This is a genomic window from Herbidospora solisilvae (genome assembly GCF_009901565.1).
GTDB lineage: Bacteria > Actinomycetota > Actinomycetes > Streptosporangiales > Streptosporangiaceae > Herbidospora > Herbidospora solisilvae.
Genome location: NZ_WXEW01000003.1, coordinates 503,615 through 555,798 on the forward strand (window position 1 = coordinate 503,615; position 52,184 = coordinate 555,798).

The window sequence follows — 52,184 nt, forward strand, 5'->3', positions numbered from 1 at the left end:
CTTTCCGGGCCCGATCATCCCGTCCCACCAGCCCAGCCCTTTCCCCTGCGAGCCGTCGCGGTCTTCGGCGCCGAAGCCGTCGCGGGCGCTCGCCTCGGGGGCGGTCTTCGCGAAACCGGCCGCATGGGCATTGCCGCTGAGGGCGTGGCAGACGAGTATGACGTTGTCGCGCTCGGGGGAGAGGGTGCCGTAGGTCTCGTAGGCCACGCGGACGTCGCGCAGCTCCCGCCCGCTGTCGAGGCGTATCGGACCGTGCAGGTCGAGGTACTGAGTTTCAACGAAACCTATGGAGCCCATGGGTTTCATTGTATTGTTCATTTTACCTGTAGGAAATGAGGGGAACCATGTCCAACGGTGTCAACGTCCAGGCCCTGCTCGACGCCCGTGAGGTGCTGAAGGGTGCGCCCGAGGCCGCCCAGTTCACCTGGCGGGCCAGCTCGAAGTGGCAGCACGGCGTCCACAGCACCACCAAGATCCAGAAGTTCTTCGGCCTCGGCCAGGAGCAGAGCCACAAGTCCGAGTCGGTCTTCGAGGCCGACCACCCCGAGATCTTCGCCGCCGAGGACAACGGCGTCACGCCGATCGAGTACCTGCTCGTCGGCCTGGCCGCCTGCCTCACGGCCGGCGTCGCGTCGGTCGCCCAGAACCGCGGCATCAAGCTCAACTCGGTCGAGTCGGTCGTCGAGGGCAACCACGACATCCGCGGCATCCTCGGCGCCGACAGCGACGTCCGCAACGGCTTCAACGACATCAAGGTGACCTTCACGATCGACGCCGACGCCTCGCAGGCCGACGTCGAGGCACTGGTCGCCCAGTCGCAGAAGCGCTCGGCCGTCTTCGACGCGCTGACCAACCCCACCAACGTCACCGTCGAAGTCGCCTGAGGTCCGTCGTGTACGTCACCACGGCCGTCATCGGGGCAGGTCACGCCGGCCTCGCGGCCAGCCATTTCCTGACCGGCGCCTCGGTCGACCACGTGGTGCTGGAACGCGGCGAGGTCGCCAACTCGTGGCGTCACGAACGGTGGGACTCGCTGCGCCTGCTGACCCCCAACTGGCTGAGCCGCCTTCCCGGCGCGGCCTACGAAGGCCCCGAACCCGACGGCTACGCCGACACGAGCGAGGTCGTCGACCTCCTGGAACGGTCCGCCAAGGACGTCCCGGTCCGCACCGGTGTGAACGTCACATCGGTGCGGCGCTCACCCGAGGGCTACACGCTGACGACGAGCGAGGGTCCCGTCCGGGCCAGAACGGTCGTCATCGCGAGCGGCGCCTGCAACCGTCCCGTCGTGCCGACGTTCGACGTGCCCGCGGGCGTCGAGCAGGTCACCCCGTTCGACTACCGGAACCCCTCCCGGTTGCCGGACGGCGGCGTGCTCGTCGTGGGCGCGTCGGCGACGGGCGTGCAGCTCGCGGCCGAGATCCAGCAGTCGGGCCGCGCGGTCGTGCTCTCCGTCGGGGAGCACGTGCGGCTGCCCCGTGTCTACCGGGGCCGCGACGTGCTCTGGTGGATGCACCACGCGGGGATCTGGGGTCAGCGCTACGACGAGCTCGACGACCTGACCCGGGCGCGACGGTTGCCGTCGCCCCAGCTCGTCGCCGGGTCGACGCTCGACCTCAACACGCTGACCTCGATGGGGGTGGAACTGGTCGGCCGCCTCTCCACCATCCGCGACGGCGCGGCGCTCTTCTCCGGCGGGCTGCGCAACGTGGCGGCGCTGGCCGACCTCAAGCTGAACCGGCTGCTCGACACCTTCGACGAGTGGGCCGGAACCGCTCCGGGGGAACGGCACGAGCCCACTCGCGTACCGGAATCGGCCCGTTGGCGGCTCGATCTGCGGTCAGGGGAGATCGGTTCGATCGTCTGGGCCACCGGCTTCCGTCCGGACTACTCGTGGCTGGACGTGCCGGTCGTCGACGCGAAGGGGGCGCTGGTCCACGACGGGGGTGTGGTCGGTGACGGCCTCTACGCCCTCGGCCTGCCGGTGTTGCGGCGGCGCGGGTCGACCTTCATCTGCGGGATCGAAGACGACGCCCGGGACGTGATCGGGCATCTCGTACGGGGGCTCGGCTGACCTCACGCGGTGCGGGCCGCGAGAGGCGTCTCACTGGTCAGGAGCGGGTGAGCTCCCAGTCGATCGTGACGAGCGTGTGGCCCGACTTGCCGTGCCTGTGGATGCGCAGCGACGTGTCAGGGACGCAGGTGTAGGTGCCCTTACGGGGATCGCCCCAAGGTCCTCGTTGCGGCCGACGGCGACCCGGAGCAGGCCGGAGAAGCCCGATTCGTCACGCACGCCCCGTCCTCTCTTCAGGTGCCGTCACCTGGTAGATGTCGCGAAGCGCGGTGTTATCACCCCTACGCTTGAGTGCATGGAGACACGGCTCGGGTTGGTGCGGCGGGCGCGGAAGATGAACCGGATCCTGGCCGAGACCTATCCCGACGCCCACTGCGAGCTCAACTTCGCCGACGCGTTCCAGTTGCTCGTCGCGACGGTGCTGTCGGCGCAGACGACCGACGTGCGGGTCAACCTGACCACCCCGGCGCTGTTCGCCAAATATCCGACGCCCGAGGACATGGCCGTCGCCGACCCCGACGACATGGAGGCGATCCTGCGGCCGACCGGGTTCTTCCGGGCCAAGACCAAGTCGGTCATCGGCCTGTCGATCGCCATCAGAGACCGGTTCGGCGGCGAGGTGCCGCGGAAGATGGCCGACCTCGTCACCCTGCCCGGGGTCGGGCGCAAGACCGCCAACGTCGTGCTCGGCAACGCGTTCGGGGTGCCGGGGCTGACCGTCGACACCCACTTCCAGCGCCTGGTGAAGCGGTTCGGGTGGATCGAGGGCGAGCTCGACCCGGTCAAGATCGAGCAGGAGATCGGGCAGCTCATCCCGAAGAAGGAGTGGACGGTCTTCTCCCACCGCATCATCTGGCACGGCCGCCGGATCTGCATCGCCCGCAAACCGGCCTGCGGGGCCTGCCCTCTGGCGGCGCTCTGCCCCTCGTACGGCACCGGCCCCACCGACCCCGAGGCCGCCGCCAAGCTGGTGCGTTCGGGACCGTTCTCGTGACGGGAAGCTTCGCGGGGCGCCGGCGGTTGGAGTGTCCATGACCGACGTACCCGCCTGGATCACCGACGCGGCGGAGAAGGCCGGTCGGAGCCCGGTCCCCCTCGCGATGCGCCCGCCCCGGAACGGCGGTCGCAAGGCCGCCGTCCTGCTGCTGTTCGGCGACGGTCCGGCCGGGCCCGACATCCTGCTCATCCAGCGCAGTTCCAAAGGACGCAACCACGCCGGTCAGCCCGCCTTCCCCGGTGGCGGGGTCGACCCCGGCGACGACGGCCCGGTCGGCGCGGCCCTCCGCGAGGCCGCCGAGGAGACCGGGCTCGACCCCGAGGGCGTGAAGGTGCTCGGCGTCATGCCCGAGCTCTACCTGTCGCACAGCGACAACCGCGTCACCCCCGTCATCGGCTGGTGGCACACCCCCTGTGCCGTGCACGCCGCCTCACCCGACGAGGTCGAGTCGGTCGAACGGGTGCCCGTGGCCGAACTCGTCGATCCCGCCAACCGGTTCAGGCTGCGTCACCCGAGCGGGTTCGTCGGCCCCGCGTTCCGCGTGCGCGGCCTGCTGGTCTGGGGCTTCACCGCCGGGGTGCTCGACGGCGTGCTCGCCACCTGCGGCTTCGAGCGGCCGTGGGACCGGTCACGGATCGAGGACCTGCCCCCTGACGTCGTGAACCTCGCCTCCCGTTAGCGCCAGCCCCAGCGTCGCCCAGTCGGCCACGTCGTCGTCGCGGTCGGCCGCCAGGCGGCGCAGCGCCGCGACCCCGGCCGGGTCGGCCGGGCGGCCGACGACGTTCGGGAGGGCGTACGCGGCGCCGTAGCGGACCGTCGCCTCCGGATGGGACGCGAGCTCGATCACCGAGGGCAGCGCCCGCGGGTCGCGCAGATGACCGAAGGCGATGAGCACCGAGTAGAGCACGCGAGGTTCGGTCTCGCTCGCGGCCAGGAAACGCAGCACCGGCAAGGTCTTGTCGGCGAACGGCCGGTCACGTCCGAGTTCTCCGAGAATGTCGACTCCGAGAACTCTCTCCGTGGCCGTCTCGGCGGCGCACAGGCGCCGCGCGGCGGTGAAAGTCTCCAGGTCGCCGCGTTCCTGCAAGGCGGCGATGGCGTCCCAGCGGGTCGGGCCGTCCGGGTCTCCATCGGCCAGTGCGGTCTGGATCAGTTCCTCAACAGGTCCCCCCATGGCGTCACGATATCGAGTGGACTGCGAAGAACCCGTGCACGAGACCGCGCGTGGCTGGATACGGTTAAGGGTGGTGGCCGGGCCCGGTGGCGATAGAGGTGGAATACAGGCGTGCAAGGCGATCTGCTCGACCTCATCCTGATCGGCCTGATTCTGGCCTTCGCGGTGTCGGGGTATCGCCAGGGTTTCATCATCGGCGCGTTCAGCTTCGTGGGTTTCGCCGGAGGCGCGCTGGTCGGGATGTTCATCGCGCCGCCGATCGCCGGAGCACTGGTCAACGGTGAGACCGAGCGTGCGCTGCTCGCCATCGTCATCGTGTTCCTCGCCGCGACGGTCGGCCAGTTCGCCTCCTCGACGATCGGCGCCGTCGTGCGCTCCCACGTCACCTGGGAACCGGCCCGTGTCATCGACGCCTTCGGCGGCTCCCTCGCCAGCGGTCTGTCGGTGCTGGTGTTCGCCTGGCTGATCGGCTCGCTCGTCATCTCGATGAACTTCCCGCTGCCCAAGCAGCAGGTGAACGACTCGCTGCTGCTGAAGACGATGGACCAGGCGATGCCCGAGGCGGCCCGCGACCTGACGCGCGGCTTCCGCGAGTTCGTCGACGCGTCGCCGTGGCCCGAGGTCTTCACCGCGATCGGCGGCGCGCAGTTCGTCGACGTCCCGGCCCCCGACGAGAGCATCATCAACGACCCGCAGCTGGCGCGGGCGCGCCGCGCGATCGTGAAGGTGCAGGGCACCGCGCCGACATGCCGCAAGCGCATCGAGGGCACCGGCTTCGCCTACGCCCCCCACCGCATCATGACCAACGCCCACGTCGTGGCCGGCGTCTCGCAGGACCTGCGGGTGACCGACTACCGGGGCGCCAGCCACGACGCCCGGGTCGTGCTCTACAACCCCGACCGCGACATCGCGGTCCTCTACGTCGAGTCGCTCGACGTCAACCCGCTCAAGTTCGACATGGCCGCCGAGTCGAAAGACGACGCCATCATCGCGGGCTATCCGAAGGGCCACGGCTTCACCATCAAGCCGGCCCGCATCCGCGTGAAGCAGCCCGCCGAGTCCTACGACATCTACAACCGCCACACCGTCGACCGCGAGGTCTACGCGATCCGCGGCGAGGTGCAGCCGGGCAACTCGGGCGGGCCGCTGCTCGCTCCCGACGGGCGGGTCTTCGGGGTCATCTTCGCCGCCGCCACCGACCAGAAGGACACCGGCTACGCGCTGACGGCCGAAGAGGTCCGTACCGACGCCGAAGACGGCAGCGCGGCCATCGCCCGGGTCGATACCCAGGAGTGCGACTAACCGGTCGCGACCGTCGCCTCGATGCCGTCGAGCAGCCAGTTCAGGCCGCGTTCGAAGCTCTCGTCCCAGCCGTCGGTCGCGGTCAGCGGGCCGTGGGCGGCGAGGGCCGGATAGCGGTCGCTCTGCTGTGCCATGTGGTCTCTGGCGGCGTCGCGGGTCTCGGCGTCGGCGTTGACGAGCCAGGTCGCCTGCATGAGCGCCGAGCCGATGACGAAGTTCGACAACCCGAACGCGGCGGCCGTCAGGTGGGGCTCGGTCACTCCGGCGCCGACGAGGGCGGCGTACAGGAAATCGCTTCTGGCCAGCACGTTGGGGCCCAGCATCGGGCGGCCCAGTAGCGCGGCCGACCACGGATGCCGCAGCAGGGTGGCCCGCCAGTCGCCGATCAGGCGGGTGACGCCGGCCCGCCACTCCTGGTCTTCGGGGATCGGGACGGCTGCGAAGATCGCGTCGAGCGCGAGGTCGAGGACGTCGTCTTTGGTCTTCACGTGCCAGTAGAGGGTGGTCGAGCCGGTGCCGAGCCGCTCGGCCAGCCGCCGCATGGTCAGCCGGTCGGCGCCCTCGGCGTCGAGCAGCGCCACGGCCTCGTCGACGATGCGCCGCCTGCTGAGCGGGGGGCCACCCCGTTCCTCTCGGCTGGACGTCCTCAGCCACACCCCACCGGTTCTCGCGTTCACCCGGCCGAGTCTAGTATGACGTTCGAGTACCGGATCGTTGGTCCGGTCACTCGAACAACGATCCGATGGAGGTCGGATGCCGGGACATGTCGACGTCGAACACCTGCGTTACATGCTGCCCGACGGGCGTCCGCTACTCGACGACGTGTCGTTCCGGGTGGGCGACGGCGTGAAGGCCGGCCTGGTCGGGCCGAACGGCGCGGGCAAGACCACCCTGTTGAGGCTCATCTCGGGTGACCTGCGGCCCGACGACGGCCGGGTGACCCAGACCGGCGGGCTCGGCGTCATGCGGCAGTTCGTCGGGAGCATCCGCGACCGGAGCACCGTCCACGACCTGCTGTTGTCGGTCGCGCCGCGGCACGTCAGGGACGCGGCGGCGGCCGTGTCGGCGGCCGAGGCGGCGCTGGCCGCCCGCGACGACGAGGCGAACCAGCTCGGCTACGCGCAGGCCGTCGCCGACTACGCCGACGCCGGCGGTTATGCCATGGAGACCGTCTGGGATGTGTGCGTCACCGCGTCGATGGGCCGGCCCTTCGACGCGGTCCGCGAGCGCCCGGTCACGACGCTGTCGGGCGGGGAGCAGAAACGCCTGGTCCTGGAGGCCCTGCTGCGCGGCCCCGACGAGGTGCTGCTGCTCGACGAGCCCGACAACTACCTCGACGTCGCGGGCAAACAGTGGCTGGAGGGCCGTCTCGCCGCCACCACCAAGACGGTCCTGCTGGTCTCCCACGACCGGCAGCTCCTCGCGAACGTGGCCGACCGCATCGTCACCGTGGAGGACCGCGGCGTCTGGATCCACGGCGGCGGCTTCGCCACCTACGCCGCCGCCCGCGCCGACCGGATCGACCGGCTGGAGGAACGCCGCCGCCGCTGGGACGAGGAGCACGCCAGGCTCCGGCGGCTCGTGCACACCCTGCGGCAGACCTCGGCCAACAACGACGCGCTCTCGTCGGCCTACCGCGCCGCCCGCACCCGGCTCACCCGCTTCGAGCAGGCCGGACCGCCCGAACGGCCGCCGAAGACACAGAACGTGCGCATCCGGCTGCACGGCGGCCGGACCGGGAAACGTGCCGTGACGTGTGAGGACCTGGAGCTGACCGGCCTGACCAGACCGTTCGACACGGAGATCTGGTTCGGCGAGCGGGTGGGCGTGCTCGGCTCCAACGGGTCGGGCAAGTCGTCGTTCCTCCAGGTCATCGAGTCGGCGTACGGCGCGGCGTCCCCGGCGGTCCGGCTCGGGGCGCGGGTGCGGCCCGGCCGTTTCGTCCAGACCCACACGCGGCCCGACCTGCACGGCCGCCGCCCGGTCGACCTGGTCATGACGTCCGGCGCGCTCGTCCTGAACGACGCGATGGCCGCACTGGCCCGCTACGAACTGGCTCCCGCCGCAGGCCAGCTGTTCGAGACCCTGTCGGGCGGGCAGCAGGCGCGACTGCAGATCCTCCTGCTGGAGTTGTCAGGGGCGACGTTGCTGCTGCTCGACGAGCCCACCGACAACCTCGACCTGGCCGGGGCCGAGGCCCTGCAACAGGGGCTGGCGGGCTTCACCGGCACGGTGCTGGCGGTGACGCACGACCGGTGGTTCGCGGCCGACTTCGACCGGTTCCTGGTCTTCGGCGCCGACGGCACCGTCTTCGAGAGCGCCGAACCGGTCTGGTCGTGATCACTCCGACGAGGCCACCACGGCGTCGCCGGTGCGGCTGCGGTAGTAGAGGACGGACCTGCCGGCCCGGCGGCGTTCGATCAGGCCCGCGTCGAGCAGCACCTTCAGATGGCGGCCCACCGAACCGAGCCCCTGGCCCGTCAGCGCGACCAGCTGCGTCGTGCTCTTGGGGGTGTCGAGCAGGACGAGCACGGTCGCGCGGGCGCTGCCCAGCAGACGGCCGAGCGGCCCGGAGACCTCGCGCACCTCGGTGAGCACGCCCGCGGCCGGATAGATGACCGCGTAACGGTGCGGATGCTCCCACGCCACCCATCTGTGCCGGGGCGTGACCGGCACGAACATGAGCCGCGCCGTCGTGATGTCGCGGGGCGGGTTGCTGGTCGTGTTGATCTGCAACCGGCTGTCGCCCAGCCAGCGCATGCCCGGACGCATGTCATTGAGCGCCGCCTCCCAGCCGCCCATGCTCAGGCTGCCGATGCGGCCGATGATGTCGGCTTCGAGGATCCTCCTGCGCCGGTCCCAGGTGGGTTCGACCGCTTCCGTCCACACCCATTCCAGTACGGACGCCGCCCGTTCGGCCAGGTCGGCGCGGCGCAGCGGGCCCGGCAACATCCGGCCGAGGGAGACCTCCAGGTCGGCGTAGACGACGTCGGGCGGGGTGTTCCTGATGGTGGCGACCTCGTCGGCGAAGGTCGGCTCACCTGTGCCGGTGGGCGCCGGGACGAGGAAGTCGGCGACCCACTCGCGTCCGTTCGCGGCGCGCATCAGCAGGTCGTCGAGGGGGTCGGCGGCGAGGCGGGCCTTGAAGCGGTCGGCGTGCCGGTCGAACCAGAGCCGCTCACCCGGATGGGCGGGGTGGGCGCCGCCGAGGGCGAACATGCACGCGGTGGTCTCGGCGAGTGGCGACACCACGAACCTGCTCCCGGCCAGCGTGTCCGCGCCGACCTGCCACCAGCCCATGCCACCCTCTCCCGTGCCGGTCGTTTCGCGTCCTGGCGAAACATTACCGGCTCTGACCTGCGGGGACGGAATGTGTTCTGTATGCGTACATATCGGGAGTTGTTTGCTACCAAGGAGTTCGCGCCGCTGTTCGCGACGTCCACGTTGCAGGTCGTGGCGTCGACGATCGGGAACCTCGCGCTCGGGACGCTCGTGTTCGAGGCGACCGGGTCGCCGCTGCTCTCGGCGCTGGCCATGTTCGGGCCGCTGCTCGCGCAGGTGGTCGGGGCGACGCTGCTGATGTCGGCCGCCGACCGGCTGCCGCCCCGGATGGCGCTCGCGGGGCTGGCCGTGGTCTTCGGGGTCGGCGCGGCCGTGCAGGCGATTCCCGACCTGCCGATCGCGGTGCGGTTCGCCGTGCTCGTCGTGATCGGCGTGGTCGCGTCGGTCGGCGGCGGGGTGCGTTACGGGCTGCTGAACGAGATCCTCACGCGCGACGGGTTCCTGCTCGGCCGCTCGGTGCTCAACATGGCCGTCGGCGGTTCGCAGATCGCCGGGTTCGCGACCGGAGGGCTCCTGGTCGCGCTGTTCACCCCCGTCCAGACGCTGCTGGTCAGCGCCGCGCTGGAGCTCGTCGCCGCCCTGGTCGTGCTGCTCGGGTTGTCGAGACGGCCTCCGCGCGCGTCCGGGCGGCCGTCGGTGGCGCAGACGTGGCAGGACAACTCGCGGCTCTGGGCGTCCCGGCCCCGGCGGTACGTCTTCTTGGCCCTCTGGGTGCCGAACGGGCTGATCGTGGGGTGCGAGTCGTTGTTCGTCTCGTACGACCCCGGCAGCGCCGGCGTCCTGTTCGCGTTCGCCGCCTTCGGCATGCTGATCGGCGACACCCTCGTCGGGCGGTTCGTCCCGGCAGGCTGGCGGGAACGGCTGGGCGGCCCGATGCGCCTGCTCCTGGCCGTCCCCTACCTGGTCTTCTTCACCGACCCGCCGATCGGCGTCGCGGTCGCCGCGGTGACCCTCGCCAGCGTCGGATACGCCGCCAGCCTGCTCCTCCAGGAACGCCTGATGGCCCTCACCCCCGACGAGCTCAGCGGGCACGCCCTCGGGCTGAACGGCTCGGGGATGATGGTCATGCAGGGGGTGGGCGCGGCCGTGGCGGGGTCGGTGGCCCAGTTCAGCGACCCGGCCACGGCGATGACCGTGATGGCCGTGGCGTCGGTCGCGGTCACGCTGGCCCTGGCTCCAGGGCTGCGACCGCGACCGGCGGAGGTCTCCGCCTAGGCCCCCAGCGCGGCCAGCAGGTCGTCGATCGACCGGGCTCGGGCGGCCAGCGCCGCGTCGATCCCGTAGGGCCGGCCTTCGATTGGGGCCAGGCGTCCGGCGCCCCGGTCCAGCAGGGTCTCCGCACCCCGCGTGTTGCCCCGTTGCAGATGGGTCAGGCCGACGCAGATCTGGGCCAGGCCCTGCCACAGTTCCCGCTCCTCCGGCGGGCACGACTTCCAGCGGCCCTCGAAGATCTCGTGGGCGTGGAACGGGCGGCCGAGGCGCAACATCTCGACGCCGTCTTCGACGGCCTGCTGCGCCGTGGGGGCGTAGTCGTCGGGGACGCGGGCCACGCCTTCGGCGCCGTGGGGGAGGGGGCGGCCGAAGGCGTCTCGGGGGCGGGCGTTGCGGGCCCGGCCCTCGGCGTCGCGGTCGCGGGTCATCGGTCGGGCTCGGGGTCGGCCAGCCAGGAGGTCAGTTCACCGGTGAACACGTCGGGACGTTCCTCGTGGGGGAAGTGGCCCGCGCCCTCGATCAGGCGCCAGCGGTAGGGGGCGGCGACGTACTGGCCCGAACCCTGGGCGGTGCGGGGCAGCATGCACGGATCGAGCGCGCCGTGGAGTTGCAGGGTCGGGGCCTCGACCTCGCGGCGCATCTGGCGGGCGTAGCGGCGGCCGTCGGGGCGGAGCTGCGAGCGGGCGAACCAGCGGTGGTATTCCAGGGCGCAGTGGGCCGACGCGGGAATGCGGAACACGTCCTGGTAGACCGGGTTGAGCTCCTCGGAGGGCCAGGCGGGCCCCGCCCACGCGTCGAGCAGCCGGCCGACGCGGGCGGCGTTCTTGCGGGTCAGCCGGTGTTCGGGCCACAGCGGCACCTGGAAGCCGAACGCGTGGCGGCTGGCCCTCAGTTGCCTCGGGTCGGTGAGCAGGGCGGTGCGCAGGCGCAGCGGGTGGGGCGCCGAGACGACCACCAGGCGGCGCACGAACTTGGCGTCGCGGGCGGCCATCGTCCAGCCCATCAAGCCGCCCCAGCCGTGGCCGACGACGATCGCGCCGGTCTCGCCCATGGCCCTGATCAGGCCGGCCGCGTCTCCGGCCAGGGTCGGCAGGTCGTATCCCCGGGGCGGCTTGTCGCTGGCGCCGTACCCCCGGAGATCGACCGCGACGGCCCGGTAGCCGGCGGCCGGCAGGGCCTCGAGCTGGTGCCGCCAGGTCCACCAGAACTGCGGGAAGCCGTGCAGCAGCAGCACGAGCGGGCCTTCACCGGCCTCCACCACGTGGAAGCGGGTGCCCCCGGCGTGGATCCAGCGGTGTTCCCACGGGCCCTCGGCCCGGACCAGCTGGTTCTCCTCCGGGGCCTGTTTCATGACGCGATCGTGGCGCGGTGGGCGCCCACCTCGCCCGCGGTGGTGGTGGGTGTGGTGGGCACCGGCTCGAGGTGCGGTGTCTCGTCGGTGGACTTGAGGTTCTGGAGCGAGCGGCGGGTGCGCTTGAACCCGGCCAGCCCCTGCAGCCTGCGGTAGCCGACGAAGCCGAGGATCCCGGCCGTCACCAGGTAGAACACGGTGACGATCAGGAACGACAACCAGGTCGACAGGCCGACGGCGTCGTGCAGGACGTAGGCGATCGTGAAGGAGGCCAGGATCAGGACCAGGTGGAGCGTGAACGCGGCGGCGGCGAACAGGCCGGTCGCCATGCCCACCCGCTTCGCGTCGAACTTGAGCTCGCTCTTGGCGAGTTCGATCTCGGCTCTGACCAGCGTCGAAATATGGGTGCTCGCCTCGGCGACCAGAGCGCCGAGCGATTCGTCCTCGCGCATCAGGGATCTCCTATTCTGCGGACTGTCAACTATCATCTCGTGCCCTCGTCCGTACGCGGCTCCTGAGCACCGCCGTGGTGATCCCGGTGCCGCCCGGGTAGGCCCGGTCGCCGATGAGCAGTGAGACGGTGCAGCCGATCGCGGCGAGGACCGGCACGGCCGCGATGTCGCGCCAGACCAGATCTGGGCTGATCCGGGCGAAACCCGGTCGTACCGAGAGCCACGCACCGCCGAACACACCGACGAACTTCCCGACGACGAGCCCGAGAAGCACGCCGAGAGTGATTCTGTCGGTGAAAACGCCTCCGAGGGCGCTCAAATCGAGCGGAACCCCGGCGGCGAGGAAGGCGAAAACCGGCACCGCGAACGCGATGTCGGTCGCCGTCGGAATCGCCCACCCCCGTGTGGCGTTCGGCACCCCTCAGCTCACCCCCAGATCAGCGCCGGCACCGCCATCCCGGCCACTGCGCGCGGGACGGCTCCCCGTGGACCAGCTCCTCCTTCAGCTCCACACCGGCGACGAAGAAGAAAGATCGCCGGCAGCCCATTCGTCCACCGTGGCGACCAGCAGGATCACGCCGATCGTCTGGGTCCGCAGAGCCTCGGCGGCCCGCACCACGGCGCGACTGCTACCCCTCGGGTGATCGGGGAAGCACCTGGACGATTCCCCCAGAAATCGCCGACCAGACTTCCCGGCACACCTTCGGCCCACTTTACCCAGCGCCGAACGATCACAGCCGGGGCGGGCCGTCACCTGTGGACGACCGCCCCGGCTGTGGATGTCGGATCAGTCCTCGCTCTTGGCGGTGGGAAGCTTCTCCGAGATCAGGTTCATGACCGAGCTGTCGGTGAGGGTGGTCACGTCGCCCAGCGACCGGTTCTCGGCCACGTCGCGCAGGAGGCGGCGCATGATCTTGCCCGAGCGGGTCTTCGGCAGCTCCGGCACGACCATGATCTGGCGCGGCTTGGCGATCGGGCCCAGCACCTTGGCGACGTGCTGACGCAGCTCGGCGGCGATGTCCCCGCTCTCCTCGGCGCTCCCGCGCAGGATCACGAACGACACGATGGCCTGGCCGGTCACCGGGTCGGTCGCGCCCACGACGGCCGCCTCGGCCACCTTCGGGTGGCTGACCAGGGCGCTCTCGACCTCGGTGGTCGAGATGTTGTGGCCCGAGACCAGCATGACGTCGTCGACGCGGCCCAGCAGCCACAGGTCGCCGTCGTCGTCGCGCTTGGCGCCGTCACCGGGGAAGTAGAACCCGTCGAACCGCGACCAGTAGGTGTCCTTGTAGCGCTCGGGGTCGCCCCAGATGCCGCGCAGCATCGACGGCCACGGCTCCCTCACGACCAGGAAACCGCCGCCGCCGTTCGGCACCGACTTGCCCTGGTCGTCGACCACGTCGGCGACGATGCCCGGCAGCGGCTGCATGGCCGCGCCCGGCTTGCCGGCGGTGACGCCGGGCAGCGGGCTGATCATGATCGCGCCGGTCTCGGTCTGCCACCAGGTGTCGACCACCGGGGTGCGGTTCGCGCCGATGTGCTCGCGGTACCAGACGTAGGCCTCCGGGTTGATCGGCTCGCCGACCGAGCCCAGCACCCGCAGCGACGACATGTCGAACTTGGCGGGGATGTCGTCGCCCCACTTCATGAACGTCCTGATGGCCGTCGGCGCCGTGTAGAGGATGGTGACCTTGTACTTCTGCACGATCTCCCAGAACCGGCCGCGGTGCGGGGTGTCGGGGGTGCCTTCGTAGATCACGCTGGTCGCGCCGTTGGCCAGGGGGCCGTAGACGATGTAGCTGTGGCCGGTCACCCAGCCGATGTCGGCGGTGCACCAGTAGATGTCGGTGTCGGGCTTGAGGTCGAAGACCGCGTGGTGGGTCCAGGCGGTCTGGGTGAGGTAGCCGCCCGTGGTGTGCAGGATGCCCTTCGGCTTACCGGTGGTGCCGCTCGTGTAGAGGATGTAGAGCGGGTCCTCGGCGTCGTGCGGCTCGGGGGTGTGCTGGTCGCTCTGGCGCTCGACCACGTCGTGCCACCAGACGTCCTTGTCGGTGACGGCGACGTCCTGGCCGGTCCGGCGGACGACGAGCACCTTCTCGATCTGCGGGCACTGCGCGACGGCCTCGTCCACGGTGGGCTTGAGCGCGCTGGGCGCCCCCCGCCGGAAGCCGCCGTCGGCGGTGATCACCAATTTGGCGTCGGCGTCGTCGATGCGGCTCTTCAGCGCCGAGGCGGAGAACCCGCCGAACACGACCGAGTGGATCGCGCCGATGCGCGCGCAGGCCAGCAGCGAGACGGGCAACTCGGGGATCATCGGCATGTAGATCGCCACCCGGTCGCCCTTGCCGACACCGAGCTCGGTCAGCGCGTTGGCCGCCTTGCTGACCTCTTTCTGCAGGTCGGCATAGGTGATGACACGGCTGTCGCCCTCGGGCTCGCCCTCCCAGTAGAAGGCCACCTTGTCGCCGTTCCCGGCCTCGACGTGCCGGTCGACGCAGTTGTAGGCGATGTTCAGCTTGCCGCCGACGAACCACTTCGCGAACGGCGCCTCCCACTCAAGCGTGGTGTGCCAGCGCTCCGCCCAGGTCAGCCGGTCGGCGGCGGCCTCCCAGAAGGCCAGCCGGTCGGCCGAGGCCTCCGTGTAGGCGCTCGCCGTGACGTTCGCCGCCGCCGCGAGCTCCGCGGGCGGCTCGAACCGGCGGTTCTCCTGCAACAGGTTCGACAGCGTTTCCTGGGACTCCGTCACCGCGAACTCCTTACCCGAAATTCCTATGGCCTTACTTCTTCGTATCGTGCCGTATCGGGTGTTAATGACACGTGACTGGGCCCAGGGGAGTCAAACCTCACTTCGTCCAGCGGTGTCAGCTCGTCGTTGAACGGTCTTCGGCGGCTGGGGGTGGGTTTACCGGGGCTTTGGTGGTCTCTCGTGACGGCGTGGACCGGGAGCGGGGGCCGGCGCCGGATGCGGCGCAGGGCGGGGGGCGGCGGGCGGGGCCGGCCGGGCGGAGCCGTAACGGAAGGGCTCTTCGGTTGTCGATAGGGTCGGGCGGATGAGTGATCCGCTGGTCGTGGTGGCCGAGCTGCCCGGTGTGCCCGAGGCCGTCACGGAGGCCCGGGAGGCCGTCGACGTTCTCTATCGGCATCGCATCCTGCGCAGACGGCAGCCTGAAGTGTCGGCCGAGTCCGCGTTGCGCGGCGCGCGCGCCTCCGCCGCGCTGGAGGGCGCCGACGTTCCGCTGGGCACGCTGCGGGCCGGTGAGGCCGGCGATCCGGTGGCGCAGGGGGCGCTGCGGGTCTCCGCCGAGCTGGGCCGTCTCGGGCCGCTGTGGCGGTCGGCGCCGCCGCAGGTGCTGGCCCGGCTCCACACGCTCGCGGCCGCGGGGCTGCTCGCCGATCCGGGGCGTCCGCGTACGGCTGCCACGGCGGCCGACCCTCTGGGGATCGGCCCGGCTCCGGTGGACGTCTCCGCGCGCATGGCCGCTCTGGCCGGGCTGACCTCGACGAAGGCGCCCGCGCTGGTGCTGGGTGCGATCGTGCACGCCGAGATCGTGGCGCTGCGGCCGTTCGGCGTGGCCGACGGTCTGGTGGCGCGGGCGGCGGAGCGGCTCAGCCTGGTCGAACACGGCCTCGACCCCAAGTCGCTCGTGGCGGTGGAGGTGGGGCACCGGGAGTCGGTGGGGGCGTACCCGGAGGCCCTGAAGGCCTATCTGACCGGCACGTCCGAGGGTGTCGCAACGTGGGTGATCCACTGCGCGCGGGCAGTGGTCCTGGGCGTCAGGGAGACCACGGCCATTTGTGAAGCGCTGTCGCGTTAATCAATTGCGGACACAAGCGGACGGCGTCCCTGGAATGGGACGCCGTCGCCAGTACGTCGAGCCGGGTTACCAAGCGTGCACCTAATTTGTCGAAACGGGACAAGCCCGCAACGACACGCCTCCCGCGGCTGGTCGCACGTGGGTGCCCGACGGCCGTACCCGGACACTCGGTCCGTACGCCCTTTGTACGTCGGAACTGCGCACTTGGGAACCCCTCCGAGCAAGACCTTTACCGAGCCCGGAATCCGCCGATTCCGGCTTCTGGTGTGGTTTGTGACCATGTGGGGCAATGGATCGATACATCACGTCCCCTCCTGACAGTGATCACTGACCGTGACCATACGGCCGCATTCCCCCTGCTTGCGCGAAGCCCAAAAAAACTGCCGCAAATTGCAGATTGCTGCTCGACGAAACTCGGGCGGATCGGGCAGCATACGGTGTTATCTCCCAGTGTGGGAGTGACTGTGCACAGGGCACCTTTGCAAGTCCCTTGCCATGCCCTGGCCCACTGATGAAAGCTTTCATCACACGGGACCGGCTCTACCCCCCCGGAGCCGGACCGATCGGCGACCCCCGCTCTCCCCCCCGGCGGGGGTCGCCCCCTTTTTCCACAGGGCGATCCTTATCCACAGATCCCGGTACGGGCGTTCGTGATCTTCGGCAGGTCGGCACCGTGAGGCTTCCGTCCCACGACCGAGGAGCCTCCGCCCATGCACCGCCCGCTGGCCGTCACCGCCGACCGCGACCTGCTCGACGACCTGCTGCGGGTGGCCGCGGCCGCCGGAGTCGAGCTCGACGTCGCCCACGAGGCCGCCCAGGCGCGCCCCCGGTGGCGGACCGCGCCGCTGGTCGTCATAGGGGCTGACCTGGCCGACGCCCTCGCGGCCACCGGCCCGCCGCCTCGGCAGGGCGTGCTGCTGGTGACGTCCGACCCGGCCGACCCGTCGATGTGGCGGCGCTGCGTGGCCGTCGGGGCGTCGGCCGTCCTGGAACTGCCCGACGCCGAACGGCTGCTCGTCGACGAGTTCGCCGAGGCCGCCGAACCCTCCTCCCGCGCCGGGGCGGTGGTGTGCGTGGCCGGCGGCCGCGGCGGCGTCGGCGCCACGGTGCTGGCGGCCTCGCTGGCCCTGACGGCGGCCCGATCGGGCTCCCGAACCCTGCTCGTCGACGCCGACCCGCTCGGCGGCGGCATCGACGTGGTGCTCGGACAGGAGGAGGCGACCGGCGCCCGATGGCCCGACATCGTCGGCCGGGAGGGCCGGGTGAGCTACGCGGCCCTCCAGGGGGCACTGCCGACCTTCGGCGAGTTGACTGTCCTGTCATGGCACCGGGGTGAACCGATGCGCATCCCCCGCGAGGCGATGCGCGCGGTGCTGGAGGCGGCGCGGCGAGGCTGCGATCTCGTGGTGGTCGATCTGCCACGGTTCGTCGACGCCGGTGCCGAGGAGGCGCTTTCGCGGTCCGGCGTGGCTTTGCTGGTGGTTTCCGCTGATGTTCGAGGGGTGCTCGCCGCCGGTCAGGCACTGGCCGGGGTGCGGGAACAGGCCGGTGACGTACGGGCGGTCGTGCGCGCCGGGAGCCTGGAGCCCGGCGTGGTGGCCCAGTCGCTGGGGGTGCCGCTGGCGGGGGTCGTGCCGGAGCAGCGGGGCCTGGCCGAGGCGCTCGACCGCGGCGACGCCCCGCCGCTGAAGCGCACGCCGCTTGGGCGCTTCTGCGGGGAACTGCTGGCCGGGTTGTCGGTGTCGTGAGCGCGGTGTCGGCGGACCTGCTGGAGGCGGTCCGCGTCCGGCTCGCCCGCGACGGCCTCGACCCGTCACCCGCCCAGGTGGCCGCGGCCCTGCGGGCCGAACGGGCGGTGCTCGGCGACGCCGAGGTCCTGGCCGTCGCCCGGCTGCTCCGCGCCGAACTGATCGGAGCCGGGCCGCTCGAAGGCCTGCTCGCCGAATCCGGGGTGACCGACGTGCTGGTCAACGGTCCGCGGGAGGTGTGGGTCGACGACGGGGGCGGGTTGCGGAAGACGTCCGTCACCTTCCGCTCCGACGACGACGTGCGACGTCTGGCGCAACGGCTGGCGGCCGCCGCCGGGCGACGCCTCGACGACGCCTGCCCGTATGTCGACGCACGGCTGGCCGGCGGGGTGCGGCTGCACGCGGTCCTGCCGCCGGTCTCGGCGGAGGGGACGTGTTTGTCGTTGCGCTTGCCGCCCCGGCACACCTACGGGCTCGACGACCTGGTGACCGGTGTGGGGGCGCAGGTGCTGCGGTCGGTGATGCGGGCCCGGCTGGCATTCGTCGTGTCGGGCGGGACGGGGACCGGGAAGACGACCTTGTTGTCGGCGCTGTTGTCGCTGGCCGATCCGGGGGAGCGGCTGCTGCTGGTCGAAGATTCGGCCGAGCTGCGGCCTGCGCATCCCCACGTGGTGCGGCTGGAGACGCGGCCCCCGAACCTCGAAGGAGTCGGCGGGGTGACGCTGCGAGACCTGGTGCGGCAGGCGTTGCGGATGCGGCCTGACCGGGTGGTCGTCGGGGAGGTTCGCGGGGCCGAGGTGGTCGAGCGCAACCGCCACAAAACACCTACACTCAGACGATGGAAGTCCGTAGTGCCGCGATCTATTGCAGATTGAGCTACGCCCCTGATGGTTCCCTGGAAAAGGTCGAACGCCAAGAGGCCGACTGTCGGGCTACAGCGCAACGGCTGAACTGGCCGATCTCCGAGAGACACATCTACCACGACAACTCCCGCTCGGCCTGGCAGCGGAATCGCAAGCGTCCCGGCTGGGACAGTCTCCTCGCGGCGATCGAGGCGGGCGAAGTTGATGGGGTTGTGGTCTATCACGGCGATCGGCTGATCCGTCAGCCCTTCGACCTTGAGGTGCTGCTGCGGCTCGCTGACGACAAGCATCTGCCCCTGGCATCGGTGTCCGGGACACGCGACCTCCACAACGAGGACGACCGATACATCCTGCGCATCGAGGCTGCCGGCTTCTGCCGCGAGTCGGCCAGTACCTCTCGGCGAGTCAAGCGGGGGTGGGCCGCTCGCGCACGGGACGGCCGGGAGGCAGGCGGGGGCAAGCGGCCCTTCGGATACGGCGTTCCCACGAACCGTGTGGGCCGTACAGGGCGTCCGATCTACGACGTCACCCGCCAGAACCCTGAGGAGGCAGCGGTCCTCCAGGAGGCCGTCAGGCGCCTTCTAGCAGGCGAACCCCAGGGGTCTGTACTCGCGTGGATGAACACGGTCTCGACCACCTCACAGGGGCAGCGGTGGAGCGGCAAGGCCCTCACGAACCTGCTTAAGTCTCCGCGCATTGCGGGCTTTGTCGCCCACCAGGGTGAGCTCATCAAGGCCGTATGGGACCCGATCATCAGCGAGGAGGACTGGCGGAGCATTGGATTCCTGATGGGGCAGCGCGCGGAGGCGTTCGGCTACCACGGCCGCGAGCGGCGCTATCTCCTGACGGGCATCGCGACATGCGTGTCATGCGGGGGGACGCTAGTGACCAAGCCGTCGGGCGGCCGCAACCGCAAAACGTCTCGGCTGTACCACTGCCCAAGAACGCGGGACTGTTCCGGCCGGGTATCGAGGAATGTTGACCATCTTGATCGGTATGTGACGGGTCGAGTCCTCCACCGGCTTGCTGATCCCGACCTGCTTGCCGAGGTCATCAGGCCCGATCCCGAAGTTGTGGCGGACCTGGCGAAACTGGAAGCCCGCCGGGCCCAACTCAAGGCGGCCTTCACCAAACTGGCCGATCATCCCGACCTGGACCCGCTGGTGCTTGCGGATCAGCTCACGGCCGTCGGGAAGCAGATCGAGACCAAGCGGCAGCGTCATGCAGCCGGCGAGCGGGAGCGGCTGCTCACTCGGATGGCGGGGATCACGCTGGAGCAGTGGGAGGCCACGCCCATCGAGGTGCGGGCCGCGACGGTGAGGGCGCTGTTCCGAATTGTCGTGCTGCCGGCCACATGGAGGGGGCCGGGGTTTGATCCGGCGAGTGTGGACATGCAGCCGATCTGACCTGCAGGAACGCGACAAGCTGGTTCAGGGGCGGGTCTCCACGGCCAACTGTTGAGCCAGGCCGGCGAGCGATGCGGCTTCGAGCGTCTTGGCCGAGGACACAGCGGTCCATCCGTTGTCGTCCTTGCGGATCTCCCAGAGGGGATACATCCCCGAAAGGATCTCAAGCAGGCGCGGTTCTCCAGTGAGTCCGGCTGATCGCAGGTGGCGGTATCCGGTCACCACGGCTGACCAAATATGGCAGTGACTTCCACACACAACACTGCGCTATTCCGCGCTCCTGCGTGCTGTTCCGTGCCTTGGTTTAGGGCGGTGTGGATCTCTACCTTCCTCTCGTGATCTTTAGCGAGGGGGAGCCTGAGCTGTGGCCGGTTGACAGGGACGCGGAACAGCCGTTGTGGGAACAGGTGTACGACATCCTGCGGGAGCGTATCGAGGCCGGCGACTTCCCTCAGGGGCGGGCGATCCCCAGCATCAACAAGTTGCTCGGGCGGGTCGACGTAGCGGAGGCGACGCTTCAGAAGGCCTTGACCCAACTGAAGAAGGAAGGTTTCCTTCGAGGTCGGCAGGGACGTGGAATTTTTGTACGACCTCATCAGGAGTGGAATCCTCCCCCTCCGCCAGATGGGACGGCGTGATGAACATGTGACTCCTCGCGCACTCCCCGTGGGGTCATACTCGGATGGTCCAACATCACGGCGCAATACCAATTGCGGATTGCGCGGTGGAAAAGCGCGGTCCATAGTCCTGATTGCGGAGGTTTCTCCCGACTCGGCGAGGGAGCGGGCATGACGTCCCCCACGATCCAACGTCGTCTCTTTGCGCAGGCGATCAAGAAATACCGCACGGCAGCCCAGCTCACGCCCCGGGAAGCGTCGGTCAGGGCGAAGAAGTATGCCAACTGGGTGTATGAGATTGAGCGCGGCGAGTCAAAGCAATTGCGACGACCGGAAGTCGAGCGACTGCTCAAGGCCTGCGGCGTGGAGTCGGCATCCGAGCGCCAAAGACTGTGGGAGCTCGTCGACTCGGCCCGGGAACCCGGCTGGTGGCAGGAATACGACATGGTCCTCCCGGACCTGGAGGCCGGCGCGCAGAGAATCCTGGCATACGAGCCGCTTTGCGTACCGGGGCTGCTCCAAACTCCGGAATATGCGCGTGCGGTGCTCATTGCTGCTGGGCATGATGCCTGTGAGATTGAGCGGCGGGTGACGGCCCGTATGCGCCGGCAGCAGATTCTGACGCGGTCTGATTCGCCCGTTCGGCTGGACGCCGTGCTGGACGAATCGGTGATCTCCAAGGTTGTGGGGTCCCCCGAGGTGATGCGTGCTCAAGTGCGGCATCTCGTGGAGTTGGCGCACGCCCCGACGGTCAGCGTGCGTATCGTCGCTGGCGCTCATGCGGCGATGGTCGGCGGATTCGGCCTGCTGGAATTCGACGGCGTTGGCCCTCTGGTCTACCTGGAGACCCCAGTCGGAAAAGGGATCGTGGTCGAGGACGGGGTTCCTCAATACAAAGCTCTGCATGACCGGCTCACCGACGAGGCGAGGTCAACGGCCGAGTCGGTCGTGCGGATGGCGGCGAGGGTCGACGCCTTGAGGCACCAAGGAGCGCAACATGAGGATCCGCAGGAGCTACCGCACGAGCTCGTACTCGGGCGGCGGTGAACAGTGCGTCGAAGTTGAGGACCTGGAAGACGGCAGTCGGCGAGTACGTCACAGCAAGCATCGGAAACGGCGTCCGCTGGAGTTCACCGAGGCGGAATGGAACGCCTTCATCAAGGGCGTGAAGGATGGAGAGTTCGACTGACCAGGTTGTTTAGCTGATCAGTTTAGGAAGGGGCCGACGGCGGTTCGGCCCCTTCTCATTTGTTCTTCGGCTCCCGTCGCCACCAGTGGCGCGTTTTGATCTGGGCGATGACTGAAGGGTCCGCGCCCGGCGGGACGATCACCTTGGCGAACTCGCCCGTCTCTGCAGAGATGAGGGCGTCGACATCGGGCCCGAGGTCATGCACATGCCATTGATCACTCATGCTGCCTCGGCCGCGTCGATTGCGATTTGGATCTTCGTCCAGTTCATGCGTTCCCGGACGGGGTCGACCACACCAAGAGGGTGGACCAACGCCCGCCACGGGCGGCCCCGGCGGCTTCGTACTGGGACGAACTGGCGGGGACCTCTGGGGGACCGCCAAACGGTGACTAGCTCTGCGGCCGGTTCGGCTTCGCATCGGGCGACGAGGGCCCGAAGTTCTTCGACCTGACGCAGCGCCGCCACGATTTCCGCGACCTGAGATGCAGCCGGGCTGTTCTCGCGGTCGGTGAATCGGAGGGCCTTCTCGCGGAGGGCGTTGACGTCATCTTGCGGGGACACGTCCACCTCCTGGGCGGGGGTGTACCAGGGCAGCCCTGGTATGGGACTTGCAGTGTTACCCAGGCGGCTGGTCCGTTCCACGGAGATGAACCCGCAATCCGTGAATGTGACCGTTCGTAACCTGTGGCCCATAATTCCAGGTCATACCGACCGGTGCCGTTTACGCGGTTTGCCGATCTTTGTTGCCGCCGTTCTCGTCGTGATTCCCGCCTTCTAGTGCGGCAAGACGATTCTTGAGCATCTCGATCTCTATTCGGGCCGCTTCAAGCAGGCGGTTTTGGGCATCGAGTGCCGCCCTCGTCGCAGGATCGGCGATGTCGTCTTGCGGCGAGGAAGAGGCCAGAGTGGGGGCGTCATTCCGCAGCACCGCAGTGCAACTACCCACGGTCCAGCCGAGAGCCCTGTCCAGGCTGATCAGCACCCGATCTCCGGGCGGGCTGGGCAATTTTCCGTTCTCCAACTTTGAGAGAACCCCCACCGAGGGCCCGCCGGCGGCGGCTATGCCCGGCTGGCTGAGGTTCAACTCGTGACGGCGCTGCCGCACCGCACTGCCGAGGCGCACCCAATCCTCGTGGGTGTACGACTCCGACATCACTCGGCTCCTGCCTGTCGCTCTTAGGCCAGAGTGCAGGGCCCCGACTCTAGGTCATTTCCCAGGTTTCCGCACGTCGAGGCATGCGCCAGCTAGTGTCAGCAACTAAAAGCTAGCGAAACCTTGCTCAAACTTGTTTTCGTGCGTACGGTTGCGCCATGGACGACGACAGGAAGCTGCTCTACAAGGCCGAAGAGGCGGCTCCCCTCCTGGGCGTGACCGTCTGGTTCCTCAAGAACGGGGCCCGCACGGGGACGCTCCCGCACTGCCGCCTCCCCGGCGAGAAGCGTCTGATCCGCTTCTCGCGACAGAACCTGGAGCAGATCGCGGCCGACGCCGCCGTGCCCGCACAGACGCAGGACGCGGCGTGACCGCCCCCCGCCGCCTGTGCCGAACCCCCGACGAGATCTTCCAGGCGGGCTGGGACGACGGCATGACCGATCCGCCCCTCACCCCCGAACAGCGGACCCGCATCGCGGCGCTGCTCGCCCCCCACGTTCGTGCGGCTATCGCGGCGTCCTCGCTCGCTGATCGCCCCGCCGCCTGAAAACAAGGCGGGCCCGGCCGGCTGTCACCCGGCAAGGCCCGCGAAACCCCCCAGCTCAACACTCGCTTAGCAGAAAGGCAGAGCCGGGAATGACTTCATCGTCTCACACTGTCCCCGACAGGTTCAGGGTCGTCATCGCCGACTGCGGCCCCGACGACGGCCCCATCGTCGGCATCACCGAGCCGACGCGCCAGCTCGGCCAGGTCCGCGACCAGCACGAGCGGTTCCTCCGGGAGTTCCCCCACTCGCTCATCGAGGTCGAGGCCGACGGCGAGTGGAAGACGGCCACCTCTGACGAGCTGACGCGTATCGCTGCGGCCACCGCCCTTTCCGTGGCGGCGTCGCTCGTGGCCAACGGCGAGCTTCCGCTCCTCAACTGGAGCCTCCACGTGGAGTACGACGGCACCGCCTCGCTCTCCACCCACGTCTACGGGAACCACGAGTCCACGTTCCGCGCCTTCGCCAACTTCCTCGACCTCGTCCAGAAGAGCGAGGATGGGCACTACGTGCGTCTGAACGGCAAGGTCGGCGGCGTCAAGGTCCGGCTCTCCGCGAGCAAGCCCCACACCGCTGAGGCGGCCGCCTGATGTCCGCCAATGAGATGCGCCGCCACATCGAGGGATGCCCTGACTGCCGCGCCGACCAGGCGCTCAGGTCCGACCGAATCGAGCTGGGCAAGGCCGCCAAGCTCCGCGACAAGGCCCTGATGCGCTTCTGGCTGCTGGCCATCCGCGCTCGCCTCGCCGACCTGCACGTCCCCGCTCCCGCCCGCGACCTAGCGAAGGCGGCGTGATGGAGACCATCCCCGCCAGCGTTGCCGACGCCGCCCGCGGCGCGGTCGAGGTCCTCCGTGAGCGCGGCCACTACCAGGGCGACTACTACGACCGTGAGTGGGTGGCGCAGGGCGCCGACCTCGACCACGTCCCGGTCGACGTGTGTGGCGCCATCAACCTGGCCAGCGGCCTCGACGTGGACGCCCCCTGGGACGACCACCCCCACCACGCGCTGGCCCGCGCGACCGGCGAGGCGCTCCGCGACTACGTGCCCATCGAGCCCGACCCGGCGCTCGACCTGCCGACGCTGATCGGCCACTGGAACGACGACTCCCGGCGCACCTGGGCGGACATCATCGCCGCCCTCGAAGGCGTGGCCGCAGCTCACGACAAGGGGGAGTCCCTCTGATGTCCCTGTTCACCGCGCACTGGGAGCGCCTGAGCGGTCCGATCGAGGACCTGACCACGCGCCTGCCCGGCCTGCGTAAGACGAAGCGCACCCCCGACTCCGTCGCGTCGTCCGCAGCGGACGCGGCGGTGGCCACCCCGGAGTTCCACGCCGACGGCTCCGGAACGGCCGGCGGGCACCCCGAGGGTTCCGTGACCCTCGCGGGTGCCCGCACCCCCCGTGAACGGCTCGTCGTGCTCGCCGAGGAGTGGGTGTGCGGGACGTTCGACGACGTCCATGAGGCCGAGCTGCGCGAGCTGATGCATGAGTCGATCAGTGCCAGTGACCTCTGGGGCATGTGGGCCTACGTCATCGACTCGATCCGGCGCGATGGCCCGTTCGACCTCGACAGCGCTCACGCCCAGTTCGCGATCGACAGGTTCCTGGAGGGCGGGGAATGACCGCCACGATCACGAGCCTGTTCACGACGGAGCAGCGGCTGGAGCGCCTGGCCGGGAACTGGCTGGACGACAACTGGACGGCCGACTGCGTGGCCGAACTCCACCGCCTCGCCGACGCCGACCTCGACGCCGCGCAGGTGGCCGAAAGGTTCGAGGCGTACGCCGACGCGATCTGGTTCCGCGACGCCGTCGAGTGCGGCGCCATCGGCTGGCGTGAGGTCGAGCCCGAGCTGACGTGCGACGACCGCCAGGACGCCGCCTACGACATCGCATGCGGCTGGGTGACGGCCGCCCGCCGGGCCCTGACGGGAGGCGACCGATGAGCGAGGCGTTCGCCATGTCGGCCGAGGAGCGGGATCGGCTTCTGGCTCAGCTTCATGACCTGCGGAAGCCGTTCCGCGAGGAGCAGATCGGGAAGCTCCCGCGCGTCACCTGCAAGGAGTGCGCCGACTTCCGGACGCACTGCCCGAAGCCGGACCACCAGAAGCGGCGCTGCCCGGAGTGCCAGGCGTGGGTGTCGCCGAAGCACATCCACATCGACTACGTCGGCCACGCCGACGTGGTCGAGCGGCTGCTGGAGACGGACCCGTTCTGGACGTGGGAGCCGTTCGCGCTCGACGAGGACGGGACGCCCAAGCTCGACACTGACGAGTTCGGCCGCCCCGTCGGGATGTGGATCAGGCTCACCGTGCTCGGTGTCACCCGTCCCGGCTACGGGTCCTGCCCGTCCAACCAGTCCGACGCGGTCAAGGTCCTGATCGGCGACGCCATCCGGAACGGCGCCCAGAGGTTCGGCGTGGCCCTGGCCCAGTGGCAGAAGGGCGACCGCTCCAACCCGGCCGCCGAAAACGTCGTCGCCGACGCCGGGCAGCGGGCGATGCCGCCGCAGCAGCGCGCCGCCGACGCGGCCGTCGTGGTCGACGAGAACTGGGTCGGCGTGTTCGAGAAGCGCCTGGCCGAGTCGACGCTCGACACCGTCCACCGGTTCCGGCAGGACGTGGTCGACGCGATGCGCCAGCGGACCATCAACTCGGTCACCGCCAACCGCCTCCTGGAGGCCGTAAAGGAGCGGGCCGACGCTCTGGACGAGCAGTCCCGGATCGGCCCGGACGGGCTGCCCCGCAACAAAGACGGCACGGTCGCCCGCTCGAAGGTCACCGACGAACAGCTCGCCGCCGCCGGCCACATGACCGGCCCGGAGAAGCGCGCCCACAACGCGCTCGTCAAGGAGGTCACCTCCAGTCCGCGCAAGGCCGACCGGCTGCGGGCCGTGCCGACAGGCGAGCCGTGGACGCAGCCGTCGGGGCCCGCGCCTGGAGGTGACGTGGCATGAGCGAGGCCGCGTACTCGCTGAACCAGTCCGGGTTCCAGTTCCGGAACCCGGGCGAGGTGCTCAGCCCATATGAGACCAACACCTACCTTCAACTGCTGACCAACGCGATCGGGCGGGCCCAGCTCGACCTCCGGAAGGCCCGGCGAGTCGAGGTGGACGCCGAGGAGGCGTACCACCGGGCGAAGGCGCCCTACCTGGACGATGCCCCCGAGGTCGGCAGCCATGTCAGCCAGAAGGCTCGCGACGCCTGGTTCGCCGATCGCGTCCCGGATCAGTTCTTGGCGCTGCGCAGGGCCTCTGCCGCGCGCAACGCCGCGTGGGACTTCCTGGAGGCACTCAAGGAGCAGGCCATGCTCATGGGCAGCCTCAACAAGACCGCGCTGGCCATCGAGACGATCACCACGCGGGCAGGTGGCGCATGAGGCGGAACAAGCCACTCCAGCCCGGCAAGCCGTTGGCCCGCCGCGCCCCGATGAAGCGCGGCAACACCGAGCTGAAGCGGGTTCCGCTCAAGTCGGTGAGCGACAAGCGCCGCGCGGAGAACCGCCGCCGGCGGGCCATGAAAGACGAGTTGTGGCCGGACGGAATTCGCCCTCGCTGCGTCGTGCCCTGGTGCGGCCGTCTGGCTGACGACCTGCATGAGCCGCTCACCAGGGCGCGCGGCGGGCCGATCGACGACCCGGACAACGCCGAGCCGTGCTGTCGCCAGCACAACGAGGAGCTCACCCGCGAACCGGCTTGGGGCTACGACCTCGACCTGCTCATCCACGAGTGGGACAAGCGGACGCTCACGCAGCAGGCGGCCGACCGGCGGGCCAAGCTCGCCGACTGGCCCGCCCGGACTCGGGGGGAGGCGGCGTGACGACGACATCGAAGGCCGATGCGCCCGCCCGCCGCGAAGAGTACCGGCGCCTCCGCGCCTCGGGCCTGACCATCGACCAGGCGGCTGACCGGCTCAAGGTGACCCGGCGGACCGCCGACCGCTACGAGCGCTGGCGGCGCGGCGGGCCCGGCACGTACAGGCCGGCCGGGTGGACGCGGGACCCGATCCTCGCCCACATGCGGCGCTATCCCCATCTGGTCTTCAGCGCGATCGACCTCGCCAGGGTGGTCGCGGGCAGCGACCGGGCGCGAGGCCAGGCCATCACCGGAATCACCCTGCTGCTCAACGAGGGCCTCATCGAGGTCGTCATGGAGCGCTCCGGCCAGCAACTGGTGCGCCGCTACTGCCTGGCCGCCGCCCAGCTCCGGCAGGCGGCGTGATGGCCTCCGACGTCCACGACATGCGCTTCTGCGACTGGGAGCGCGAAACCCTCCCGGTCGACCACGACTGCATCGGCAGCGGCTCCGAGATGCCGCCCCCCACGCCCACGACGGAGGTGCCCGTGACCCACATCGACGACCTTGGCGAGCCGACGACCCCCTACATGGAGGAGCCGGAGCCCGAGCCGCCGCTCGACCTCGACGAGATCGAGACCGCCTACGAGGAGGCCATGGGCAAGTCCATGGTGATCGCCCCGGCCACGCTGAAGGCCCTCGGCGCGGTCCCTGATCTGGTCGCCGAGCTGCGTGAGGCCCGCAGCCGCATCGGGGCGCTGTCCTTAATCGAGTCGGCCCAGTTCACGGTGACCCGCTCGCCCGAGGTGGTGCCGCACGCCGACTCCGATCTGGCCGACGCCGACACCGTCGAGGAGGCGCACGACGACGGCCGGGCTGTCTGGGTGCGGACCGTCTCCTACTCCGATTGGCAGCTCACCTCCGCCGAAGCCCCCTTCTGATCTGGAGTTCGTCATGACCTTGAGCACCGACACTCAGGTGTTCCCGACCGTCACCGCCTCCTACCGGGGTGAGGCCCCGGACGTGAAGCGGTGGACCCGCACCCACGTCGCCGAAGAGATCGCCGCCATCGGCAAGCGGGGCGACGACGAGGTCGCCGACCTCGACAAGCGCATCGCCGACCTGGTGGAACAGGCCTCCGAGCTGGAGACCCAGCGCGAGGCCGTGAAGGCGAAGCGCGAGGCCGACATCGCCTACTGGAACGCCTTCGTCGACCTGGTGGAGCGGACCGTTCCCGACCCGGCCAGCGATGAGGAGTTGGCCCGGATCGGCCGGCCCCCGTACGCGGACGCGCCGGACCTGTCGAAGGACCCCGACGCGCGGATCGCGCGGATCGCGGCGCTGCACGACGCCCAGGACGCCAGAGAGGAGACCGGACGGTGAGCTACCCGCACTACTCCAACGAATGCCACAGGCATCACGACCTGGTCAGGGACTTCCCGCCCCGCCACCTCCGCTTCTCGCGCCCCGGGGACATCCCGGCCCAGCGGCCCACCATCGTGGTGCTCTGCGGGTCGACCCGCTTCGGCGAAGCCTTCCGCGAGGCCAACCTCCGGCAGACCCTCGCTGGCCGGATCGTGCTGAGCATCGGCTGCGACATGCGCAGCGACGCCGAAATCTTCGGCGACATGTCCGCCGAGGACCTGGCCAAGGTGAAGGACCACCTCGACGACCTGCACAAGCGGAAGATCGACCTCGCTGACGAGGTCCTCGTGCTCAACGTCGGCGGCTACATCGGCGACTCGACCCGCAGCGAGATCGAGTACGCCGAGGCGCTCGGCCGGCCAATCCACTACCTGGAGCCGATCGAGGCGGAGGTGACCTCATGAGCGAGACCTACACCGACCCGGGCCACCCGGGCGTCTGGCCCGGCGGCGAAGACGAGGCCACGCGGGAGCTCTACGACCAGTACCTGCGGGACCACCCCATCCCCCAGCAGCCGGTGTTCTCGCGCGCCGCGATCCTCGCCCGAGGGGGTGGCCGTCGTGGGTGACCGCAGCTCCATCGAGTGGACCGAGGCCACCTGGAACCCGGTCACCGGCTGCACGAAGGTCAGTGCCGGATGCGACAACTGCTACGCCGAGGGGATCGCGCGCCGCTTCGCCGGGACGCCCGCCTACCCGAACGGCTTCGGCGTGACGCTCCGGCCCGAGCGGCTCCCACTGCCGCTCCGCTGGAAGAGGCCGCGCCGAATCTTCGTGAACAGCATGAGCGACCTGTTCCACGACGACGTGCCCGACGAGTTCATCACCCAGGTATTCGCGGTGATGGCCCAGGCCAGTCACCACACCTTCCAGATCCTGACCAAACGGCACGCGAGGATGCGGGCGTTCCTCAACGACTTCTGCCGATGCGGTAGCGGGCACGTTGCCGGTGTCCACCTCCGGTCCAACATGAGCTGGGCTGGGACGCCGCACAGCCCAACGTATGTGCCGGGAGTCGACGGGAATGCCGTCTACTTCGATCGGTCCTGGCCTCTCCCGAACGTGTGGGTTGGCGTCTCCGTCGAGGACCAGAAGCACGCCGAGCTGCGCATCCCAGCTCTGCTGGAGACGCCGGCCGCCGTCCGGTTCATCTCCGCTGAACCACTGCTGGGGCCGATCGATCTGCGTAACCTGCGAGCCCGCAACGGTGCGCTGATCGACGCGCTCGGCGGCGACGTGAAGACGAGCGACGGCCGCGACGTCTACTCCTGCTGCCCGAGCGTCCTGGACTGGGTCATCGTCGGCGGCGAGTCCGGCCGTCACGCGCGGCCCATGCACCCGAACTGGGCTCGCAGCCTCCGCGATCAGTGCGCGACCGCCAGTGCCTCCTTCCACTTCAAGCAGTGGGGCGAGTGGGGTCCCGCGCCGTGGTCCGTCCGGATCGCTGAGCCGAGCGGGGGCTGGAAGTCGGCCGATCCGGCGTGGCTCGCGGCCGAGAAGGCCAAGGCCGAGAAGCGCGGCGCAACTCACCACGTCTCCGAGGACGGACACCTCTACGAGCCGGACCACAAGACGTGGTCGCTGGAGCGCGACTCGCACGGCGACTACCCGGGCGCAGTCCGCCGCTGGGGCAAGAAAACTGCCGGGCGCGAGCTCGACGGCCGGACCTGGGATGAGTACCCGGATTTCTCCAAGGCGGTGGCCGCGTGAGCAGCATCCCCTCAGAGTCGCTGAAGACCGCCGTCGCGGGGCTGCGCACCGGGAACGCTCCGGCCCATCCGCAGGCCTTCGCCGCCAAGCTCGCCGACTGGCTGGAGATGACGAGCACGGTCCACTACCGGATCCTCGTCGCCGTCGCCGCCGGGCAGCGGAGCGATCCCGCGCTGAGCAGGCCGATGTCCGACCTCGGGCACGCACTCACCGTCGCCCGTACCTACCTCGGCGAGGAACAGCCCGGCCCGCGCCGCGGCGACGCCGTCGAGACGTGGCTGAAGGCCCGCCGCGACCAGGCGGCCGAGGCCGACCGCGACGCGATCGACGCCCTCCTGGACGCCTACCGGCTTCACGTCGACTACGGCGTGCCCCTCGGCGTTGAGCTGCCCGAGGAGGTGGCCGGCCGTGGATGAGATCTCCGTCCGCACGGTCCTCGCCTACATGGAGGACACCGGCAAGCTCGACGACTTCGTCGCGCTCCTGGCCATCGCGATCGTGGTCGGCGCGGCCGTCGGCGGCGGGCTGATGCTGCGGCTCGCCCGGAAGCAGAAGCGGGCCCGCGCGCTGATCCGCCGCCTCTCGACCGCCCACCCGATCGAGTCGGGCGGCCCGCCGCTCGACCTCGTCGAGCAGCACTTCCTCGACCAGCTCAAGCAGGACCTCTGGCCTCACGGCGAGTACCTGCGGAACCCCCGGAGGTTGGGTCGATGACCTTAACGATCATGGACTGGTTCTGTGCCGACACCGAGACCGAGATTTTGACCACGCGAGGCTGGCGTCGGTACGACGAGGTCGCCGTGGGAGACCTCGTCGCCAGCCTCAACATTGAGGACGGGCTCGCGCGCTGGGTGCCCATCCAGCGCATGAACCTCTTCGACCTGGTCGACGAGAAGATGCTCAAGGTCGAGGGCAAGGCAATCTCGGCGCTGACCACCGTCGGCCACCGCTGGCCCGTGCAGCAGCGCGTCGGCGCGACGGCCGCGCGCCGCCTCGAATGGCAGGTCCGGACCTCCGATCAGCTCACCTTGGAGTCCTCGGTGGTCCGGAGCGCCCCCTTCGAGCTCCCGGCCCAGCCCGTTTACGACGACGCGCTCGTTGAGCTCGTGGGATGGGCGTGGACCGAGGGCAGCTACCGCGCCAACGGCGGCATCCACCTGTCGCAGTCGCCTTCGGTAAACCCGCAGAAGTGCGAGCGGATCGAGCAGGTACTCACCGCGCTCTACGGGCCGCCTGTCGGGCGTGCTGGCCGTCGAGTCGGCCAGCCGGCCTGGAACGTTGCGGAGTATGGGGGAACCCGGTACTGGCGCCTCAACGCGGCCGCCGCGGCGCCGATCCTCGCGGCCGCCCCTGACCACGTGCTCGACCCTGGCTGGCTCCTCGCGCTCACCGCCGGGCAGCTCGACCTGCTGATCGAGGCGTCGATGCTGGCCGACGGGACGACCCGGGTGCGGAACGGTGCGCGGGATTCGTCGCTCTCACAGAATCGGCAGGACCGGGCCGAGGGATTCCAGTTCGCCGCGATCCTCGCCGGCCGGGCGACGTCGATTCACCGATGGGACATGCAGCACAAGGGCGCCGCCTACCCGATGTGGCGGGTGTCACTTCTGGAGCGGGTCACCGCGAAGCCGCTCCGCCAGGCCGTCGCCGAGTGGACAACCTACACCGGGATCGTCTGGTGCCCGACCGTCGAGTACGGCACGTGGCTGTGCCGCCGTAACGGCCTCGTGCACTGGACCGGAAACTGCGGCGCAGGCGGCAGCAGCCAGGGAGCCGACGCCGTGCCCGGCGTCACGGTGACCCGGGCCGCGAACCATTGGGACCGCGCGATCGAGTCCCACGCGGCCAACTTCCCCGACGTCGACCACTGGAAGGGCGACATTCGGGAAGCGCCCGTCGAGCGCTGGCCCGTCGCCGACCTCTTCTGGGCCAGCCCGGAGTGCCCGCAGTGGAGCGTCGCCCGCGGGAAGCGCCGCGACTTCGACAGCACGTTGCAGGACTCCATCTTCGACGTCGGGCCCGGCCCGGACGAGGAAGCGGAACGCTCCCGCGCGCTGATGGAAGAGGTCCCGATGTACCTGCGGGGCGTCCAGCAACGCGGCGGGCTGGTGCTCGCCGGCGTCGTCGAGAACGTGGTCGACGTCCGCGCCTGGGACCAGTGGGACCGCTGGGTGGGAGAGATCCGCAAGCTCGGCTACCGGACCCGGCTCATCGCGATGAACAGCATGCACGCCCTCTCGGCTCGCACCCCGCGGGCCCCGCAGTCCCGTGACCGCCTGTACGTCGCCTACTGGCACCGCAGCATCGGCCGCGACCCGGACTGGGACAAGTGGCTCCGCCCGGCCGCCTGGTGCTCGACCTGCGGGCAGTGGGTGTCGGCCCTCCAGTCCTTCAAGACCCTCGGCGCGGACATGGGCCGCTACCGGCAGCAGTACGTCTACCGGTGCCCCCGCACCTCCTGCCGCAACCAGGTCGTGGAGCCGTTCGCGCTCCCGGCCGCCGCCGCGATCGACTGGTCGCTGCCCGGCCAGCGCATCGGCGACCGGGCCAAGCCTCTCGCCGAGAAGACTATGGCCCGGATCGAGGCCGGTCTGAAAAAGTACGCCCGGCCCATCGTGGTTCCCGCTGGGGGAACGTGGCGCAATGACGCCGCGCCCGTGACCGAGCCCATGTCGACGCGCACCACGCGAGAGAACGACGGCGTCGCCGTGCCTCCGTTCATCACCGTCCATCGCGGCGGGGAAGGGGACATCCGGACCGGGGCCATCACCGAAGTTCTCCCCACCGCCACGGCCTCCGGCAACCACCTCGGCATTGCGGTCCCGCCGTTCCTCGTGCCGCTTCGCTCGGGCCGAAACCGCAGCCTGCGCGCCGACGTCGACCCGCTCGCCACGGTCGTCGCCGACGGCGGCAACCACGGCCTGGTCGTCCCGCCGCTGCTCGTGCCCGTGGAAGGACGCGAAGGCAAGGAGGCGGCCCCGGCCGACCAGCCGCTGCGCACGCAGACGGCCCGCAACGAGACGGGCCTGGCCTGGCTGCCTTTCGTCGCCGAACTGCGCGGCGGCGGCTCCGACGCCCGCTCGGTCGCTGAGGCCCTGGCCACCGTGACCGCCTCCGGCAATCACCACGGGCTGGTGACGCCGCCGCCGGGGTTCGTGATGCGCAACAACACCCCGCGCGGTGACGCCGGCCAGATGTCCACCCCGTTCCACGAGCCGCTCCGCGCGCTTACCACGGCTGGCCACCAGTCGGTCATCACCTGGGAGCACCTGCTCGTGCCGTACTTCGGCAAGGGCCAGGCCCGGTCCGTTGGCGAGCCGGTCGGCACGCTGACCACGCGCGACAAGTACGCGCTGGTCGGTGCCATGCCCGACATCGAGGACGTCCTGTTCCGGATGCTGGAGCCGCACGAGATCGGTGCCGCGATGGCCTTCGGCGAGGCGTACGTCGTCCTCGGCAACAAGCGGGAGCGCGTGAGGCAGTACGGCAACGCCGTCACGCCGCCCGTGGCCGAGGTCATCGTCTCCGCGCTCGTGGAGTGCATCACCGGGGAGGACTTGGAGCGGTTCCCGGGGGTGGCGGCATGACGCGCGCTCCGCACCCGCTCGTCACCGAGTTGGCCAAGCGGACCCGGGACAGGGATCTGACCGACAAGGCGGTCGCGAAGGTCCTCGAAGTCAGCGCCAAGTCGGTGTCCAACTGGCGGCACGGCAAGGCATCTCCGCCCATGGGGGCCCTGCTGGGGTGGTCCGCCTTGGTCGAAGCTGCGATGGAGGCCGTCGACCGTGACGGCCGGGTCGTTCTTCGCGACGACGAGTTGGTCGAGGATTTGCGCAGTCTTCGGCGCGCACGAGGCTGGTCGCAGGAGGAACTGGCCGAGCGTCGCCACGTCTCGAAGTCGTCCGTCATCTCGAAGATCGAGGCCGACGCCCGCGGTACGGCCCTGGCGACGTACCTGGCCCACATCGCCGTGCTTGACGTGCGGCTGCGGCTCGTGGCCAACCCGCCCAGTAAGCCCCATCCGATGGGCGGCCCGACGCTGTCCATGCCGAAGGGGGGCGCCTGCACGCGGACAGCCGTCGACATGATGCCGGCGGCCGGTGACGAGCAGGCCGAAGACGAGGCCCGCGAGGTGTGTCTCAACTGCACGGTGTTCGTCGCCTGCCTGTCCTGGGCCAGGACCGTCCCCGAACAGGACGATCCCGGCGGCGTCCTGGCCGCCATGACTCTGGCGGAACGGCAGCCCACAGGTATCCGCACTTGCTCCGTGTGCGAGAAGACCAAGCCGATGGCCGAGTACGCGTGGGCCGATGACAACCGCCGTGCCCGTCGAGCCGAATGCCGGGCATGTGTCCGGGTTCGGGCCCGTGCTCTCCAGATCGCCACCGTGAAGAAGAAGCGAGCTACCGAGCGTGCGGCAGCAGAGCAGGTGGCGGCATGAGCCTCATCGACTGGCGACGCCCCTGGTACCCCGGCGCCCTGATCCTTGGCGCGCTTCCCTTCGAGGGCCACCTCTACCCCGACTGCGAGGAACTCCTGGAGGTCCGCCCCGACCCTGTCGAGGGCGCGGGCTGGCTCGACCTTCGTGACCCCGCCTGCTGTTCGGGGTGCCTCTACCGGCACGACCCCAAACTCCACCGCGAGCTTCACCCCGATGAGTACGAGGACGCCGCATGAAGATCTCCGTAGACCCCAAGCTCCTCGCCGACGCCGTTGGCTGGGCCGCGCGCGTCGTGCCGGCCCGGCCCAACCTCCCCGTCCTCGGCGGCCTTCTGCTCGTGGCCGAGGGCGAACTGCTCACCATCAGCGCCTTCGACTACGACACGGCCGCCCGAGTGGAGATCCGCGCCGACGTGGCCGAGCCGGGCCGCGTCCTGGTCTCCGCCCGTCTGCTGGCCGAGGTCGCCAAGGGCCTGCCCGGACGGCAGTTCGCCGAGCTGACCCTGGATGGTGCCGAGGTCGTGCTGCGCTGCGGCACCTCCGAGTACGTCCTGGTCACCATGCCGGTCGACGACTTCCCGACGCTCCCCGACGCCCCGCCCGCCCTGGGTGAGGTGACCGGCGAGACATTCAAGGCCGCTCTACGGCAGGTCTGCCCGGCGGCCGATCCGTCCTCGGCGCAGGTCTACCAGACGGCCGTACAGATGCTCACGGACGACGGCCGCCTGCTGCTCACGGCGACCGACACCAAGCGGATCGCCCACCGGAAGGTGACCTGGCAGCCGACGCTGGAGGCGGCCGACATCGAGATGCTCGTGCCCGCCAAGGCGCTCGGCGACCTGGCCCGCGGCCTCGGCGCCGGACCCGTCCAGATCTGCGGTGACGACCGGCTGGCCGGCTTCACCTCGGCGGGACGGACCTTCACCACCCGCCTGCTGGCCGACCAGTTCCCGAACTGGCGCCGCGCTCGGCAGATGCTCCAGTCGCCCGTCACGGCCCTGGTGCCGGTGGAGGAGCTGGCCGAGGCGGTGAAGCGTGTGGTGGCTATCGGAGGCGCGGACACCCCCGTCCGGCTCGGGTTCGCCGACGACGCGGTCACCGTCCGGTCCGGGAACGACGGAGGGCGCGGCTCGGAGGTCGTCGCGTGCGCCCTTGAAGGCGGCCCTCTCGACCTGTCCTTCCTGCCGCAGGTCATCAGCGACGGGCTGGCCGCCATCGACGCCGACAACGCCTCGATCGGGATGCACGCGCCGGGCCGTGGCTCGCTGCTGGTGGGCGAGGGCGACGACGACTTCGAGTACATCGCGATGCCCTTGAGGGCGGCATGACCCGCCCGGCCGCGCAGAGCGGTGAGCACGTGCCCTCGCTGTTCGCCTCCGATGACGAAATTGCTGAGCTTCGCGAGCAGCTCAAGGCTGCCAGTGGGGACGCCATTCACGAGCGGGACATGAAGATGCGCCTGCTCAAGGAGCGGTCGACGTGGGAGAAGGCTGTCCGCGCGGCGGCCGCCCGGGAGGCGTGGCACCAGGTCGCCTTCAAGTTCGAGATCTACGTCATCCCCAAGCTGGTCCAGCCGTACCGGGAGCTGTGCGGGCGCATCGAGATGCTGCCCGACCGGCCCAAGCCCGACCAGGTGGAGCGCCTGAAGTGGGCTGCCAAGGATGTGGCCAAGCTCCTCAAGGAGAAGGCCGGCGAGGGCGAAAGGGGCCTCGCCGAGGTGTTCGGGGAGTTGGCCCGCCTGCGCGAGGCGGTCAGGGTCGAGGGCGCCAAGCTCCATGCGGTTCACGGGTCCACTGACCGTCACGGTTACTGCGAGTGCCCCGGGTGTGAGCTGATTCAGGCGGTCGAGAAGGGCGCTATCCGCGAAGCCCCCGAGTACACGGGAGACGACGCGCTGGAAGGTGCGGCATGACCGCGGTCGTGCCGGTCGTGCTCCGTGGCGACGCCCGCGCCCTCCCCCTCCTGGACTCCAGCGTTGACCTCATCGTCACCAGTCCGCCCTACTGGGGGCTGCGCTCCTATCAAGACGGCGGAGAGCACTACGCCGGGCAGATCGGAGATGAGTCCACTCCTGCTGAGTACGTCAGCAACCTGCTGCAGTGCACCGCCGAATGGATGCGGGTACTCAAACCGACCGGCTCGCTGTGGATCAACCTGGGGGATTCCTACTACAGCGGGAAGGGCGCGCCGGGGCGTACGACAGTCGACGCGAAGAACGAGGCGCGTACAGCGCGGAGGCTCGGCGGTAACCCCCTCGATGGGCCGTCCTTCGGGGTGGGGAGAAAGTCACTCGTCGGCCTCCCCTGGAGATACGCGCTCGGCTGCATCGACCAGCTCGGCCTGATTCTCCGCGCTGAGTTGATCTGGAGTAAGCCGAATGCGCTCCCGGAGAGCGTCACCGACCGAGTCCGCCGTTCGCATGAGCATTGGTTCCATCTGACCAAACTGCCGCGCTACTTCTCGGCGATCGACGAGATCCGGGAGCCGCACGTCCGTTCTTGGACGGCTGGCCGCAACGGGGGCTTGCGCCCAGCGACAGCTGGCACTGCAAGCCAGTACGACGGCCTCAACCAGAGCCAACCTCATGCGCTCGGCGCTCTGCCCGGCAGCGTCTGGGAGATCCCCACCGAGCCGCTCAAGGTTCCGGCCGAGCTTGGCGTTGACCACTTCGCAGCCTTCCCGACTGCCTGGCCACGTCGCATCATCCGCGGCTGGTCGCCGACCGGGATTTGCATCGAATGCGGAGAGGGTCGCCGGCCTGTGATGCATGTCCAGCGGACGCTGGACGGTGAGCCGAACAACGAGCTGGCGGCGTGGGCGGCACCGACCGCCCCGAAGCGCATGACATCGGATGGCATCGGCCACCGGCGCTTTGCGACGGACCGTCACCTACTCGGCTACTCGTGCGCCTGCCCTGATCAGAACGCGCCTACCCGACCCGCCGTCGTGCTCGACCCGTTCGGCGGTACCGGCACCACGGCGCTGGTCGCATCCATGCTCGGCCGCCGCGGCGTCACGGTCGACCGGTCTGCGGACTACTGCCGCATCGCCCAGTGGCGCACGACGGACCCGGGGGAGCGGGCGCGGGTGCTCGGACTGCCCAAGCCCAAGGCCACGCCCGACGTCCCGTCGCTGTTCGCCGAGGTTGAGGCGGAAGGGGGCGCGGCGTGAGCACCCCGAAGAGCCGTTCCTGGGTGCCCCTGGCCGATCTGGTGGCCCGCTGCACCCGCTGTGACCACCAGGGGGCCGTGCACACGAAGGGCGCCGACCGGTCCGGTTGGGCGATCTACTCGGCCACGTGGCGGAACGCGACGGGAGCATGCTCCGCGCCGGAGTGCCCGTGCCCGGAGCGAACCACCGACACCAACGTGCAGGCGCTGCCGCCTGTCGTCACCCCTGAGGTCCTTGCCACCCTGGCTCCCCTGCTCCTGGCCGAGGCCCGCACGTCGGGCCCGTGTGGACATGGGACGGGGCCGTGCGGGGCTCTCCCCACCCAGCTCTACCCCTGCGGCCCCCGGTGCGCTGGACACGCTCCTGGGGCCGCTCCGGCGGCACTGAGGGAGGCGGCATGACGGTTATCCACAGCGCTGTCCACAAGATCCGAGTTATCCACAGGTCGCACCGGATCGCCGCCCACAGTTCGAGATCCCGCGAGGCTCACGACGGGGCCGGCCGAATACCCGGCCCGCCCCGGTCCTGACCCTTCGAGCACCACCAGGAGCAGCCATGCCTCGCACGGAGGCGCGCATCTTCACCACCATCTGGGACGACCCGGACTATCTGAAACTGCCCCCGGGCCCGCAGCGCCTCTACCTGTTTCTGATTTCCCAGCCGGACCTGTCCTACTGCGGGCTCATCGCGCTCCGGGCTCGGCGGTGGGCGCAGAAGGCCCCCGGGCTGACGCCGGCTGACGTACTCGAAGACCTGCTGGTGCTCGCCGAGGGCGAGCGTCCGTTCGTCCTGGTCGACGAGGACACCGAAGAGGTCCTCGTCAGGTCGCTGGTGCGCCGCGACCGCGTCTACAAGCAGCCGAACGTCCTGAAGTCGGCCCGGGAGTCGGCCAGCCTGATCGAGTCGCCGATGCTTCGCGCCGCGCTCCGTGCCGAGCTTCAGCGCATCCCGCTGGCCGACGTCGGGTCCGACATCGCCCGCAGCGTGCTGACCGGGTTCCTGGGTGACCTGATGGAGGGTTCCCCTAACCCATCGGCCGACCCTTCCGACAACCCTCCGGCCAAGCCTTCCCGGAAGGGTTCCCGGAACCCTTCGCCGAACCCTTCCGGGAACCCTTCCCAGGGGAAAGGGGAAAAGTACGGTGAGCAAGAAAGCACTTCCCCTTCCCCCAGTTCCCCTTTCCCCGGAACCTCTTCGTCGGCGACTCCGTCGACCGACGGCGACGAATGCAGCGAAGAAGGGGCGGTCCAGAGCGACCTGAGCCCTGAGCTCGTCGCAGCTATCGATCGCGTCTGCGACCACCTGGCCAACCGGGTCGTCGACAACGGATCGAAGCCGCCCACGATCAGCAAGCGCTGGCGAGACGCCGCGCGACTGATGCTCACCGCAGACAAGCGGACCGAGGAGCAGATCCATCGGGCGATCGACTGGTGCCAGGACGACGAGTTCTGGCGCGGCAACATCCTGTCGCTGCCGACCCTTCGCGCGAAGTACGACCAGCTCCGGCTCCAGGCATCCAGGCCGTCGCGTGGCTCGCCCCGGCCCGCCGCACGCGGCGACTCCGGCCCCCACCTCCCTGCGCAGGACTACTCGAACGTGAGGCTCTGATGACCGACAACTTCGACGACTTCGACGACATGGACGCCGCCGAGGACGAGCGCCAGGCGCGGCTCGCCGACCAGCGTCTGGACGCCTGGACCGCTGCCACACCGCCGGTCTTCGCTGGCGAGTATCCCGTGCACTCGGCCGTGGCCCGCTGGATCGAGGGCCTGCTGAAGGGCGCGGGCACCAACCTGGTGCTCGTCGGCGGCACTGGCACGACGAAGACCTGGCACTGCTACCGCGCGATCCGGCTGGCGCTCGAAGCGGGCTGGCGGGGCGTCCCCCGGCTCCTGACCGCCGCCGAGTGGCAGAAGGCCATCACCCCGCCCCTCGACGCCGGCCTGCTCGACCGGCTGGCCACGGCGGGAGCTCTGGTCCTGGACGACGTCGGCGCCACCCGCCTGTGGGACCGGGACGGCGAACGGCTGCTTGGCATCATCGACGAGCGCTGGATGTACCGGCGGCCCACGTTGGTGACCACGAACGTGGCCGACCTGCGGGAGATGCTCGGCGAGCGGATCGCGTCCCGGCTGGCGGCCGACGCCGTGGTGGTCACCTTCGACGGACCGGACTTGCGCCGGGGGGCGGCGTGACCACGATCGAACTGGAGCACTGGGCCCCCACCGTCGAGGTCACCGCGGCGGAGATGGCCATCGCGGGCGCGGCGATTCAGTGGCGTCACCTCGCCGAGCAGGCCGCCGATCTGGTCCGGCCGGAGGACTTCTACACCAACGCGGGGGTCGTGTACGGCGCGGCCGTGCGGCTGGCCGAGGACGGCAAGCCGGTCGATCCGGCGGCCGTCCTCAGGCAACTGGCGGCGACCGGCGATCTCGCCCGCGTCGGTGGCGTGTATGTGGCCTCGCTGATCGGCCACGCCTGCGGTGCGGGCTCGATCGGCTACCACGCGGGAACCATCGCGGTCGACGCGATGCGGCGGCGGCTCAATGTAGCCAGCGAGCAGATTCGCAACCTCACCGTGCCGGGCCAGTTCGACCCCTCCCACGTCGACCACGCCCGCAAGCTCCTGGAGGAGGCGACCCGCGCCCACATAGGCGGCGCCACTGCACCGACGGTGGGCGAGCTGCTCGACGATGTCCTGGACGGCCTGGAGCGCGGCACCGACCAAGCCGACCGGGTGCTCACGGGCTACGCCGACCTCGACTCGATGGTCACCATCCGGCCCGGCCAGCTCATCATCGTGGCCGCCCGGCCGGGCGTCGGAAAGTCCGTGATGGGCATCGACATCCTGCGCAAGCTCTGCGTGCGCCGCCGCCAGCCCGGCCTGTACGTCTCGCTGGAGATGTCCCACGCCGACGTCGTCCACCGCCTCCTCGCAGCCGAGGCCCGGGTCAGCCTCAACCGGTTCCAGAACCGGACGCTCGAAGACGACGACTGGGCGAGGATCGGCCAGGTCCGGGACCGGATCCTGGATGCGCCGCTCGTCATCGACGACGCACCTGAGGCCGGCCTGTCGCACATCCGCTCCCGGCTGCGCGGCATGCAACGCACCACTGGATGCGATCTCGTCGTCGTCGACTACCTGCAGCTCATGAAGCCCGGCAGCGGCGGCCGAAAGTACGAGAGCCGACAACTTGAGGTCGCCGAGTTCGCTCGCGGTCTCAAGCTGATCGCCCGGGAGTTCAATGTGCCGCTCATCGCTGCCGCCCAGCTCAACCGCGGGCCCGAGTCGCGGGCCGATAAGCGGCCGGCCATGTCGGACCTGCGGGAGTCGGGGGCGATCGAGGCCGACGCCGACATCGTGATGCTCCTGCACCGCCCTGACATGTACGAGCCGGAGGGGGAGCGCGCGGGCGAAATCGACGTGATCGTCGACAAGCAGCGGCAGGGCCCCCGTGGCACGGTGCCGCTCGGCTTCCAAGGCCACTACGGCAGGATCACCGACCTGACCAAGCGGTGGACGCCGACGCCGGCAGGTGCCCGATGAGTGACGACCTGACTGCCGCGATCGAGCGGCGCGACCTCGACGCCGTGGTGACCGTGCTCTCCGGCCGCTTCGCCTTCCCCGCCGACGGCAAGCTGGTCCGTGACCTGATCCCGGACGTCATCCGTGCGTCCGGCGTGGAGCCGCTGATCCGCGAGGCGCACCGCGACGAACTGCCGGGCCTGCTGCGGGCGAAGCTCGAAGAGGAGCTCGCCGAGGCCCTCTGCAGTGGCCACCCCGAAGATCCCGAGGAATTCGCCGACCTGCTGGAAGTCCTGTACGCGCTGGCCGCGCTGCAGGGTCTGACCCCCTTCGACCTGGAGTCGATCCGGGAGCGGAAGGCGGCAGAGCGGGGTGGCTTCGAGAAGTGCCTCGTCTGGCTGGGCAATCGGGCTGGTGATGCGGCATGAACACCGGCCAGCTACTCGACCTCCTGGTCGCCCACTACGGCCAGCCAGACGGCAGGCCACAGGCGGGCGAGGTGCTGCTGACCGAGGTGCAGGCGCCGGGCAGCACCCGCCGGGCCGACCTGGTCAGGGTCGGGCTGTGGCCGTCGCGCGGCTACGCGATCGACGTGCACGAGCTGAAGACGTCGAAGGCCGACTGGCGCCGGGAACTTGACGACCCAGCCAAGGCGGACGCCTGGTGGCGGTACAGCTCCCGCTTCTGGATCGTCGCTCCGCCCCTGGTAGTCGACCCGGCTGAGGTTCCAGACGGCTGGGGGCTGATGGAGGCGCCGCGTTCGGGCCGCCGTTTCAAGGTCGTCATCAAGCCGGAGGCTCGGAAGCCTGAGCTCTCGCTGGAACTGGTGATCCGGCTGGTCGCGCGGAACAACGCGATCCGGGACGCGGACATGCAGCGCCTCCGCGATGAGCAGCGGAACGAGATCTACCGCCAGGTGGAAGCTGCCAAGGCGAAGTGGTCGCGGGCGAGCATCGACTACCCGACCCAGCGCCGCCTTGACCTTCTGGCGCGGGTCGAAGAGGCGCTCGGGGTGACGCTAACCGAGTGGTCTTCTGACCGGAGTCTGGACCGGCTGACCGCCAAGGAACTGGGGGAGGCGCTGCGGGACTACACCCGTGACCACGCCGTGCTCAGCCGAGCCCGCAAGGAGGCGGCCGAGGCTACTGGGCGGCTGAGACTGGCGGCCGACTACATCCGCAACCTGCTCGGACCCGCTGCATGATCCGCCACCTGCTGCACACCCGCCGCGACCGCTGGAAGACCACGGACGTGTTCGGCCACACCATCCGCCAGCGCTGCACGCGCTGCCCCGAGACCCGAGTGAGGTTCCTGTGAGCACCAGCCCGATCGACCCCACCCTGTGGGACCGGTGGATGACCGTCGCCGAGGTGGCGGCCCTGCTCCGCCTGTCCAAGATGACCGTCTACCGGATGGCCTACAGCGGCGACCTCGCGGCGGTACGCGTCGGCCGGTCCATCCGCATCCCCGAGGACGCCGTCCTGAAGCTGATCGCCGACGGTCTCGCGGACATGCGGCAGGCACGCCTCGCCGCCATCGACCTCGTCCGCGAGCTGGTCGACCCGTCCGAGTGCGCGCCCGACGCCGACGGCCACTGCCCTCAGCACGGTTGGGCCGGCGACGGTCCGTGCCCGCAGGCCCGCGCCCGGGATCTGCTGGCCGAGGTCGACGGGCAGGCGGCGTGATGGAGATCCCTGCCGAAGCCGTGCAGGCGGCGATCGACGCCTTCCCGGCCAACCCGAACGTCATGCTCGACGAGCGCCTGCGTCTGGCTCTCCAGGCTGCGGCACCACACCTGGCCGAACGCGCCGCACGGGCTATCGAAGCGGAGATGTCGTCAGGCCCTCGGGTTGTCGCCGTGATCAGAGGGAGCGCAGCCCACGCCCGACGTGAGGGGTTCGCTCAGGCGGCGGAGATCGTTCGGGCCGTGGCCACGCCCGGATACGACGGTCAGTTCGAGAACCTCGCCAGCGCGCCCTCAGAGCCACCTCTCGCGTCCAAACAGGCCGCCGAGCGTGAGATCCGGTCATCGGGTCATCCTGGATGCTCTGAGAGCCGCTCAGCGACGGCGGTAGAACTCATCGCCGCAGAGCGGGACCGCCAGATCCGGCGTGAAGGCTGGACGGTCGAACACGACGACCAGCACACCCGAGGGCAACTCGCTGGTGCCGGCGCCGCCTACGCGGTCGCTGCCGCCCGGATGTCCGGCGCGTCCATCTGGTCGGCGTGGGCCGAAGAGGTGTGGCCGTGGTCGGACAAGGCGTACAAGCCGACGCCTGGCGACCCGATCCGGACGCTGGTCAAGGCGGGCGCGCTGATCGTCGCCGAGATCGAGCGACTCCAGCGCGACGAGGCCAGCCGTGAGTGACCCGTTCCGGGTGCCATCACCGCCAGCCGGTCCATCACCGACCGCGCCTACGTCCGGGCCGGCCTCCTCGACGTGTGGCACGACGCCACAGCACTCGGGCGGCCGGTCACCTGGGTCCACGGGGACTGCCCCCGAGGGGGAGACCGCATCGCCCACGAGCTGCTCATCGCCCTCGGCTTCACCCCCGAGCGGCACCCTGCCGACTGGGACGTCTGCCGAGGCCCGAAATGCAAGCCGTCCCACCGGCGACCCAACAAGTCGGGCGGCACGTACTGCCCGGCGGCCGGGCTGATCCGCGACGCTCACATGGTCACCCTCGGCGCTGACCTGTGCCTGGCGATGGTCGAGCCCTGCGCCGACCTCCGATGCCGAAGGCCTCGCCCGCACGGCTCGCATGGCGCTTCGGAAACCGCCCGGATGGCCCGGTCCGCAGGGATCGAAGTGCTGTCGTGGTGGCGCACTGACTGTGCCCCGAATTTCGACCACTCAGTGTCGGTGCCAGGCGATTCGTAGACCCTGCCCCTAGACACAAGGGTGACCTGTCGCCCGGCGAGCCGCTTCCCGGCGATTGCCAAAGTTCGAACCGTGAACCCATCAAACTCATTGGTGGTCGGCTCCGAAGGAACTGATGTAAGGGAAACATCGGCCCAAAGGAGGCGCCATGTTAGAGCCGCCGGATGACTCAGGCGATTACCGCCTGAGGATCATTTCGGCCATCGCCTTGGCGGTGCGGGATGTCCTGGATAGCACCCCCCGCACCGCCCGGCTTGGGTTCCTGATCTTCGCGGTCATCGTTGCGACAGCACTCGCGACGAAGATCCTCTGATCAGGAGTAACAACTCTTTGCTCAAAGGTCCTTCGTGACCTTCCCCCGCCCGGATTGGGTGAGTCCTCGAAAAATTCGGGCGGGGGTCTCGCCCTCAAGCCGGTCGCTGTTCATCCATGCTGAGCCGGACGGCATCAATTGGATTGACCTGACGACGGCGGGGCAACCCGTGCCGATTGTGTAGCGGGCACTCCTCCAGGATGGCTCGGCGTTCCTCCCTGGCAGCCGCGGCGCGGTTCGGTCGCCAGTCGATCGTGTGACGCACGGCCCGCGGCCACCAGTTCTTGTGCACGTGGAACTTGAAGCGCCACGTCGGATTGTGGGTCATGCCTACGTAGAGCAGACGGCCGGCCGAGTCATAGAAGCGGTAGACGGCCGTCGGCGCGTTGGGGTCGTGGTGGCGGATCGCGCCGTTGGCTCGGTACTGGGCTAACACTTCTGGGCTGGGCCATTGGGGGCTTCTGAAGCGCTCAGCCGGCATCGGTGTCCCAGCCTTCCGCGAGGGTGCGGTTGTGGTCCCTGGCCCATTTGCGGACGTCGTTGGCCCGCCAGATGGCGCCCATCTTGAGCCGGACGACGGGTTCGGGGAAGTCATCGGAGCTGGTCAACTGGCTGACTCGCTGGCGGCTGAGGCCCCCGAGCATGAGGCCGATCTCGGCGGCCCCCACGATCTGATCCACGGCGAGAAGCATAGTCAGAAGCCTACTAGGCACTTGCCTATTAGTCACGTGCCTATTAGACTAGGCATGTGCCTAGTAGGAGGTTGGCTATGTACGAGATCGGCACCCAGGTCCGCTACCACGGCTCTATCTCATGGCTCAACGGTGAGGTATTCACCGTCGCCCGCCACTGCTGCGACGGCACCCGCCACGTCCTTGCCGACGCCATGACGCTCCGCCACGTTCGGTCGGGGAGCATCACGCCCATCTCTGAGGGCGACCCGATCGACCAGCTTGAGGCGGCGATCGAGTCCCAGAGGCCGGTGATGATCACCTACGTTGCCGGGAACGGCGACTGGACCACCCGCGTGATCGAGCCCCACGCCATCACCTACTCCGACGCCGGACACGCGAGCGTCCGCGCCTACGACCGGTTGCGTTCCGCTCAGCGCGCCTTCCGCGTCGACCGGATCGAGTCGCTGACCGTCCTCCCCGACGCCTTCCGTCACAACCCCAACGATGACGCCCGCGAGCGCGCCGCCCTCGACCGCATCCGCGCCGAGATCGCCGACATGGACGAGTCCAGCTACCACGGCAACAACGCCATGCGCTGGACGCCAAATTGCCCTGTCCTCTTGTGATTTCCACGCCTTCGACAGCGTCCCCCGTCCGGGCGGCATCCGGCCGCCCGGACTGATTTCCCGGGAGGGAACCGCAAATGACCATCACCGACGTCAACGCCGAACTCGCCGCCCGCCGCACCGCCTCGTGGGACCGCGCCGAATACCGGGGCAAGGACGGCCTCGACACCACCCTCGGGCAGGCCGCGCTCTACACCTCCACCCCGGCGTGGCACGGCCTCGGAACCGTGATCCCGGGCGGCACCGACAGCATCGACGACGTGCTCACTCTCGGCGGCGTCGCGTTCGGGGTCGAGAAGCGCGCCGTCCGCTACAGCTTCATGACCGAGCAGGAGACCACGCCCGAGCTGCGCACCGCCGCCGACTACTTCGTGACCGTCCGCACCGACACGGGCGACCCGCTCGGCGTCGTCGGCGGCAAGTACGTCCCCATTCAGAACCGCGACCTGTTCGTGTTCCTCCAGGACCTCGTCGACAACCACGGCGTGATCTGGGAGAGCGCGGGCGCGCTGCGCGGCGGCAAGCGGGTGTTTGTCACCATGCGCCTGCCGGAGGACGTCCGCATCGACGCCGACGGCATCAACGACGAGATCGTGCCGTTCGTGGTCATGCTGAACAGCCACGACGGGCGTAGCCCCGCTCAGGCCCTCGTCACTCCGTGGCGGGTCGTCTGCGCCAACACCGAGCGGTTCGCCGTCCGGGACGCTCACACCTCGTGGAGGGTCCGCCACACCGCTTCCGCGCTCACCCGCATCGACGAGGCCCGCCGCACCTTGGGCCTGTCGATGGAGTACTACCAGGAGTGGGCGGCCGAGGAGACCCTGCTGGCCCGCACGGAGATCGCGCTCAACGACTTCGACAAGCTGATCACGGAGCTGTGGCCGGTCGACCAGGACGCCCCGGTCCGCACCCTGAACGCCGCCGAGCGCCGCCGCGACGGGCTGAACGGCATGTTCCGCGCGGAGATCGAGACCCTCGGCCAGACCGCTTACGCCGCCGAGCGGGCCGTCACCGACTACCTCGACCACGTCGCGCCCCGCCGCCCCGGCAGGTCCATGACCGAGGAGATCGCCCGCGCGACCGCCCTCCTGGAGGGGACGGACGACGAGATCAAGACCAGGGCGCACAAGCGGCTCATGCTGCTGGCCCGCCACTAGCAGAGCCGGGGGACGGTCCCGAGGGGAAGCGGGGCCGTCCCCCATGGACGAACGGAGCAACCATGAGCATCCCCGACCACGCCGACGGCGTCGAAGCACCGGCAAGTGAATCCGACATGTGGGACATCGCCGGACTCGTGGACGGCCAGGGACCGATCGGCACCTGCGGGTGCGGCCTGCCCGTTACCGAGTACGAAGGGCAGGTTGTCCACGTGTTCAACGACTTCCTGATGGGCACCGACGACCACGACCCCGACCAGGACTAGCTGTGCCGTACGTGCCCGCCGCCATCGCCCGCGACTTCGGGAACACGTTCGACGGCTACGTGGCCCACGATGTCGGGACCACTCTCAACTGCGGGGAGGTCGAAGCCCTCGCCGCCGTCCTGATCGTCCTCGGTTTCCCCGAGCTCGCCGACGTCTGGATCGAAGCTCACGCCCTCGGCGACGACGAGGGCGACTCTCACTACCAGCCCGAACCCTGATCTACCCGTGCGGCGGGATACGCGACCGAGCTCCGGCTCACCGACTCGCTTCTCGCCGCACGGGCCCCCGCGAAAGGTGCGTCATGGCCCCGCGAATCCCCAAGCGCATGTCCGGCTGCCCCGTCCACGGCGGCCTGGCCGTCCCCGTCGTCGCCGCCCGGCACCGGCACGGCGGCCGGCCGCCCATGTTCGGGCTCAACCACCCGGGCCGCGTCACCGGCGCGCTCCTCGGCAAGCGGTGCGGCGGATGCGGAGGCGCCCTCTCTACGCGGCCAGGCGGGAAGTACGCCCTGCTCATGCGCCCCGTGGACTTCACGCGCGGCTATTCCGCCGAACCCGCCCTGCACCCCTCCGACTGCGCCCCCTACGCGCTGGCCGCCTGCCCGATGCTGAACGGCCACCTTGCCCGCCACCGGGCCACACCGCGCGACCTCGAAGCCGAACGTTGCGGCGACCCGGAATGCGACTGCCACCTGTGGACAACCTCGGCCGACCACCATGCCCGCGCCGCTGCCCCGGCCTCGCCTTTCTGCTTGGCGACCTACCGACAGGAGGACTACCGACTCCACTACGGCGATGCCGACGTACTGTTCGGCGTCGCTACCGCGGGAATCGCACCACTGACCGTGAAACTCGTCACCCGGGGCGACCCGTCCGTGGTGGATCTGACCCGCGCGCTGCTCGCCGGCCTGCCGCTGTGGGAGAGCTGACTGCCCGGGTCGGCGACGCCTTACCATCAACTCACCCGCCCGGCCCGAGGAAGATGCCATGAGCAGCATGCCTGCACCTCCACGGATCGCGTTCCTGCGCGCCCGGCTGGACGAGGACGAACGCGAAGCTCAGGCGGGCGCACAACTCCACGACGGCGAGCCGGCCGACCCGTCCTACGCCGACGGCATCGCGGACCTGGAAGCGGCCGGCTGGGAGCCGCAAGCGGCACAGCGGTTCAACCGGTACGTCGCCCACTTCGACCCGGCCCGCGCACTCCGCGACATCGCATCCAAGCGAAAGATCCTCGAAGAGCACGGACCTGAGCGTGTTCGGGAGGGCTGGAACGCCGAGCGGGATATCTGCCAGACCTGCCGATACGACGAAGGGCTCGACACCTTCCCCTACGGCCACTGCCCGACCGTGGTCGCGCTCGCCGAACCGTACGCCGAACACCCGGACTACCCGAAGGACAGCGAGTGGGCGCCGACCTGAGCCGCCAGGCACGAACCCTCCGGCTCTTCGCCGCCGCCCTACGAGGCAAGGCCGTCCAGTGCGAGCTCGCGGCCAACATGGTGGAAACCGCGGCCGGCTTCCAGGCCATCAGGCGCGTGTGCGCGGCGGCCGACCTCGCCGAGATCGTCGCCCACCCGGATCTCGCCTATCTCGACCTCCAGACGCGAGGGTTCTACGACCACGGGTAGCTCGAACCCGAGCATTCGGGCGATGCGTCGAATTCCCGGGAAGCTGGGCAGAACTCCTGTCACGATTGTCTCGTGAGCAACCAGGACGAAGCCGAATCGAACGGCACGGCGTCGGCATCGCCAGCGGCGTCTGAAGCGACCGTTACCGGCAAGGCCAGAGCCGTCATTACTGCTACAGCCTCGGTAAGGGCGTTGAGCAGGAGTTACCTATCGACTCACCACCTGTATGCCGCGCGCTACGCAGCCGAGGATGCTCAGGCGCGGGAGACCTTGCTGACGTCGAAGGCTCCGTATTTCGACGTCCGCCATCGAGGCCTCGTCATCGCAGCGATCACTGAATCTGCTTTCTTCCTCGAAGCCGCGATCAACGAAGTGTTGAAGGACGCCGCCGACGGCCACACCACCTACGTAGCAACTCTCGGCAAGGACACGCTGAGAGCATTTGCTGCGGCTTGGCGCCACACGAGCGATGGTTAGGTGCTTAAGCCGCTCGCCAAGTATCAGCTGGCCCTTGAGTTGGCTGGCCACGATCCCTTCGAATCGGGAAGGGAGCCCTACCGTCGAGCCGACATCCTGATCAAGCTCCGCAATTGGCTTGTCCACTACAAGCCCAATAGTCAGCCCCTCGATAAGGGGCATGAGGTCGGGAAGCACCTCAAGCCTTCAGATTTCACGGCGAACCAATTGTCGACAGCGAGGCACCAGTGGTTCCCGGATCGGGTCCTCGGCGCCGGTTGCGCGGACTGGGCATGGCGGTCCGCCCGGACGTTCACCGACGAGTTCGCCAAGCGAACCGGGCTGGTGCTGAACTACCAGCGCGCGGACTTCGGAGACCCGCTGCCCCGCTGATACTCGACGATTGATAGAGGGTGCGATCTAAGTTATGTCTCCCGGCAAGCACCGCCAGTCTGCAAGAGGCGGCTGGAAGCTCACCCCTGAACAGCTAGCCGTACTCACTCTCGTCGGCGTCCTTGTTGCGACGGGGTCCTTAGTCACTGATGTCATCGGAGCAGTGAGTCCGTCCGGATCTGTCGTTGTCGAGATGCCAGAGGTGATCCCCTTCATTGATCCCAGGCTTGACCGGCGAGGTAGCTTGATCAGCCCTCGTGGGATGGCAAGCCCGGCATGGATCAGGCTCTGGGATGTCACAGATCGAGCTAATCCGAAGACCCTGGCTCGATTCCCTATCCCTCAGCTTGAGCGAACGTAGGACGGCGAACCCGGCGCCGTTTCCGCGCGTGGATGTGCCGCGTTGTCGCAGGTCGCATCGATACGCGCGAGTAACTTATCTGCGCCCTTGGTCACCGTTCGCCGAGGTGGCGCGGGTCATCTGACCAGTCCGGAACAGATCGGATGGCGGCCGCGCAGTAGACGAACCAGGCCTCGAAGTGGTGTTCCCCGGCGTAGTAGTCGACGAGGCAGGCCCACCGTCGATCCCGGTCCCGCGCCCACGTCTTGATCACTCCTGAGTGCCAGGCGCCGTCATCGCACAGGATGAGAATCGATCGGGCTGGCCGAACCTCCCGCTGCCCGCCGTCCGACAGCGCCGCGGGCTCCAGCATCGGGCGTGGATGCCGGTGCCAGCTCGTGCACGTCGGAGCAGGTTTGGGCTGCACATTCGAACGCTATCGAACACGGTTCGACCTCCCATGGCCGGGGCCCGGCTGCTGCGGCTTCCGCTGCGGCGCGTGCGCATCCGCCACCTCTGTCGATCTCACCCGTTGAGGGAGTCCCGAACGGAGCCGCCGACAACTCCGCTGATGCCCTGTTCGTCTATCAGATATGAACAGCCCTGGACCTCCTGATGAGTTACCCGGCACCAGCGCTAGGCCGCCCTTGAGTCCGGATCCCCGGACGCCTTCGTCGCCGTCGATCCGCCGCGTGTTCCGCGACCTTCAGAGCCGCCCACGCACAGATCGGCGGGCGGAATTTCCCGCATTGAAGCATCGCAAGCGGACGCGGATCACGCCGCCCACCCAAGCGGAACTTGATGAGCTCCCGGCCGAGAAGCGGTACGAACTGCATCAGGCCGCCCGGCAACGTCCGTGGCAGCACGTCACCACGATTAGCGTCCTGCTGGGCCTGCTGTTCACCGCAGGCGGTCTCGTCTACACCGCCCGCACATGGGAAACCGGACAGCAGACTCTAGAAACGGGGCGAGAGGCACTTGAAGCTACCCAGCAGCAGCAGATCACCGACCGCTACGCCAAGGCCGTCGAACAGCTCGGAAACGACAAAATCGAGGTCCGGATAGGCAGCCTGTACGCCCTGGCCCGAATAGCCACAGACTCACCCGCCGACTCGGACACCCTCTCTGAGGTCGTCGTGGCATTCATCCTCGAACGAGACCGGCCAGCGGACCTTGATGAGGGAAAGGTCTGGACGCCCAGCACTGACGTGATAGCGGCCGTCCGTGCTCTGCGCCAGGTTGACGAGGGAGGCAGAGTTCTCGGGGAGTCGCTCCTTGCGGCAGCTAACTTCCGTGATGCGAATTTATCCCGCGCGAACCTGGCTGGCGCGTACCTAGCTGGCGCGAGCTTGCTCGACGCATACCTGCTCGAAACCTCCTTGACTGGCGCGAACCTGGCCGGCGCGAACCTGAACGGCGCGGATCTGACCTACGCGAACCTGAACGGCGCGGACCTGACCGACGCGGACCTGATCGGCGCGAACCTGACCGGCGCGGACCTGGCCACCGCGTTCCTGACCGACGCGGACCTGAACGGCGCGGACCTGACCAGCGCGTTCCTTAACGGCGCGGACCTGAACGGCGCGGACCTGACCTACGCGGAGCTGACTGGCGCGAACCTGACCGGCGCGGATCTGACCGGCGCGAACTTGAGCGGTGCGGACCTGAGTCGCATCACCGGGATGACCGAGCAGGAGATTCGGAGGGTGGCAACCGTGGATCAGCACACCAAGTTCTGAGGCTGGTCTTTGTAGCCCACTGGGTCAGGCCACCGAGCCTGGGTCGGCCGCTTGCGCAACGGCCGTCCCCTGTCGATCTCCTCCTGTGAGGGAGCCCCGGACAGGGCAACCCTCGCCCCGGTCGGACGACCAGAGGACGACGGATGTCGCAGACGTACCGCGCGCATCGGCGGATGAACGCCGAACAGCGTGCCGAACGAGCAGCACAGGCGTACGAGATGCGCCTCCAGGGCTGGACCATCAAAGCCATCGCCGACGAGCTCGGCATCGCCGCGAGCACCACCCACGACCTGCTCACCGAGTACACCGCTGAGCGGTTCGACCCGCTCGCCGAGGAGTATCGCCGCCTCGAACTCGACCGGCTCGACGACTACACGCGGCGGGCCTACCAGGTCCTCATCGCC

At 69.5% G+C, this 52,184-nt stretch carries 70 protein-coding genes and 3 pseudogenes (2 of these 73 running past the window's edge); 58 read left to right on the forward strand and 15 right to left on the reverse strand.

Going from position 1 to position 52,184, the window contains the following annotated elements:
• A protein-coding gene (metX, locus tag GT755_RS12020; protein WP_235966481.1) for a homoserine O-acetyltransferase MetX crosses the window boundary here: on the reverse strand, positions 1-297 show its 5' end (the start). It extends 888 nt beyond the left edge of the window; only the first 297 of its 1,185 coding nucleotides appear in the window; it begins with the start codon at positions 295-297; its stop codon lies beyond the left edge, outside the window.
• A 47-nt stretch (positions 298-344) separates the two neighbouring features.
• Between metX and GT755_RS12025 the strand changes: the two genes are divergently transcribed.
• The 4 genes and pseudogenes from GT755_RS12025 to GT755_RS12040 all read left to right on the forward strand — a co-directional run bounded on the left by GT755_RS12025 (position 345) and on the right by GT755_RS12040 (position 3,750).
• Positions 345-884 (forward strand): OsmC family protein, encoded by a 540-nt coding sequence (locus GT755_RS12025; RefSeq protein WP_235966482.1) that lies wholly within the window; start codon positions 345-347, stop codon positions 882-884.
• A pseudogene (locus GT755_RS12030) lies at positions 773-2,074 on the forward strand (NAD(P)-binding domain-containing protein); the annotation flags it as partial. The gene GT755_RS12025 and the pseudogene GT755_RS12030, both read left to right, overlap by 112 nt.
• A 295-nt stretch (positions 2,075-2,369) precedes the next feature.
• Complete coding sequence (gene nth / locus GT755_RS12035) at positions 2,370-3,068, forward strand: endonuclease III (RefSeq protein WP_161479790.1); 699 nt, start codon at positions 2,370-2,372, stop codon at positions 3,066-3,068.
• 37 nt (positions 3,069-3,105) lie between these two features.
• On the forward strand, positions 3,106-3,750 hold the full coding sequence (locus tag GT755_RS12040) for an NUDIX hydrolase (protein ID WP_161479791.1): 645 nt from the start codon (positions 3,106-3,108) through the stop codon (positions 3,748-3,750).
• On the opposite strand, the gene GT755_RS12045 is transcribed toward GT755_RS12040, so the two are convergent.
• The gene (locus tag GT755_RS12045) at positions 3,700-4,245 is read right to left on the reverse strand and encodes a HEAT repeat domain-containing protein (RefSeq protein WP_161479792.1); all 546 of its coding nucleotides are present in this window, start codon (positions 4,243-4,245) and stop codon (positions 3,700-3,702) included. The two genes, GT755_RS12040 and GT755_RS12045, sit on opposite strands and share 51 nt — an antisense overlap.
• A gap of 111 nt (positions 4,246-4,356) precedes the next feature.
• On the opposite strand from GT755_RS12045, the gene GT755_RS12050 reads away from it, so the two are divergent.
• A complete protein-coding gene (locus GT755_RS12050; RefSeq protein WP_285586010.1) occupies positions 4,357-5,547 on the forward strand; it encodes a MarP family serine protease in 1,191 nt (396 codons plus the stop codon).
• Here the strand turns inward: GT755_RS12050 and GT755_RS12055 are convergent.
• Positions 5,544-6,224, reverse strand: a complete 681-nt coding sequence (locus GT755_RS12055; RefSeq protein ID WP_328794312.1) for a TetR/AcrR family transcriptional regulator — start codon at positions 6,222-6,224, stop codon at positions 5,544-5,546. The two genes, GT755_RS12050 and GT755_RS12055, sit on opposite strands and share 4 nt — an antisense overlap.
• Positions 6,225-6,300: 76 nt before the next feature.
• Between GT755_RS12055 and GT755_RS12060 the strand changes: the two genes are divergently transcribed.
• Positions 6,301-7,887, forward strand: a complete 1,587-nt coding sequence (locus GT755_RS12060; RefSeq protein WP_161479793.1) for an ATP-binding cassette domain-containing protein — start codon at positions 6,301-6,303, stop codon at positions 7,885-7,887.
• Here GT755_RS12060 and GT755_RS12065 read toward each other — a convergent pair whose 3' ends face one another.
• A complete protein-coding gene (locus GT755_RS12065; RefSeq protein ID WP_161479794.1) occupies positions 7,888-8,847 on the reverse strand; it encodes an ArsR/SmtB family transcription factor in 960 nt (319 codons plus the stop codon). It lies immediately after the preceding gene.
• An 81-nt stretch (positions 8,848-8,928) separates the two neighbouring features.
• Between GT755_RS12065 and GT755_RS12070 the strand changes: the two genes are divergently transcribed.
• On the forward strand, positions 8,929-10,104 hold the full coding sequence (locus GT755_RS12070; protein WP_161479795.1) for an MFS transporter: 1,176 nt from the start codon (positions 8,929-8,931) through the stop codon (positions 10,102-10,104).
• On the opposite strand, the gene GT755_RS12075 is transcribed toward GT755_RS12070, so the two are convergent.
• From GT755_RS12075 to acs, 5 genes are all read right to left on the reverse strand, one after another.
• Complete coding sequence (locus tag GT755_RS12075) at positions 10,101-10,529, reverse strand: DUF309 domain-containing protein (RefSeq protein ID WP_161479796.1); 429 nt, start codon at positions 10,527-10,529, stop codon at positions 10,101-10,103. The genes GT755_RS12070 and GT755_RS12075 overlap by 4 nt on opposite strands.
• Positions 10,526-11,452: an alpha/beta fold hydrolase gene (locus tag GT755_RS12080; RefSeq protein ID WP_161479797.1), complete on the reverse strand. Its 927-nt coding sequence runs from the start codon at positions 11,450-11,452 to the stop codon at positions 10,526-10,528. The genes GT755_RS12075 and GT755_RS12080 overlap by 4 nt, the downstream gene beginning before the upstream one ends.
• Positions 11,449-11,904, reverse strand: coding sequence for a phage holin family protein (locus GT755_RS12085; RefSeq protein WP_161479798.1), 456 nt, complete (start codon positions 11,902-11,904; stop codon positions 11,449-11,451). The genes GT755_RS12080 and GT755_RS12085 overlap by 4 nt, the downstream gene beginning before the upstream one ends.
• A gap of 25 nt (positions 11,905-11,929) precedes the next feature.
• The gene (locus tag GT755_RS12090) at positions 11,930-12,322 is read right to left on the reverse strand and encodes a Na+/H+ antiporter NhaA (RefSeq protein ID WP_161479799.1); all 393 of its coding nucleotides are present in this window, start codon (positions 12,320-12,322) and stop codon (positions 11,930-11,932) included.
• Between the two features lie 369 nt (positions 12,323-12,691).
• Positions 12,692-14,650 carry an acetate--CoA ligase gene (gene acs / locus GT755_RS12095; protein WP_161479800.1) on the reverse strand — a complete coding sequence of 653 codons (1,959 nt, stop codon included), beginning with the start codon at positions 14,648-14,650 and terminating at the stop codon, positions 12,692-12,694.
• Positions 14,651-14,954: 304 nt separating this feature from the next.
• Between acs and GT755_RS12100 the strand changes: the two genes are divergently transcribed.
• From GT755_RS12100 to GT755_RS12115, 4 genes and pseudogenes are all read left to right on the forward strand, one after another.
• Positions 14,955-15,719 carry a Fic family protein gene (locus tag GT755_RS12100; protein WP_161479801.1) on the forward strand — a complete coding sequence of 255 codons (765 nt, stop codon included), beginning with the start codon at positions 14,955-14,957 and terminating at the stop codon, positions 15,717-15,719.
• Between the two features lie 710 nt (positions 15,720-16,429).
• Entirely contained in the window at positions 16,430-17,467 is a 1,038-nt protein-coding gene (gene ssd / locus GT755_RS12105) for a septum site-determining protein Ssd (protein WP_161479802.1), read from the forward strand.
• A 5-nt stretch (positions 17,468-17,472) separates the two neighbouring features.
• Positions 17,473-18,273, forward strand: a pseudogene (locus tag GT755_RS12110) (ATPase, T2SS/T4P/T4SS family); the annotation flags it as partial.
• A 32-nt stretch (positions 18,274-18,305) separates the two neighbouring features.
• The gene (locus GT755_RS12115) at positions 18,306-19,736 is read left to right on the forward strand and encodes a recombinase family protein (protein ID WP_161479803.1); all 1,431 of its coding nucleotides are present in this window, start codon (positions 18,306-18,308) and stop codon (positions 19,734-19,736) included.
• A gap of 24 nt (positions 19,737-19,760) precedes the next feature.
• Here the strand turns inward: GT755_RS12115 and GT755_RS40525 are convergent, their stop codons facing one another.
• Complete coding sequence (locus tag GT755_RS40525; protein ID WP_268903217.1) at positions 19,761-19,886, reverse strand: hypothetical protein; 126 nt, start codon at positions 19,884-19,886, stop codon at positions 19,761-19,763.
• Between the two features lie 185 nt (positions 19,887-20,071).
• On the opposite strand from GT755_RS40525, the gene GT755_RS12120 reads away from it, so the two are divergent.
• The 3 genes from GT755_RS12120 to GT755_RS12130 all read left to right on the forward strand — a co-directional run bounded on the left by GT755_RS12120 (position 20,072) and on the right by GT755_RS12130 (position 21,542).
• Complete coding sequence (locus GT755_RS12120) at positions 20,072-20,374, forward strand: GntR family transcriptional regulator (RefSeq protein WP_161479804.1); 303 nt, start codon at positions 20,072-20,074, stop codon at positions 20,372-20,374.
• A gap of 150 nt (positions 20,375-20,524) precedes the next feature.
• Positions 20,525-21,400: a helix-turn-helix domain-containing protein gene (locus GT755_RS12125; protein ID WP_161479805.1), complete on the forward strand. Its 876-nt coding sequence runs from the start codon at positions 20,525-20,527 to the stop codon at positions 21,398-21,400.
• Positions 21,351-21,542 carry a DUF397 domain-containing protein gene (locus tag GT755_RS12130; RefSeq protein WP_161479806.1) on the forward strand — a complete coding sequence of 64 codons (192 nt, stop codon included), beginning with the start codon at positions 21,351-21,353 and terminating at the stop codon, positions 21,540-21,542. The genes GT755_RS12125 and GT755_RS12130 overlap by 50 nt, the downstream gene beginning before the upstream one ends.
• Positions 21,543-21,597: 55 nt before the next feature.
• Here GT755_RS12130 and GT755_RS12135 read toward each other — a convergent pair whose 3' ends face one another.
• A complete protein-coding gene (locus tag GT755_RS12135; RefSeq protein ID WP_161479807.1) occupies positions 21,598-21,765 on the reverse strand; it encodes a hypothetical protein in 168 nt (55 codons plus the stop codon).
• A 498-nt stretch (positions 21,766-22,263) separates the two neighbouring features.
• Entirely contained in the window at positions 22,264-22,695 is a 432-nt protein-coding gene (locus tag GT755_RS12140) for a helix-turn-helix domain-containing protein (RefSeq protein ID WP_161479808.1), read from the reverse strand.
• 158 nt (positions 22,696-22,853) lie between these two features.
• Between GT755_RS12140 and GT755_RS12145 the strand changes: the two genes are divergently transcribed.
• From GT755_RS12145 to GT755_RS12305, 33 genes and pseudogenes are all read left to right on the forward strand, one after another.
• Complete coding sequence (locus tag GT755_RS12145; protein ID WP_161479809.1) at positions 22,854-23,066, forward strand: MerR family transcriptional regulator; 213 nt, start codon at positions 22,854-22,856, stop codon at positions 23,064-23,066.
• On the forward strand, positions 23,063-23,242 hold the full coding sequence (locus tag GT755_RS12150; RefSeq protein ID WP_161479810.1) for a hypothetical protein: 180 nt from the start codon (positions 23,063-23,065) through the stop codon (positions 23,240-23,242). The genes GT755_RS12145 and GT755_RS12150 overlap by 4 nt, the downstream gene beginning before the upstream one ends.
• Before the next feature lie 89 nt (positions 23,243-23,331).
• Positions 23,332-23,829: a hypothetical protein gene (locus GT755_RS12155; RefSeq protein ID WP_161479811.1), complete on the forward strand. Its 498-nt coding sequence runs from the start codon at positions 23,332-23,334 to the stop codon at positions 23,827-23,829.
• The gene (locus GT755_RS12160; protein WP_161479812.1) at positions 23,829-24,035 is read left to right on the forward strand and encodes a hypothetical protein; all 207 of its coding nucleotides are present in this window, start codon (positions 23,829-23,831) and stop codon (positions 24,033-24,035) included. Before GT755_RS12155 ends, GT755_RS12160 begins: the two co-directional genes overlap by 1 nt.
• Complete coding sequence (locus tag GT755_RS12165; protein WP_161479813.1) at positions 24,035-24,424, forward strand: DUF6197 family protein; 390 nt, start codon at positions 24,035-24,037, stop codon at positions 24,422-24,424. Before GT755_RS12160 ends, GT755_RS12165 begins: the two co-directional genes overlap by 1 nt.
• Positions 24,424-24,864 carry a hypothetical protein gene (locus GT755_RS12170; protein WP_161479814.1) on the forward strand — a complete coding sequence of 147 codons (441 nt, stop codon included), beginning with the start codon at positions 24,424-24,426 and terminating at the stop codon, positions 24,862-24,864. The genes GT755_RS12165 and GT755_RS12170 overlap by 1 nt, the downstream gene beginning before the upstream one ends.
• Positions 24,861-25,187, forward strand: a complete 327-nt coding sequence (locus GT755_RS12175) for a hypothetical protein (protein WP_161479815.1) — start codon at positions 24,861-24,863, stop codon at positions 25,185-25,187. The genes GT755_RS12170 and GT755_RS12175 overlap by 4 nt, the downstream gene beginning before the upstream one ends.
• The gene (locus tag GT755_RS12180; RefSeq protein ID WP_161479816.1) at positions 25,184-26,197 is read left to right on the forward strand and encodes a hypothetical protein; all 1,014 of its coding nucleotides are present in this window, start codon (positions 25,184-25,186) and stop codon (positions 26,195-26,197) included. Before GT755_RS12175 ends, GT755_RS12180 begins: the two co-directional genes overlap by 4 nt.
• Positions 26,194-26,619 (forward strand): hypothetical protein, encoded by a 426-nt coding sequence (locus tag GT755_RS12185; RefSeq protein WP_161479817.1) that lies wholly within the window; start codon positions 26,194-26,196, stop codon positions 26,617-26,619. Before GT755_RS12180 ends, GT755_RS12185 begins: the two co-directional genes overlap by 4 nt.
• Positions 26,616-27,059 (forward strand): hypothetical protein, encoded by a 444-nt coding sequence (locus tag GT755_RS12190; protein ID WP_161479818.1) that lies wholly within the window; start codon positions 26,616-26,618, stop codon positions 27,057-27,059. Before GT755_RS12185 ends, GT755_RS12190 begins: the two co-directional genes overlap by 4 nt.
• Positions 27,056-27,460, forward strand: coding sequence for a hypothetical protein (locus tag GT755_RS12195; protein WP_161479819.1), 405 nt, complete (start codon positions 27,056-27,058; stop codon positions 27,458-27,460). The genes GT755_RS12190 and GT755_RS12195 overlap by 4 nt, the downstream gene beginning before the upstream one ends.
• Positions 27,460-27,975 carry a hypothetical protein gene (locus tag GT755_RS12200; protein WP_161479820.1) on the forward strand — a complete coding sequence of 172 codons (516 nt, stop codon included), beginning with the start codon at positions 27,460-27,462 and terminating at the stop codon, positions 27,973-27,975. The genes GT755_RS12195 and GT755_RS12200 overlap by 1 nt, the downstream gene beginning before the upstream one ends.
• A 13-nt stretch (positions 27,976-27,988) precedes the next feature.
• Complete coding sequence (locus tag GT755_RS12205) at positions 27,989-28,417, forward strand: hypothetical protein (RefSeq protein ID WP_161479821.1); 429 nt, start codon at positions 27,989-27,991, stop codon at positions 28,415-28,417.
• A complete protein-coding gene (locus GT755_RS12210; RefSeq protein WP_202609907.1) occupies positions 28,414-28,863 on the forward strand; it encodes a hypothetical protein in 450 nt (149 codons plus the stop codon). Before GT755_RS12205 ends, GT755_RS12210 begins: the two co-directional genes overlap by 4 nt.
• Entirely contained in the window at positions 28,860-29,027 is a 168-nt protein-coding gene (locus GT755_RS12215) for a hypothetical protein (RefSeq protein WP_161479822.1), read from the forward strand. Before GT755_RS12210 ends, GT755_RS12215 begins: the two co-directional genes overlap by 4 nt.
• Positions 29,020-30,168, forward strand: a complete 1,149-nt coding sequence (locus GT755_RS12220) for a DUF5131 family protein (RefSeq protein WP_161479823.1) — start codon at positions 29,020-29,022, stop codon at positions 30,166-30,168. The genes GT755_RS12215 and GT755_RS12220 overlap by 8 nt, the downstream gene beginning before the upstream one ends.
• On the forward strand, positions 30,165-30,584 hold the full coding sequence (locus GT755_RS12225) for a hypothetical protein (RefSeq protein ID WP_161479824.1): 420 nt from the start codon (positions 30,165-30,167) through the stop codon (positions 30,582-30,584). Before GT755_RS12220 ends, GT755_RS12225 begins: the two co-directional genes overlap by 4 nt.
• The gene (locus GT755_RS12230; RefSeq protein ID WP_161479825.1) at positions 30,577-30,882 is read left to right on the forward strand and encodes a hypothetical protein; all 306 of its coding nucleotides are present in this window, start codon (positions 30,577-30,579) and stop codon (positions 30,880-30,882) included. Before GT755_RS12225 ends, GT755_RS12230 begins: the two co-directional genes overlap by 8 nt.
• Positions 30,879-33,755: a DNA cytosine methyltransferase gene (locus GT755_RS12235; protein WP_202609908.1), complete on the forward strand. Its 2,877-nt coding sequence runs from the start codon at positions 30,879-30,881 to the stop codon at positions 33,753-33,755. The genes GT755_RS12230 and GT755_RS12235 overlap by 4 nt, the downstream gene beginning before the upstream one ends.
• On the forward strand, positions 33,752-34,609 hold the full coding sequence (locus GT755_RS12240; protein ID WP_161479826.1) for a helix-turn-helix domain-containing protein: 858 nt from the start codon (positions 33,752-33,754) through the stop codon (positions 34,607-34,609). The genes GT755_RS12235 and GT755_RS12240 overlap by 4 nt, the downstream gene beginning before the upstream one ends.
• A complete protein-coding gene (locus GT755_RS12245) occupies positions 34,606-34,845 on the forward strand; it encodes a hypothetical protein (protein WP_161479827.1) in 240 nt (79 codons plus the stop codon). Before GT755_RS12240 ends, GT755_RS12245 begins: the two co-directional genes overlap by 4 nt.
• The gene (gene dnaN / locus GT755_RS12250; RefSeq protein WP_161479828.1) at positions 34,842-35,936 is read left to right on the forward strand and encodes a DNA polymerase III subunit beta; all 1,095 of its coding nucleotides are present in this window, start codon (positions 34,842-34,844) and stop codon (positions 35,934-35,936) included. Before GT755_RS12245 ends, dnaN begins: the two co-directional genes overlap by 4 nt.
• Positions 35,933-36,520, forward strand: a complete 588-nt coding sequence (locus GT755_RS12255; protein ID WP_161479829.1) for a hypothetical protein — start codon at positions 35,933-35,935, stop codon at positions 36,518-36,520. Before dnaN ends, GT755_RS12255 begins: the two co-directional genes overlap by 4 nt.
• Positions 36,517-37,779: a DNA-methyltransferase gene (locus GT755_RS12260; RefSeq protein ID WP_161479830.1), complete on the forward strand. Its 1,263-nt coding sequence runs from the start codon at positions 36,517-36,519 to the stop codon at positions 37,777-37,779. Before GT755_RS12255 ends, GT755_RS12260 begins: the two co-directional genes overlap by 4 nt.
• A complete protein-coding gene (locus GT755_RS12265) occupies positions 37,776-38,180 on the forward strand; it encodes a hypothetical protein (RefSeq protein ID WP_161479831.1) in 405 nt (134 codons plus the stop codon). The genes GT755_RS12260 and GT755_RS12265 overlap by 4 nt, the downstream gene beginning before the upstream one ends.
• A gap of 154 nt (positions 38,181-38,334) precedes the next feature.
• Entirely contained in the window at positions 38,335-39,387 is a 1,053-nt protein-coding gene (locus GT755_RS12270; protein ID WP_161479832.1) for a hypothetical protein, read from the forward strand.
• Positions 39,387-39,974 carry a P-loop NTPase family protein gene (locus GT755_RS12275; RefSeq protein WP_161479833.1) on the forward strand — a complete coding sequence of 196 codons (588 nt, stop codon included), beginning with the start codon at positions 39,387-39,389 and terminating at the stop codon, positions 39,972-39,974. Before GT755_RS12270 ends, GT755_RS12275 begins: the two co-directional genes overlap by 1 nt.
• Positions 39,971-41,326, forward strand: a complete 1,356-nt coding sequence (locus GT755_RS12280) for a replicative DNA helicase (protein WP_161479834.1) — start codon at positions 39,971-39,973, stop codon at positions 41,324-41,326. Before GT755_RS12275 ends, GT755_RS12280 begins: the two co-directional genes overlap by 4 nt.
• On the forward strand, positions 41,323-41,733 hold the full coding sequence (locus GT755_RS12285) for a nucleoside triphosphate pyrophosphohydrolase (RefSeq protein WP_202609909.1): 411 nt from the start codon (positions 41,323-41,325) through the stop codon (positions 41,731-41,733). The genes GT755_RS12280 and GT755_RS12285 overlap by 4 nt, the downstream gene beginning before the upstream one ends.
• A complete protein-coding gene (locus GT755_RS12290; protein WP_161479835.1) occupies positions 41,730-42,509 on the forward strand; it encodes a hypothetical protein in 780 nt (259 codons plus the stop codon). The genes GT755_RS12285 and GT755_RS12290 overlap by 4 nt, the downstream gene beginning before the upstream one ends.
• A gap of 151 nt (positions 42,510-42,660) precedes the next feature.
• Positions 42,661-42,804: pseudogene (locus GT755_RS39485) on the forward strand (helix-turn-helix domain-containing protein); the annotation flags it as partial.
• Positions 42,805-42,989: 185 nt separating this feature from the next.
• Positions 42,990-43,673, forward strand: a complete 684-nt coding sequence (locus tag GT755_RS38560) for a hypothetical protein (protein WP_202609910.1) — start codon at positions 42,990-42,992, stop codon at positions 43,671-43,673.
• 661 nt (positions 43,674-44,334) lie between these two features.
• Positions 44,335-44,499, forward strand: coding sequence for a hypothetical protein (locus GT755_RS12305; protein ID WP_161479836.1), 165 nt, complete (start codon positions 44,335-44,337; stop codon positions 44,497-44,499).
• A gap of 94 nt (positions 44,500-44,593) precedes the next feature.
• Here the strand turns inward: GT755_RS12305 and GT755_RS12310 are convergent, their stop codons facing one another.
• Positions 44,594-44,980, reverse strand: a complete 387-nt coding sequence (locus GT755_RS12310) for a GIY-YIG nuclease family protein (RefSeq protein ID WP_161479837.1) — start codon at positions 44,978-44,980, stop codon at positions 44,594-44,596.
• Positions 44,970-45,179 (reverse strand): DNA-binding protein, encoded by a 210-nt coding sequence (locus GT755_RS12315; protein WP_202609911.1) that lies wholly within the window; start codon positions 45,177-45,179, stop codon positions 44,970-44,972. Before GT755_RS12315 ends, GT755_RS12310 begins: the two co-directional genes overlap by 11 nt.
• 89 nt (positions 45,180-45,268) lie before the next feature.
• Here GT755_RS12315 and GT755_RS12320 point away from each other — a divergent pair, with 89 nt between their 5' ends.
• From GT755_RS12320 to GT755_RS12360, 9 genes are all read left to right on the forward strand, one after another.
• Positions 45,269-45,799 carry a helix-turn-helix transcriptional regulator gene (locus GT755_RS12320; RefSeq protein ID WP_161479838.1) on the forward strand — a complete coding sequence of 177 codons (531 nt, stop codon included), beginning with the start codon at positions 45,269-45,271 and terminating at the stop codon, positions 45,797-45,799.
• A 77-nt stretch (positions 45,800-45,876) separates the two neighbouring features.
• Entirely contained in the window at positions 45,877-46,956 is a 1,080-nt protein-coding gene (locus GT755_RS12325; protein ID WP_161479839.1) for a DUF932 domain-containing protein, read from the forward strand.
• Between the two features lie 62 nt (positions 46,957-47,018).
• The gene (locus tag GT755_RS12330) at positions 47,019-47,222 is read left to right on the forward strand and encodes a hypothetical protein (protein WP_161479840.1); all 204 of its coding nucleotides are present in this window, start codon (positions 47,019-47,021) and stop codon (positions 47,220-47,222) included.
• A gap of 2 nt (positions 47,223-47,224) precedes the next feature.
• The gene (locus GT755_RS12335; protein WP_202609912.1) at positions 47,225-47,440 is read left to right on the forward strand and encodes a hypothetical protein; all 216 of its coding nucleotides are present in this window, start codon (positions 47,225-47,227) and stop codon (positions 47,438-47,440) included.
• A gap of 83 nt (positions 47,441-47,523) precedes the next feature.
• Positions 47,524-48,150 carry a hypothetical protein gene (locus GT755_RS12340; protein ID WP_161479841.1) on the forward strand — a complete coding sequence of 209 codons (627 nt, stop codon included), beginning with the start codon at positions 47,524-47,526 and terminating at the stop codon, positions 48,148-48,150.
• 58 nt (positions 48,151-48,208) lie between these two features.
• Positions 48,209-48,643, forward strand: coding sequence for a DUF6221 family protein (locus tag GT755_RS12345; RefSeq protein WP_161479842.1), 435 nt, complete (start codon positions 48,209-48,211; stop codon positions 48,641-48,643).
• A complete protein-coding gene (locus GT755_RS12350) occupies positions 48,628-48,852 on the forward strand; it encodes a hypothetical protein (protein ID WP_161479843.1) in 225 nt (74 codons plus the stop codon). The genes GT755_RS12345 and GT755_RS12350 overlap by 16 nt, the downstream gene beginning before the upstream one ends.
• Before the next feature lie 72 nt (positions 48,853-48,924).
• Positions 48,925-49,329 (forward strand): hypothetical protein, encoded by a 405-nt coding sequence (locus GT755_RS12355; RefSeq protein ID WP_161479844.1) that lies wholly within the window; start codon positions 48,925-48,927, stop codon positions 49,327-49,329.
• Positions 49,330-49,701, forward strand: a complete 372-nt coding sequence (locus GT755_RS12360; RefSeq protein WP_161479845.1) for a hypothetical protein — start codon at positions 49,330-49,332, stop codon at positions 49,699-49,701.
• Positions 49,702-50,153: 452 nt separating this feature from the next.
• On the opposite strand, the gene GT755_RS12365 is transcribed toward GT755_RS12360, so the two are convergent.
• On the reverse strand, positions 50,154-50,414 hold the full coding sequence (locus GT755_RS12365) for a hypothetical protein (protein WP_161479846.1): 261 nt from the start codon (positions 50,412-50,414) through the stop codon (positions 50,154-50,156).
• 376 nt (positions 50,415-50,790) lie between these two features.
• Between GT755_RS12365 and GT755_RS12370 the strand changes: the two genes are divergently transcribed.
• Complete coding sequence (locus tag GT755_RS12370) at positions 50,791-51,780, forward strand: pentapeptide repeat-containing protein (RefSeq protein WP_161479847.1); 990 nt, start codon at positions 50,791-50,793, stop codon at positions 51,778-51,780.
• Positions 51,781-51,923: 143 nt separating this feature from the next.
• On the forward strand, positions 51,924-52,184 hold the 5' end (the start) of the coding sequence (locus GT755_RS12375; protein ID WP_161479848.1) for a helix-turn-helix domain-containing protein. The gene runs 270 nt beyond the window's last position; only the first 261 of its 531 coding nucleotides appear in the window; its start codon is at positions 51,924-51,926; its stop codon lies beyond the right edge, outside the window.

Bases quoted from the DNA above. Each gene is read 5' to 3' on its own strand.
- GT755_RS12025 (WP_235966482.1), top strand. From the start codon at position 345: ATGTCCAACGGTGTCAACGTCCAGGCCCTGCTCGACGCCCGTGAGGTG.
- nth (WP_161479790.1), top strand. From the start codon at position 2,370: ATGGAGACACGGCTCGGGTTGGTGCGGCGGGCGCGGAAGATGAACCGG.
- GT755_RS12040 (WP_161479791.1), top strand. From the start codon at position 3,106: ATGACCGACGTACCCGCCTGGATCACCGACGCGGCGGAGAAGGCCGGT.
- GT755_RS12045 (WP_161479792.1), bottom strand. From the start codon at position 4,245: ATGGGGGGACCTGTTGAGGAACTGATCCAGACCGCACTGGCCGATGGA.
- GT755_RS12060 (WP_161479793.1), top strand. From the start codon at position 6,301: ATGCCGGGACATGTCGACGTCGAACACCTGCGTTACATGCTGCCCGAC.
- GT755_RS12065 (WP_161479794.1), bottom strand. From the start codon at position 8,847: ATGGGCTGGTGGCAGGTCGGCGCGGACACGCTGGCCGGGAGCAGGTTC.
- GT755_RS12070 (WP_161479795.1), top strand. From the start codon at position 8,929: ATGCGTACATATCGGGAGTTGTTTGCTACCAAGGAGTTCGCGCCGCTG.
- GT755_RS12075 (WP_161479796.1), bottom strand. From the start codon at position 10,529: ATGACCCGCGACCGCGACGCCGAGGGCCGGGCCCGCAACGCCCGCCCC.
- GT755_RS12080 (WP_161479797.1), bottom strand. From the start codon at position 11,452: ATGAAACAGGCCCCGGAGGAGAACCAGCTGGTCCGGGCCGAGGGCCCG.
- GT755_RS12085 (WP_161479798.1), bottom strand. From the start codon at position 11,904: ATGCGCGAGGACGAATCGCTCGGCGCTCTGGTCGCCGAGGCGAGCACC.
- GT755_RS12100 (WP_161479801.1), top strand. From the start codon at position 14,955: ATGAGTGATCCGCTGGTCGTGGTGGCCGAGCTGCCCGGTGTGCCCGAG.
- ssd (WP_161479802.1), top strand. From the start codon at position 16,430: ATGCACCGCCCGCTGGCCGTCACCGCCGACCGCGACCTGCTCGACGAC.
- GT755_RS12115 (WP_161479803.1), top strand. From the start codon at position 18,306: ATGGAAGTCCGTAGTGCCGCGATCTATTGCAGATTGAGCTACGCCCCT.
- GT755_RS40525 (WP_268903217.1), bottom strand. From the start codon at position 19,886: ATGTATCCCCTCTGGGAGATCCGCAAGGACGACAACGGATGGACCGCT.
- GT755_RS12125 (WP_161479805.1), top strand. From the start codon at position 20,525: ATGACGTCCCCCACGATCCAACGTCGTCTCTTTGCGCAGGCGATCAAG.
- GT755_RS12130 (WP_161479806.1), top strand. From the start codon at position 21,351: ATGAGGATCCGCAGGAGCTACCGCACGAGCTCGTACTCGGGCGGCGGT.
- GT755_RS12135 (WP_161479807.1), bottom strand. From the start codon at position 21,765: ATGAGTGATCAATGGCATGTGCATGACCTCGGGCCCGATGTCGACGCC.
- GT755_RS12140 (WP_161479808.1), bottom strand. From the start codon at position 22,695: ATGTCGGAGTCGTACACCCACGAGGATTGGGTGCGCCTCGGCAGTGCG.
- GT755_RS12145 (WP_161479809.1), top strand. From the start codon at position 22,854: ATGGACGACGACAGGAAGCTGCTCTACAAGGCCGAAGAGGCGGCTCCC.
- GT755_RS12155 (WP_161479811.1), top strand. From the start codon at position 23,332: ATGACTTCATCGTCTCACACTGTCCCCGACAGGTTCAGGGTCGTCATC.
- GT755_RS12160 (WP_161479812.1), top strand. From the start codon at position 23,829: ATGTCCGCCAATGAGATGCGCCGCCACATCGAGGGATGCCCTGACTGC.
- GT755_RS12165 (WP_161479813.1), top strand. From the start codon at position 24,035: ATGGAGACCATCCCCGCCAGCGTTGCCGACGCCGCCCGCGGCGCGGTC.
- GT755_RS12170 (WP_161479814.1), top strand. From the start codon at position 24,424: ATGTCCCTGTTCACCGCGCACTGGGAGCGCCTGAGCGGTCCGATCGAG.
- GT755_RS12175 (WP_161479815.1), top strand. From the start codon at position 24,861: ATGACCGCCACGATCACGAGCCTGTTCACGACGGAGCAGCGGCTGGAG.
- GT755_RS12180 (WP_161479816.1), top strand. From the start codon at position 25,184: ATGAGCGAGGCGTTCGCCATGTCGGCCGAGGAGCGGGATCGGCTTCTG.
- GT755_RS12185 (WP_161479817.1), top strand. From the start codon at position 26,194: ATGAGCGAGGCCGCGTACTCGCTGAACCAGTCCGGGTTCCAGTTCCGG.
- GT755_RS12190 (WP_161479818.1), top strand. From the start codon at position 26,616: ATGAGGCGGAACAAGCCACTCCAGCCCGGCAAGCCGTTGGCCCGCCGC.
- GT755_RS12200 (WP_161479820.1), top strand. From the start codon at position 27,460: ATGGCCTCCGACGTCCACGACATGCGCTTCTGCGACTGGGAGCGCGAA.
- GT755_RS12205 (WP_161479821.1), top strand. From the start codon at position 27,989: ATGACCTTGAGCACCGACACTCAGGTGTTCCCGACCGTCACCGCCTCC.
- GT755_RS12215 (WP_161479822.1), top strand. From the start codon at position 28,860: ATGAGCGAGACCTACACCGACCCGGGCCACCCGGGCGTCTGGCCCGGC.
- GT755_RS12235 (WP_202609908.1), top strand. From the start codon at position 30,879: ATGACCTTAACGATCATGGACTGGTTCTGTGCCGACACCGAGACCGAG.
- GT755_RS12240 (WP_161479826.1), top strand. From the start codon at position 33,752: ATGACGCGCGCTCCGCACCCGCTCGTCACCGAGTTGGCCAAGCGGACC.
- GT755_RS12245 (WP_161479827.1), top strand. From the start codon at position 34,606: ATGAGCCTCATCGACTGGCGACGCCCCTGGTACCCCGGCGCCCTGATC.
- dnaN (WP_161479828.1), top strand. From the start codon at position 34,842: ATGAAGATCTCCGTAGACCCCAAGCTCCTCGCCGACGCCGTTGGCTGG.
- GT755_RS12255 (WP_161479829.1), top strand. From the start codon at position 35,933: ATGACCCGCCCGGCCGCGCAGAGCGGTGAGCACGTGCCCTCGCTGTTC.
- GT755_RS12260 (WP_161479830.1), top strand. From the start codon at position 36,517: ATGACCGCGGTCGTGCCGGTCGTGCTCCGTGGCGACGCCCGCGCCCTC.
- GT755_RS12270 (WP_161479832.1), top strand. From the start codon at position 38,335: ATGCCTCGCACGGAGGCGCGCATCTTCACCACCATCTGGGACGACCCG.
- GT755_RS12275 (WP_161479833.1), top strand. From the start codon at position 39,387: ATGACCGACAACTTCGACGACTTCGACGACATGGACGCCGCCGAGGAC.
- GT755_RS12285 (WP_202609909.1), top strand. From the start codon at position 41,323: ATGAGTGACGACCTGACTGCCGCGATCGAGCGGCGCGACCTCGACGCC.
- GT755_RS12290 (WP_161479835.1), top strand. From the start codon at position 41,730: ATGAACACCGGCCAGCTACTCGACCTCCTGGTCGCCCACTACGGCCAG.
- GT755_RS38560 (WP_202609910.1), top strand. From the start codon at position 42,990: ATGGAGATCCCTGCCGAAGCCGTGCAGGCGGCGATCGACGCCTTCCCG.
- GT755_RS12305 (WP_161479836.1), top strand. From the start codon at position 44,335: ATGTTAGAGCCGCCGGATGACTCAGGCGATTACCGCCTGAGGATCATT.
- GT755_RS12310 (WP_161479837.1), bottom strand. From the start codon at position 44,980: ATGCCGGCTGAGCGCTTCAGAAGCCCCCAATGGCCCAGCCCAGAAGTG.
- GT755_RS12320 (WP_161479838.1), top strand. From the start codon at position 45,269: ATGTACGAGATCGGCACCCAGGTCCGCTACCACGGCTCTATCTCATGG.
- GT755_RS12325 (WP_161479839.1), top strand. From the start codon at position 45,877: ATGACCATCACCGACGTCAACGCCGAACTCGCCGCCCGCCGCACCGCC.
- GT755_RS12330 (WP_161479840.1), top strand. From the start codon at position 47,019: ATGAGCATCCCCGACCACGCCGACGGCGTCGAAGCACCGGCAAGTGAA.
- GT755_RS12340 (WP_161479841.1), top strand. From the start codon at position 47,524: ATGGCCCCGCGAATCCCCAAGCGCATGTCCGGCTGCCCCGTCCACGGC.
- GT755_RS12345 (WP_161479842.1), top strand. From the start codon at position 48,209: ATGAGCAGCATGCCTGCACCTCCACGGATCGCGTTCCTGCGCGCCCGG.
- GT755_RS12365 (WP_161479846.1), bottom strand. From the start codon at position 50,414: ATGCTGGAGCCCGCGGCGCTGTCGGACGGCGGGCAGCGGGAGGTTCGG.